This window comes from Pelomicrobium sp. G1 (genome assembly GCF_051905455.1).
In the GTDB taxonomy this organism is placed as follows: domain Bacteria; phylum Pseudomonadota; class Gammaproteobacteria; order Burkholderiales; family UBA6910; genus Pelomicrobium.
On record NZ_JBQACR010000005.1, the window covers coordinates 123,850 to 177,715 of the forward strand.

The following is a 53,866-nucleotide window of genomic DNA, read 5'->3' on the forward strand; positions in this document are numbered from 1 at the left end:
GACAAGGCGAGCGGGAACTTCACCGAGCTCTGGAACATCGAGATCCGGCGCGCAGAGCGGGGCAAAGGCTGGGGCGAGAAGACGGTGGCGGCGATCCTTGCCACCAACGAGCCCGGGGCCGAGCTGAGGATCGTGGACATCACCGTGGGCGAAGGGGAGGAAGACGCGCGGCCCTTCTGGCGCAAGCTGGGCACCACGTTCCTCAACTACTCCAGCGACCCGGCCGTGCAGATGGACGGGGTGCTCAGCGCCGACCGGTACTTGGCTGCCCGCGGTGCTAGAATGGAAGCCGACCATGAAGAAGACACGCAAAGAGCGGCTCAAGGAGCGCAACGCCGAGCTGGAGCCGTCCCGCCCGGAGAAGGAGCTTTCGCCGGACGAGAAGCGGGATCTGAAAGCGCTGATCGACAGCTACCGGTTGTTGAGCCACGAGCAGAAGCCGGGCGAAAAGAGTCACTAGGCCCGCGCCTCTCGCGGGTCTCCCGCACCCAGGACGCCTCCGATCAGGCCCCCGGCTATCGTGCCCGGGTACGCCGCCTGATCGGCCGGCTCGACGCGGCCATGGACCCCTTGGGGAAGCTCCCGGATAAGCAGGCGTATCTGCGCAAGCGCTACGAGACGCTGGGCGTGATCGCCCGGGTGGACGAAATCGCCAAGAAGATCGGCCAGGTCTTCGGCTCGGCCTCGGAGGCCGACCGGCAGGCGGTTTACGACTACCTCACGACGCGGGACGCCAGCCCCACCGGCATCCAGGACGAGACCGTGCGGGCGCAGGCGGTGGCGACCAAGCGCTACATCGAGAGCGTGGGCGATGCCCTGGTCGCGCGGGGACTCCTCTCCGAGGAAGCCCGGGAGGCCCACCGGGGCTCGTACCTGCCCCGCGTCTATCTCAAGTATCTGCTCTCGGAGGCCGACTGGAAGGCGCTCGGCAGCGGCAAGAAGCCCTCCGACATGGGGTATCTGAAGCGGCGCAAGGACATCCCGGAGGAGATCCGCCGGGTGCTCCTCGGCGAGATCACGGACCCCGGGTTCCTCTCGGCCACCGCCGTCGCCAAGCCCATGCGCGACATGGCGCTGCTCGATTGGCTGGAGGAGATCTCGCAGAACCAGAACTGGGTCCTGCCGAAGTCGCTGGTCCAATGGCAGGGCCGCACGGTCTCCGCCTACTGGCTCAAGGTGGAGGCGGCGCGGCTGCGCAAGCAGGCGAACTACCAGGACGCGGAGACGGCGCAGAAGGCTAGGGCAGCTGCGGATCGCATGGATCAGGTCGCCGACGAGGCGCTGGGGGAGCTCGCCAGCGCCTACCAGGAGTACAAGCAGATCCCCAACACCGCCCGCTACGGGCGGCTGCGCGGCATGTGGGTGCGGCGCGAGATCTACGACGACATCCTGGGCATCCACGACCTGCTGCCCCAGGACGCGACCTGGTTCCAGAGCGTCTTCGGCTACGGGGGGATCGGCACCAAGCTCACGCAGCTCTGGAAGGCGTCCAAGGTCTCCCTCAACCCGCCGGCCCAGGTGCGCAACTTCGTCTCCAACATGGTGCTGCTCCAGCTCTCCGGGGTGCCGCTGCGGCGGATTCCGGGACTGCTGTTCCGGGTCGTGCGCCAGATCGCCGAAGGGGGGCAGTACTGGCAGATCGCCAAGAAGTACGGGGTGACCGAGAGCACGTTCTCGACCCAGGAGCTCTACCGCATCAAGCGCGACCTGCTCGACCTGGAGCGGCGCGCCAGGGGCTGGAACCCGATCCGGGTCATCCGCCACGCGGCGGCGGTGGTGCTCGATGCGGCGGGTGACGCCTACCAGATGATGGAAGCGCTGGGCAAGACCATGAAGATCATGGACGCCATGGAGCGCCAGGGCATGACCGAGTGGGAGGCGGCGCTGGAGGCCCAGAAGTGGCTGTTCGACTATTCCCTCGTGCCGCAGAGCGTGCGCTACGCCCGGAACGCGCCGATCGGGGTGCCGTTCTTCACCTTCCACTACAAGGTCCTCCCGCGGCTGGTGGAGGTGGCGCTGCTCCATCCCCAGCGCTTCCTGCCGTGGGTGGGGCTCTACTACGCCCTGGCCTACGCGGCGCTGGCGGCCTTCGACGACGATGACGACGACTTCTTGGAGCGGGCCCAGGAGGCGGCGAAGGCGTTGGTGCCGGGCAGGCTCAAGAAGGCATTGGGCATCGAATCGACGCTGCTGGACAAGCTCAAGAAGGCGCTGCCCGACTGGCTCCAGGAGCGGGGTCACGTGGCCGTGCTGCCGTTTCGCGACGATCAGGGGCGGCTCCAGGTGGTGGACCTGGGCTACTTCTTCCCGTGGACCCTGTGGACCGAGGCCCTCGGTCAGGCGTTCGGCGGGGAGTTTGGCAAGCTCCCGCAGACGGTGGGCCTCTTCGGCGGCCCGATCACCGACCTGGTGACCGCCGTGAAAACTGGCCTGGACCCGTTCACCGACCGGCCCATCATTGAGCCGGGCGACCCGCCGGCGCGGCAGGCGGTGGCGCTGGTGAATTACCTCTACGACATGATGATGCCGCCCATCGTGAGCTCGCGGGGCTTCGTCTCGCCCTCGGGGCTGGTGGACAAGCAGTATGGCGGCAAGCTCATCCAGGCGCTGACCGGCACCACCGACAAGTACGGGCAGCCCCGGGCGACCCTGGAGCAGGCGATCCTCGGCACCGTGGGGGTGAACCTCTACGCGCTCGAACCGGAGAAGACCCGGGCGCAGAACCTGCGGCGCATGGCCCACGAGTTGGAACAGGTGAGGATCCGCCTCAGGTTCAGGCTCCAGGACCGCAGCCTCGGCCAGGCGCAGCGGCAAGCGCTGATCGACGAGTACCGGGACGAGATGAAGCGCCGCTACGAGGAGATCGGGCGCTATCTGGAGGAGTCCCGGGTGCCCCGCCGGGTCAGCGGGGGTAACTAGACGGCGCGACCGTGCACTGGTAGTCGTCGGGCGGGCAGGAGATCGAGCGCGGGGCGCCGTTGAGGAAGAGGTTGGCGCCCGCGATCAGCAGAGCGGAGACGATCAGCACCGCGACGAAGTGCACGCCCAGCTTCTCCGCGATCCACAGGGACGCGACGATCCAGAGGGCCAAGATCAGGATCCCGACGAAGGGCGACATCAGCAGGCCGAGCATGCCGGCGACCCACACGGCGCCGGACCAGAGTTTGCGCACGCGGGAAGTATAACAGCGCAGAATAGGGTCATTTCCAGGGCCGGAATGGGCCGGATTCTGCCGAAAACCACTTTCTCAACCCGATTGGAAACCGCGGCAAAAGAATCACTTAGAAGCGCCAAAATCGCGGCAATTGAGAAAGTGAAAACGGCGCAAGCCCTTGAGACATAAGAAAACGTCCGATGCCTGCAAAGCCGTGGACGCCGGTTCGATTCCGACCCCCGCCTCCAAGAACACTCGATGCCCCGGCGCGCTGGCGAGCGAGCGATTGCTGCAGCCAGTGCGCATTCTCCTGCGGTTTTTTTGCATAACGTTTCCCCTCAATCCCTAAGTAGTTACGTTAAAATAAAAAACGCGTGAATCGACAGGGCGCCCATGAGCCTGGAGGTGCCGGTGCGATTCGGCAAGGCTTCCGGCTGCCCGGATGGCGAAACTGGTAGACGCAAGGGACTTAAAATCCCTCGGGCCTCGCCCGTGCCGGTTCGAGTCCGGCTCCGGGCACCAAATGGAAGCAATGGATGGCTGGGTCAAGGACCCCGCGACGCTTGCCGTCAAATTGATCAAGGGCATGTGACCGCAATTTTAAGATCATGATCGTCTACGATTTGGTCTGTGTGCTGGGGCACCGGTTCGAGGGATGGTTTCCCGGTGCGAAAGCCTTCGCTTCCCAGAAAGAAAAGGGATTGATTAGCTGTCCCGTTTGCGGTGACAGCAGCAACATCGAGCGCTTGCCTTCGACCCCCCACATCAACACGAAAACCGGCGACAAGGCGGGTGCGGCCTCGGGGCTTCCGGAAAAGCCGCTCTGTCCTGCGGAGGTTCTTAAGGCGGCGCTGAGCCGGATTCTTGATCAGTGCGAAGACGTAGGAAAACGATTTCCAGAAGAAGCGCGGCGTATTCATTACGGGGAAGCCCCGCCACGGAATATCCGCGGCACTGCACAGCGGGAGGAAGCCGAGGCGCTGGCGGAGGAGGGCATACCCGTTGTGCAGATCCCGATCCCCAGCCCTGGGGATTTGCATTGAGCCGCCCCCACCTATAACGCCAGGACGTAGTGGCGGCTGCCGCCGGCCTGTTTGGCCTTGTACATGGCGGAATCCGCCGTGCTGAACAGCTCGTCGAGGCTATTTCCGTGATCGGGGTAGAAACTGATCCCAATGCTCGGCGTCACTCGTAGCTGGATTCCCCGATAGGTGACAGGTTCGGAAAGCACCAGCACGATCTTGGCCGCCACGGCTTCGGCGTCTTCCACTTTCGACACTCCCGACAACGCCACCACGAATTCGTCCCCACCGTAGCGGGCGACGGTATCTTCCTGTCGCACCAGGCTCTTCAACCGCTCAGCCAGGCACTTGAGGACGTGATCTCCGGCCTCGTGGCCGTACTGGTCGTTGACCCGCTTGAAACCGTCCAGGTCGACGAACAGCACCGCCACCTTGAGGTTGCGCCGGCGCGCCTGAACCTGCTTGACTGCCAGCCGGTCGCAAAGCAGAACACGGTTGGGCAACCCGGTAAGCTGGTCGTGGTAGGCCTTATGGATGATTTCGGCCTCCCGCAAGCGCCGATCGGTCACGTCCTGCACCAGAGAAGCTATCCCTATCATCCGCCCGTCATGATCCATGAGGGGCGTGTTATACCACTCGCACAGGATCTGCCGCCCATCCTTGGTGATGTTTTCCTGCTCCACCCGATCACCGCCGGTCCGATAGACGAGGTTCTTCCACAGGGCGCCCATCCGCTGCTGGGCGTCGGGGGTGCCGATCACGAGTTCGTGCAAAGGGCGACCGAGCGCTTCGGGCTCGGTGTAGCCGAAAACCCTGGCGGCCGAAGGGTTCCAGGCGACCACGCGAAACCGCTCGTCCCACTCGACGACCGCCAGCGGGGAATTCAAGACGTGCAGCATGAGGCGTTGCTTGTCTTGGCGCTCCACCTCTTCGGCGCGTCGACGTTCGACGATTTCCCGTTGCAGTTGCCGATTCGCCTGCTCGGTCTGCCGGTGGGCCTCGGTGAGCTGGCGAACGAGCTCGTCACGCTGGTACTTGAGCCAGAGGCTTTCCACCAGCGTCCGATGGGATTGGTATCCGAACACCAGGAGCGCCGTCAGGTAGACCAGGGCGAGAAATCCCATGGGTGCGAACACTTCTCCGCCAAGCAGCAGTAAGGTGGTCGCCAAGGGTGCCACCGCGCCCGCCAGATAGACGGCATAGGCGGGATAGACCGGAGAAGCCGGGATCAAGGCGCCGGCGGACATGCCCGCGATCGTGCAGACTACGAGCACCTGATAAACCGGATTAGAAAACGGAAACAGCGCGCTCCCCAGGACACCCCAGCATAGCCCGATGATCCCCATCACGGCGATGATCCTGCGCTCCCATCGGCCGATTCTAGAGGGACCGGGTCGCACGCGGTTGAAGGCGATCATGAGGGACGCGCGGACGACGAAGGCCAGCGCCAAGGCGGCAAACCAGCCCAACAAGGCAATTTTCGGCAGACTGCCCCATAGCACATAAACGACCAGGGCCGCATTGCACAAGCTCACCAGCGCCGCCAAAGGGGTCGTGCGGAGCAACAATCCGACTCGATCGACGGAAACCCGATCGTAGATCAAGTTCTGCGCCGCTGTTGTGTTGTCAGCTGCCAATGTGGTTTATCCGCCGTAGGTGTTCTAATCGAGTGAAATTGCGTTCGGAGGAAGGTCCTTCTTGGCGAGGCAGTTTCTGTGCCAGTTGCCGTAAACCTTTTCCTTCAAGCCGCTGACGCCACCATAATGCGTATAATGTATATTACGTTAAATTATTTCGCCGCCGGGTGTTGGCCCGGGCACACCGTTTGCGGCGAGGCCTGACAGCAGGGCCGGGACGAACATCGGCTCAGGCGTAGAGGAGTCGGGACCGCCGGGTGTAGGCATGGCATACCGCTTGTGTAAGGCGTTGGGCTGCCCAAAAGGTTAACTAACGTTTAGCCCCGTGTGACCTGAGCAGATCGACGATCTTTCCGTGACCCCTTTCCAGCGCGATATCCAAAGCCGCGCGTCCGGAGTCATTACGCAGATTTGGATCGGCACCATGGGCGAGCAGCATTTGGACGACATCCGGATGGTTTTCCCGAGCCGCCATCATGAGCGCGGTCATCCCGTTTTCGGAAGACGAATTGACCTCTGCTCCCAGCGCGAGAAGCAATTTGACGAGCTCCGCGTGGCCTCCGGTAGCGGCGTAGATCAACGGGTTCCAGCCTCTGCGGTCGATACGAGCCCCCTGGGCGTAAAGCTGCTTGACCACGGCGGTATGACCATGGAGCGCCGCCAGCATGATGGGGGTATCGCCGAAACGATTGGGCAGGTCCACCTTCGCGCCCCGGGCAAGGAGCAGGCTCACCAGTTGCTCGTGTCCCGCCCGGGCCGCGATTCCAAGAAGCGAGGTTCCCAGCTCATCCACCGTGTCCACGGAAGCCCCCCGTTCCAGGAGGGAATTCACTTTGGCCACCTCGCCCGCTTGGGTGGCCGCCAGCAGCTCCTCGTAGACGCTAGCCGCTCCGGCGGGGTCCGTGCCGAGCAGCCATGCAGCCAGCAGCAGTTTCCAGGCGGCTTTCATGATCGCTCCGGCGCCTGTCCAGCCGGGAATGGAGAGATACGGAACAGGCGAAAGAAGTTTTCCGTCGTCGCTTCCTCGATTCGGGGAACGGGTACATTCTTCAGGCGGGCGATTTCTTCTGCCACGTGGACCACGTAGGCCGGCTCGTTGTTTTTACCCCGGTGGGGAACCGGGGCCAGGTAGGGAGAATCCGTCTCGATCAGCAGGCGCTTTAGGGGGACGCGCCGGGCCACTTCCTTGAGCGCGCCCGCGTTCTTGAACGTGACGATTCCCGAGAAGGAGATGTAGAAGTCCAGCCTTAGCGCCGCCTGCGCCACCTCCCAGCTTTCGGTAAAGCAGTGCATGACGCCGCCGACCTTCTCCGCGCCCTCCTCCTTCATGATCCGCAGGGTGTCCGCCGCGGCGTTGCGGGTATGGATCACGAGGGGTCGGCCGCACTGGCGCGCAGCCCGGATGTGGATACGGAAGCGCTCCCGCTGCCATTCCAGATCGCCCTGCAGGCGGTAATAATCCAGACCCGTTTCGCCGATCCCCACCACTTTGGGATGTCCCGCCATTTCCGCGAGCTCGGAAACGGACGGTGTACGGGCGTCCTGCTCGTCCGGGTGCACGCCCACGGTGGCATACAGGTTTGAAAACCGCTCGGCGAGATCCAGCACTTGGGGAAACCGCTCCAGGGTAACGCTGATGCACAGGGCGTAGCCGACCCCGTTCTCCCGCATGCGGGCCAACACCTCGTCGATGCGGGAGGAGAGCTCAGGAAAATCCAGGTGGCAGTGGGAATCGACGTACACGTTAGCTTTGCGGTTTCAGGGCATCCCGGTCGAACAGACCGCGATAGGTGAGCAGAAGATCCTCAATGAAGGAGCGGGCGTTGAGGGGGTGCCACGCCAGCCGGCGGGCGGCGCACAGGGTCGATACCATCTCGGCGGCCTTGAGCCGATCCGCCGCCGGGGCCAGGCGCCGGATCCCAGCCACGGCGTCCTGATTGTAGCGGACCGTGCCCGCGGCCTCCCATGTCATCAGGTCGTAGACCCACTTATGCACCCATTCCACCAGTTGGGGCGGATCGATCCGGTCCAGGCGCTCCGCGTCCAGCGCCGGCCGGATGGCGGTGGGGGAGGACAGGATCCGGATGACTTCAGCGCGTTGGGAGCAGTAGCTCTCGTCGATTGCTCGGGCGGCCCGTAGCGGCGCTCCCCCCGCCTCCGCCAGCCAGACCTCCGGCTCGGCCACCCCTTGGTCCCGCAGCCAGCCGGCGGCAGCGGCCGTTTCCGGGACCGGCAGGTGGACTGGTATGCAGCGGCTGAGCACCGTCGCAGGTAGTTGCCTTGGGCGATGCGATATTAGAAAAAACAGGGCGTTGGGCGGTGGTTCTTCGAGAGTTTTCAACAAAGCGTTGGCGGCGCTCGCGTTCAGCGCTTCCGCCGGATGGATGAGCACAAGCTTGTAGCCCTGGCGGTGGGCAGAGACCTCCAGGAATCCCTCCAGGCTGCGGACCTGGTCGATGGTGACGTGCCGCTTGGGTCGGCGGGAGCCGCCGCCCGGGCGCGGCTCCTCGCTCTCCCCGGCGAGCGGCTCTGCCTCGGGCTCAAGCACGCGAAAATCTGGATGGCTGCCCTGGTCGAACCAATGGCAACCCGGACAGGCGCCGCAAGCCTTTTGCCCGGAACGGTTCTCGCAAAGAAGGTAGCGTGCCAACGCGCGGGCAAAGTGGAGCTTGCCGATCCCCTCCCGGCCCTTGAAAAGGAGTCCATGGGGCCAGCGGTCCTGGTACCGGTCCAGAAACTCCTTCCAGAAGCTCTCCTGCCAAGGAAAAATCAATTTTTCACAAGACTTGAAAGAATGACTTCGAGTTCTTTCTGTATACTCTCGATCGGCCGCGTGGCATCGATGACCCGAATGCGGTCCGGGTAACGTCGCGCCCGGGCCAGGTATTTCTCCCGAACACGGGCGAAGAAAGCCTCCTCCTCCCCCTCGAAACGGTCCCTCTTCCGCCCTTCGCCTCGTCTTTGCCGTGCGAGGGCTTCCGGCGCATCGAAAAGCAGGGTGAGGTCCGGTTGAAAGTCCGGGTGAACCCAGGCTTCCAGCGCCGCTAGCTTCTCGTCGGCCACCCCCCTGCCTCCGCCCTGATAGGCGAAAGTGGCATCGGTGAACCGATCGGAGACCACCCAACGGCCTGTCGCCAGGGCCGGGCGGATGACCCGGACGAGGTGCTCCCATCGGGCGGCGAAGACGAGCAGGGTTTCGGTTTCCGCTGCCATGGGCTGGTGCAGGATCACCTCCCGCAACGCCTCGCCCAGGGGTGTGCCCCCCGGCTCCCGGGTCATGACCACCGGCACCCCCCGGCCCTGGAGGAAATCCCGGATCCAATCCATGTGGGTGCTCTTCCCCGCTCCGTCGATTCCTTCCAGGGTGATGAATTTCCCCCACGCGCTCACTATACCCATTCCCTTTCCCAATAACGCCGAGCGCTGGCGCTTCATCGTGGTTTCTGATACCGGTTGACAGCCCGGTTGTGGTCGGCCAGGGTCTCGGAGAATTCCGAGGTGCCGTCGCCCCGGGAGACGAAATAGAGCGCCCGGGTCTGAGCCGGCCGGACGGCAGCCTCCAGCGAAGCGAGGCCGGGAAGCGCGATGGGCGTCGGTGGAAGCCCCGGCCGGGTGTAGGTGTTGTAATCGTGATCGCTGGAAAGATCCCTCTTGCGCAGGTTCCCGTCGAAGGCCTCACCCATGCCGTAGATCACGGTCGGATCGCTCTGGAGCCGCATGCCCAGCCGCAGGCGATTGTGGAAAACCCCCGAGACCATGGACCGGTCGGCTTCCGCCCCCGTTTCCTTTTCGATGATGGAAGCGAGAATGAGGGCCTCGTAAGGGCTGGAGACGGCCAGGCCTGGTGCCCGGGAGGCCCAGACCCGTTCCAGGTGCCGCTGCATGGTGTGATAGGCCCGCTTGAGGATCTGGACGTCGCTCGAACCCTTGGAGAAGTAGTACGTGTCGGGAAAAAACAGCCCTTCGGCAGAAGCCTCCGTTGCGCCCACCGCCGCCAGTATTTCCGCTTCGGAACGGCCTGCGGTATCGTGGCGCAGCCCGGGATGCTCGTCCAGCGCCTTCCTGAGCTGCTTGAAGCTCCAGCCCTCGATGATGGTGATCTCCGCCAGGGCAACATCGCCGCGGGTGAGCCGTTGCAGCACCTCCCACGCCGAGACGGGGGAGCTGAACTCGTAGCTTCCGGCCTTGATGCTGCCCTCCCGGCCGAGCAGGCGCGCCAGCGTAACGAAGCTTAGAGCGTCCGGCACAAGCCCCGCCGCGGCCAATTCCCTGGCAACGGTGCGCAAGCTTGCCCCAGGGCGCACTTCGAACTCCTGGGGGGGGCGGGCCAGCTCGGCCGGCAGGAACAGGCGTGCCCCCATCCAGGCCGTTGCGGCGCAGAGGATCAGGAGGACACCCCCGAGGAGCCATGCGCCGAGCCGCAGACCACGCCTACCCATCGCTGAACACCTCCGCCTGGATGCGCCGGGTAAGCGCTCCGGGCTTCCATGTCCGATTCTCCAGGGTCGCGATGGGCCACAGCCGGATGACGCTGTTTACGAGAAAAGCTTCCTCCGCGGTGAGCAGTTCGTCCAGGGTCAGATCCCGCACTTCGAGGGGGATGCCCGCGGCACGGGCAAACGCCATGATCCGCTCCCGTTGCACTCCTTCGACCCCGCAACGGCTGAGATCGGGGGTCACCAGGCGACCATGGAGCACGCAGAACAGGTTGCTCATGGTGCCTTCCACCACCCGTCCCCCATCGTCCAGGAGCAGCCCTTCCGCCACGGCGGAATCCCGCCATTCCCCCCGGGCGAGGACGTTTTCCAGTCGGTTAAGATGCTTGATTCCCGCCAGGCGGGGTTGGCAGGCCAGGCGCAATGCGCACACCCGCACTTGCACCCCCTCCTCCCTGTAGGAAGCGGGATAGACCGGCGAGGGGCCGACGCTGACGATCCGGGTGGGGGAGCCCGCCGGGTAAGGCCCATACCCTCGCGCCCCGGGCCCTCGGGTGACCACGATCTTGCCCACCCCGTCCGGGAAGCGGAGGGCGAGACGGCGCAATTCCTCCAGCAACACCTTTTCCCCCGGACATTCGATGCCCAGCGCAGCGCAGTCCCGGGCAAGCCGGCAGTGCTGCCAAGACCACTCGAGGGGCATGCCGTTCCGTAAGCGCAGGGTGCGGAACACCCCATCGCCGTAGGCTAGCCCTCGATCCGAGGGATCGACGCCCCCGGCTTCGTGACCGTTTACCAGGTAGAAGCCCTGCATCGCTTTCCCCCGGTCAGGGAATCGGGGATCCCGGCGGGCTCGAGCCCGGGTCCGGTCAGACCCGGGAGAAGACCAGGGTACCGTTGGTGCCGCCGAAGCCGAAGGAGTTGGAGAGGGCCACCCGGATGCGCATCTCCCGGGCCACGTTCGGCACATAGTCCAGGTCGCACTCGGGGTCCACCTGGTGCAGGTTGATAGTCGGGGGAGCGACCTGGTGGTACACCGCCAAGGCCGAAAATACCGCCTCGACGCCGCCGGCGGCGCCGAGCAGGTGTCCCGTCATGGACTTGGTGGAGCTCACCGCGACGCGCTTCGCCTCTTCGCCCAGGGCCCGCTTGATCGCCACGGTCTCCGCGATGTCTCCGAGGGGCGTCGAGGTCCCGTGGGCGTTGATGTAGTCCACGTCCTGGGGGCCTACCCGGGCGTTGCGCATGGCGTTCAGCATGCATCGTGCTGCCCCCTCTCCATCTTCGCACGGGGCGGTCATATGGTGGGCGTCGGCGCTCATTCCGAAACCCGAAAGCTCCGCATAGATGCGCGCTCCGCGGGCTTTCGCGTGCTCCATTTCCTCCAGCACCAGGACGCCTGCGCCCTCGCCCAGGACGAAGCCGTCCCGTTCCTTGTCCCACGGACGGCTGGCACCGGCCGGGTCGTCGTTGCGCGTGCTCAAGGCGCGCGCGGCGGCGAAGCCGCCGACCCCCAGCGGACAAATCGTGGATTCGGAACCGCCCGCGATCATCACGTCCGCGTCCCCGTACTCGATCAGCCGGGCCGAGTCCCCGATGCAGTGAGTGGCGGTGGTGCAAGCCGTCACCATGGCCAAGTTCGGGCCCTTGAATCCGTACATGATGGACAGGTTGCCCGCCACCATGTTGATGATGGCCGCCGGGATGAAGAACGGAGAGATCTTCCGCGGCCCCGAGGCGAGCATCTCGGTGTGGGTGGATTCGATGAGGGGCAGCCCCCCGATGCCGGAACCGATGTTGACGCCAACGCGCTCCGCGTTCTCCTCGGTGACCTCTATCCCCGCGTCCTGGATCGCCTGGATGGCGGCGGCCATGCCGTAATGGATGAACAGATCCATGCGCCGCGCCTCCTTGGGCGAGAGGTACTTGGTCACGTCGAGGCCCCTGACCTCCCCAGCGATCTGGCTGGCGAAGGGAGAAGCGTCGAAGCGCGTGATCCGGGTAATGCCGGAGCGGCCGGCGACGATGTTGCCCCAGGCTTCGTCCACGGTGTTTCCCACCGGGGAAACGATCCCGAGGCCGGTGATGGCGACCCTGCGGTTACGCACAGCGGCTCCTGGACGGTGGTGAGTCTGAGAGAAACGGGAAAATCAGCTCAGGCGGGACTTGATGTATTCGATGGCCTGTTGAACCGTGGTGATCTTTTCCGCCTCCTCGTCGGGGATTTCGCACTCGAACTCCTCCTCGAGCGCCATGACCAGCTCCACGGTGTCTAGGGAATCGGCGCCGAGATCATCGACGAAGGAGGACTCCATCTTGATATCCGCCTCGTTGACGCCGAGCTGTTCGGCGACGATCTTTTTGACGCGCTGCTCTACGTTTTCCATATGGGTTCTTCCCTTCCCTTCTGCGGACACTCGATGTTGCGCAGGATGAGCAACCGGGTCTAACCCGCGCACGTATAAAAGCTTTTGAAGTTTACCAAATTTGTCTTTAGGGCGAAACGAATTCGCCCCTGCGCCGGGGGGGCGGCGCCCTTCAATCCATGTACATTCCGCCGTTGACATGCAGGGTGCAGCCGGTGATGTACGCCCCACCTGGCCCGGCCAGGAAGGCCACGGCGGCGGCCACGTCCTCGGGCCGGCCCAACCGGCCCAGGGGAACGTGCTGGAGCAAGGTCGCCCGCTGAGCTTCAGGAAGGCCGCGGGTCATGTCGGTTTCGATGAAACCCGGCGCCACGCAGTTGACCGTGATGTGGCGGCTCGCCACTTCCCGGGCGAGGGACTTGCTGAAGCCCACCATGCCGGCCTTGGCGGCCGCGTAGTTGGTCTGGCCGGCGTTACCCGTGGCGCCGACCACGGATGAGATGTTGATGATGCGCCCGAAGCGGGCCTTCATCATGGGGCGCAGCACCAGCCGGCAGAGGCGGAACACCGAGCTCAGGTTCGTTTCCAGGATCTCGTTCCACTCCTCGTCTTTCATGCGCAGGAGAAGATTATCCCGAGTGATGCCTGCATTGTTGACCAAGATGGTGGGAGCGCCGAAACGCCGCTCCGTTTTTTCCACCACTGCCTCCGCATCGGCCGCGCTGCGGACGTCAAGCTTCAATCCCGCGCCGCCCACGCCGGCCTCCGCCAGTCGCCGGCTAATGGCCTCTGCCCCGCTTTCGCTGGTCGCGGTGCCGACGACGGTGGCACCGAGACGTCCGAGCTCCAGGGCGATGGCCTGGCCGATTCCCCGACTCGCCCCCGTCACCAGCGCGACTTGTCCTTGCAGCGGATGCTCCGCCATTCTTCCCCTCCCGTCCTACGGAGCGAGCGCCTTGAGCGCGTCCCTCAGCACTGCCTCGTCGGTCAACGCCAGCGTCTGCTGGGAGGGCTCGATGCGCTTGTTGAGCCCGGCCAGCACCTTGCCCGGACCGCATTCCACGACATGGGTCACCCCTTCCTGCGCCAGCCGGCGGACGATCTCGACCCAGCGCACCGGACTATAGACCTGGCGCACCAAGGCCTCCCGGATGGTGTCGGCATCGTGCCGCTCGCCCGCATCCACGTTGTGCAAGACCGGGATCTGAGGCGACTGGATCGGGATGCTCGCCAGCGCCCGGGCCAGGCGCTCGGCGGCGGGCCTCATCAGGCTGCAATGGGAAGGGGCGCTCATGGGCAGCATCATCGCCCGCTTGGCGCCCCGGGTCTTGGCCAGGGCCATGGCCCGCTCCACCGCGCCACGGTGCCCGGCGACGACCACCTGGGCGGGCGAGTTGTAATTAGCCGGCTCCACCACCTCCCCTTGAGCCGCTTCCCGGCACACTGCCTCCACCGCCTCGTCCTCGAGGCCCAGGATCGCGGCGATGCCGCCGGTGCCTTCCGGCACCGCTTCCTGCATGGCCTGAGCCCGGAGTCTCACGATCCGCAGCGCATCGGCGAACCCGATGGCGCCCGAGGCGACCAGGGCGCTGTACTCCCCCAGGCTGTGGCCCGCCATGACCGCGGGCTCCGGCCCATGGAGATCTTCCCAGGCGCGATAGACCGCGACGCCCGCCGTGAGCATCACGGGCTGAGTGTTGACGGTCTGGTTCAGGGCCGAGTCCGGCCCCTGGGCCACTAGGCTCCACAGGTCCTGTCCCAGCGCTTCGGAGGCTTCGGCGAAGGTCTGCCTCACCACCGGAAGGGCGGCGAAGCCGTTCATCATCCCAATCGACTGGGAACCCTGCCCGGGGAACACGAAGGCGAATTTCATCCGGCGCCTCGACCTCTCACCAGCGAATCAGGACCGCGCCCCAGGTGAACCCGCCGCCGATGCCCTCGAGCACCACGTGCTGGCCCCGGCGCACTCGGCCGTCGCGCACGGCGATGTCCAGGGCGAGGGGTATCGACGCCGCGGAGGTGTTGCCGTGCTTGTCCACCGTCACCACCACACGCTCCATGGGGAGCCCCAGCCTTTTCGCGGTCGCCTGGATGATGCGGATGTTGGCCTGGTGGGGAATCAGCCAGTCCACCTCTTCGGGTTTCATGGCGACTTCCGCTAGGGTCTCCTCCACAATGTCCCCCAAGGCCTTGACCGCGAACTTGAACACCGCGCCGCCTTCCATGACCACGTAGGGCCGTCCCGAGACTCGACCGCCGCAGACCTGCCCCGGCACCATGAGGCTGCCGCTGTGGCGACCGTCTGCATGGAGGCGGTGGGTCAGGATGCCGGGCGTCTGGTCGGCGGCGAGCACCACCGCGCCCGCCCCGTCGCCGAAAAGGACGCAGGTGGAACGGTCGGTCCAATCGAGGATGCGCGAATAGATTTCGCTACCGACGACCAGCGCGTGGCGGCATTTGCCAGCCCGCAGGTACAGGTCCGCCAGCGCCAGGGCGTACACAAAGCCGCCGCACACGGCCTGCACGTCGAAGGCTGGGCATGCGTTTTCGACTCCAAGCTTCGCCTGCAGTACGCAAGCGGTGCTCGGGAAAATCTGGTCCGGCGTGGTGGTGGCGACGACGATGAGGCCGAGATCGTTCGGCCGGATGCCGGAGGCGTCGAGGGCTGCGCGGCTCGCTTCCAGCGCCAGGTCGCTCGCCTTTTGATCCTCGTCCGCGATGCGGCGTTCTTCGATGCCGGTCCGGGTCACGATCCATTCGTGGCTGGTATCCACCAGTTTTTCCAGATCCCGGTTGGTGAGGACCTTGCTCGGAAGATAGCTTCCGGTGCCGACGATGCGGGAATACATCAGGCGACGCCTTCTCCCGCGGCTTGCGGGAACAGCTCGCTCAACCGCTTGGCCGTGTATTTGGCGGTTCCGCCCCGCACCTCGTCCACGGCGCGGCGAATGGCGTACTGGAAGGCCAGGACGTCCGCCGATCCGTGGCTCTTCACCACGATGCCTCTCAGGCCAAGGAAGCTTGCACCGTTGTACTGGCGATGGTCCACCCGCCGCTTGAAGGCGTTGATCACCGGCAGGGCGATGAGCCCGATCAAGCGACGAAACGGGTTGCGGGTAAACTCCTCGCGCAAGAAGGTGGCGAGCATCTGGGCGAGTCCCTCGGAAGTCTTGAGCGCCACGTTGCCTACGAACCCGTCGCACACCACGATGTCCGTCGTTCCCTTGTAGAGATCGTCGCCTTCCACGTTGCCGTAGAAATTGAGACCGCTCAAGCGCAGGAGCTCGGCGGCCTTTTTCACCACCTCGTTGCCCTTGATCGCCTCGTGCCCGATGTTGAGCAATCCCACTGACGGCCGGGGCTTGTCCTCCACCGTGGACACCAGCACCGAGCCCATGATGGCGAACTGCAGCAGGTGTTCCGCGGTGCAATCCACGTTGGCTCCTAGGTCCAGCACGCAGGTGTGGCCCTTGAGCGTGGGCAGCACCGAGGCTATCGCGGGACGCTCGATCCCCGGCAGGGTCTTCAGCACGAACCGGGCGATGGCCATCAAGGCCCCGGTGTTTCCGGCGCTCACGCAGGCATCGGCCTCGCCGGTTTTCACCAGGTTGATGGCCAGGCGCATGGACGAGTTCTTTTTGTTCCTGAGGGCGAGGGCCGGGGGCTCGTCCATGGCCACCACTTCGGCGGCGTGCTGGATGCGGCAGCGCCCATCGGCGGGCCGGCCCAGCTTCGCCAGTTCGGCGGCGAGCGCTTCCTGCAGGCCCACCAGCACCACGCTCAATTCCGGGTCCCGGCGCAGGCACTCGACGGCGGCCGGCACCGTTACATGGGGTCCGTGATCGCCCCCCATGCAATCGATGGCCACGGTTACTTTCATTCGGTCATGTCCCTCCCGCCTCGGGACTCGGCGTCACCGCGGAAACGCCGGGCCTTTCGCTCGGGCGATCCGCTCAAGCAAGCCACGGCGCGGCCGTTGGACGCGGCTGCGGCTACTCGCCTTTGGACTTGACCACCTTGCGGCCTCGGTAATGGCCGCTGGGGCTGATGTGATGTCGCAGGTGCACCTCTCCCGTCGTCGGCTCGATGGCGAGCGGCGGGTTGCTGAGGGCATCGTGGGAGCGGCGCATTCCCCGGCGCGAGGGCGACTTCTTGTTCTGCTGAACGGCCATGATTGCGAACTCCTATGGTTCAACGCTCTTTCTGTCCTTGAGGAGGGCCAGCACGGCGAAAGGCCCTCCGTCGGCGGCTTCGAGATCCTGGGATGCCAGCTTGGGGTCGCAAGCCGGATCGGCATGGACCGGCGCGAAGGGCACAGCTAGCAGCAACTCGTCTTCCACCAGCGCCTCCACGTCCAGATTCGGGTCCGCCACCCATGCGGTCCACTCCTCCGGCTCCTCCTCCACCGGGCCCAGGTCCCGCTCGGAGGCCACCAGTCGGAATCCGCTCTGGAGACCGACTGGCAGCTCCATCGCCTCCAGGCAGCGCTGGCACTGCACCACCAACATTCCGGATATGGAGAGGCGCAAAATGGGGTGGCCGTCTTGGTCGACCATCCCCTCGAGGCGATAGGAAATTTCGCCTTCCCGGGAAGCCAGGTAGTCCGCGAGCCGGAGCAGGCTCGAAACGCGAATTGTACCCTTTAGATTTCCTCCCTCGCGTGCAAAGCGGAGGGAATCAACCGTCGCCTGAATAGACATAAATAGTTAATGATATTATTTCATTGAATTTGCGTCAAACTTAGGAAAGAAGCGCCGGTCAGACGAAACGGTCCGGGCGCCCCCAATCCGGCGCGACGGCTCGAGCTGCCATGTGATGTCGCCATCGCCACCCATCGTACTCGCTTCCACCTCCCGCTACCGGCGCGAGCTCCTCGCCCGGTTGCGCCTCCCCTTCGACGTCTTCGCTCCCCACGTGGATGAATCCGCGCTTCCCGGCGAAGCGCCCCCGGCGCTGGCGCTGCGCCTGTCCAGGCTCAAGGCGGAGGCCGCCCGGCAGGCCCATCCCCGGGCTCTGATCATCGGATCGGACCAGGTGGCGGTACTGGACGGGCAGGTGCTGGGAAAACCGGGCGACTACGCCAACGCCTTCCGGCAACTTGAGCGCATGAGCGCCCGTCAGGTGGAGTTCCATACCGCGGTGAGCCTGCTCAACAGCGCCACAGGAGCGCTCCAGAGCGAGGTCGCGGTGGTCCGGGTGCGCTTCCGCCCCCTGAGCGAGGAAGATATCCGCGGCTATCTGACCAAGGAACCGGCTTTCGACTGCGCCGGAGCCGCACGGGTGGAGTCCCTGGGCATCGCCTTGTGCGAGCGGATCGAAAGCGACGATCCGACCGCCCTGATCGGGCTGCCGCTCATCGCGCTGGTGTCCATGCTGCAGCGGGAGGGGGTCAGTGTGCTCCGCTGAGCGGCGCGGCCGCGGCGTGCTCTATCTGGTTCCTTCGCCCCTCGGCGACACCGACCTGGGCCGGGTCCTGCCCGCCGACGTGCGGCAGCTCGCCGCTCGCCTGGAGCATTGGATCGCCGAAGGACCCAAGGCGCTGCGGCGCTTTCTCAAGCAGAACGGCACGCGGCTGCCCTTGCAGCGGCTCAAGATAGAGGTCCTAGACGAGCACACGCCACTCGAGGAGCTGGAGCGCCTGCTCTCCCCCCTGGAGGCGGGACACGACGTGGGCCTCGCTTCCGAGGCCGGGTGCCCGGCGGTGGCGGACCCGGGCGCCGTCCTGGTGCGCCTGGCCCATCGGCGGGGCATCCGCGTGGTGCCCCTGGTGGGGCCCTCCTCCCTTCTCTTGGCGTTGATGGCCTCGGGCCTCCACAGCCAGCAGTTCGCCTTCCATGGCTATCTGCCGGTGAAGCCCGCCGAGCGCCGCGCCCGGATCGAAACCCTCGAGCGGGAGTCCCGAGGGCGCCGCTGCACCCAGATCGTGATGGAAACACCCTACCGCAACGCCCAGCTCTTCGCCGCGCTGCTGGAGGCGTGCCACGACTTCACGGACTTGTGCATCGCCGAGAACCTGACCGCCGCCGACGAGCGGATCGAGACCCGATCCATCGCCGAGTGGAGGAAGAACCCGGCGCCCCCGGGCGAAAATCCCTGTCTCTTTCTATTCCTGGCATCCTAACCGGTCTTTTCCCTAGCGCGGAAGGCCGGCCCCCCAAGTCATCAAGGCAGCGCCCGCCGCGGCGCCGAAACGCCGGGCCAGCCGCTCGGTCAGGCCTTCCTGAGGAGTAAAATCGACAATTTCTTCCGCCTTGATCACTTCCCGGGCCACCTCGGCGGCGCTGGCGAAGTCGTCGGCCAGACCCAGCTCAATGCTCCGGGCGCCGGTCCATACCAGGCCGCTGAAGAGCTCGGGCGTCTCCTTGAGCCGCTCTCCCCTGCCCTCGCGCACCACCTCGATGAACTGGCGATGGATCTCCTCCAGCATCTTCATCGCGTGGGCCCGCTGCTTGGGATCCATGGGCGAGAAGGGATCGAGGAAGCCCTTGTTCTCTCCGGCGGCGAGCAGCCGCCGCTCGATGCCGAGCTTGTTCAGCGCTTCGCTGAAGCCGAAACCGTCGATCAACACCCCGATGGACCCGACGATGCTCGCCCGATTGACGAAGATCTTGTCGGCCGCCACGGCGGCGTAGTAGCCGCCCGATGCACAGACGTCCTCCACCACAGCGTACAGCGGTATGTGGGGATGCGCTTTTCTCAAGCGTTTGATCTCGTTGTTGATGTAGGCCGCCTGGACCGGGCTTCCGCCCGGGCTGTTGATGCGCAGGATGACCCCGGCCGTGTTCTTGTCCTTAAACGCCCGCCGCAGCCCGGACACCACGACATCGGCGCTCGCCCGCTCGTCGGCGGCGATAATCCCCCGCAGCTCCACCAGGGCGCTGTGCTTGCCCGGAATCGCCATGTCGGTCTTGCCGATCCAGCCGAGGACCAGGAAGAGCAGGAGGAACAGGTAGAGGAAGGCGAGCAGCTTGAAAAAGATCCCCCAGCGCCGGGCCCGCCGCTGCTCCTCGATCGCCGCCAGGGCGACCTTTTCCAGCACCTGGCGCTCCCAGCCGGGGCTTGTGTCAGTGCTTTCGACCATCGTTCATCGCTTTCGAATTTCCCGGCACATCACCATGTTATCCGCCTCTTCAACGGCCACCGGCGTAAGGAAAGCCCCGCTGCACGGCCCGGCGACGCACTGGCCCGTCTCCGGCGCATAGAGCGCACCGTGCATCGAGCAGATCAAGTATACCCCGGAGTCATCGAAAAACCGGCCCTCCTGCCAGTCCAGCTCGATGCCCAGATGGGCGCAGCGGTTGAGGTAGGCGTAAACGCGGCCGCCGTGACGGATCGCGAAAGCGGTGACCCGCACTCCATACCGCTCGACCCAGAAGCGCGCTCCCGGCCCCCCGTCCTGCAGGTCGGCGGAGGCGCAGATCAGGCGTTCGTCGCCAGCCATCGGTTCAGCTCGGCCATGCTCTGCACGCATGCCACGGGCTCGAGGGCCAGGAGCGCGTGCTTGGGGTGGGCGCCGTAGGCGACTGCCAGGGCCGGCACGCCCGCGTAGCGGGCCATCTGCAGGTCATGGACGGTGTCCCCGATCATCAGGGCCCGTTCCGGTGCCAGACCGAATTCTTCCAGAAGCTCGTGGAGCATCGCGGGATGGGGCTTGGAAAAACATTCGTCGGCGCAGCGGGAGGCGTGGAAATAAGGCCCGAGCCCGGTGGCTACGAGGGCCCGGGCGAGGCCTCGCCGGCTCTTGCCGGTCGCCAGGGCCAGCCGATAGCCCCGGGCATGCAAACCCTCCACCGTCTCCCGCGCTCCCGGGAACAGGGGAATCTCGGGGTCCCGGGCAAGGAAATGGAAGCGGTAGCGCTCCACCAGCTCCCCGTGACGCGAGGCGGGCAACTGGGGCACCAAGGCGGCCAGCGCCTCGCTCAGTCCTAGGCCGATGATGTAGCGGGCGGCCTCCTCGGTCGGCTCGGGCAGGCCCAGGTCGCGGCAGGCGGCCTGCACCGAGGCGACGATGGCCGCCGCCGAGTCCACCAGGGTCCCGTCCCAGTCGAAAACCAGCAGATCGAAGCGGCGGGCGTCAGCCATGGGCAGGCTCCAGGTCGCGCTGCTCCAGTAGGGCGATAAAATCCCTGAGCTCCTCGGGCAGCGGCGCATCGATGACCAAGTATGCCCCCGAGGCCGGATGGCGGAAACCCACGCGGGCCGCGTGCAGGAACATGCGTTTCAGGCCTAAGCGGGCGAGCTGCCGGTTCCAGGCGAAATCTCCGTACTTGTCGTCGCCGGCGATGGGATGCCCTAAGTGGGCTAGATGGACCCGGATCTGGTGGGTGCGGCCGGTCATGAGTCGGGCCCGGAGGAGGCTCGCCCCTTCCCATGCCCGCTCTAGGGTGAACCGGGTTTCGGACGCCTGCCCCCCTTCCTTCACGCTCACCCGCCGCTCCCCGGCGGCGGTCACGTATTTGTTCAAAGGCAGCAGAACGCGCCGCTCCGGCCAGCGCCAGCGCCCCTTGGCCAGGGCCAGGTAGACTTTTTCCACTTCTCCCGAGCGCAGTTGCTCGTGGAGCGCGGTCAAGGCACTGCGCTTTTTCGCCAGAAGCAACACCCCTGAAGTTTCCTTGTCCAGCCGGTGGACCAGCTCTAGGAACCGGGGACCTGGCCGCTGCAGCCGCAGGGCCTCGATAGCTCCCAGGCTGACCCCGCTGCCTCCGTGGACCGCAAGGCCGGCCGGTTTATCGATGGCGACCAGCAGCTCATCCTCGTACAAGGTCCGCTGCCAGAGATCCGGTCCTCTCCGGGGCGAGCGAGGCTGCGGGCGCTCCCCCTGGCGGACCGGCGGGATGCGCACCTGATCCCCAGCCTGGAGGCGGTAGCCGGGTTCCACCCGCCGGCTGTTAACCCGCACTTCACCGGTGCGTAACATCCTGTAAATCAGACTCTTCGGGATCCCCTTCAAACGCTTGGCCAGGTAGTTGTCGATGCGCTGCTCGTGGCCCGCCTCGCCCACTTCGTCCCGAAACGCCGGTCTTTTGCTTAAACCATTCATTCTGCTTATACTTATAAACTGCACGCCGCGTCTGTCACGGGCGCCGATGCAGCAGGCTGGCCGCCTGATCGCGGTCGGCCCGGCGCGAAAATGCCCTCGATCACCGGCTGCGAAGGATATTGGTTAATGTCGCTCACCACGAAGACAAGTAGCGGCAGGCTAAAGCACGATTACGCGCTTAACCCACTCGGAAGCATTCGGCAAATTCCGCAGGCCTCCCGATGTCCAGCATCCCAGCCCGGCGTTACGGCAACGCCTACGGCCCTCCCGGATCCCGAGCGACAAGCACGAGAGCTGGCACGCCCATGGACGGGGACCCTCGATTCTCTCGGCCAGAGTTCGAGACGAGCAAGGTGATGCTTCGCCCGCGCCCCACCCGGGGACGCCCGGTCTTGTGCTTCCCGTGTGGCGAGCGCGGGAGACCACACAATGAAACGCATGCTATTCAACGCGACCCAACCAGAAGAACTCCGGGTCGCCATCGTCGATGGACAAAAACTCGTTGACCTCGATATCGAAACGGCGGGCAAGGAGCAGCGCAAGGGGAACATTTACAAGGGTATTATCACCCGCATCGAGCCCAGCTTAGAAGCCGCCTTTGTCGACTACGGTGGCGAACGGCACGGCTTCCTCCCCTTTAAGGAGATCGCCCGCTCCACCCTCTCTACCGAGGGGGAGGCCCGGGGCCGAATCCAGGACCTACTGAAAGAAGGCCAGGAGCTGATCGTCCAGGTGGACAAGGATGAGCGGGGCAGTAAAGGCGCCGCACTGACCACCTACATCAGTCTGGCGGGCCGCTACCTGGTCCTCATGCCCAATAACCCCCGGGCCGGGGGAATCTCCCGCCGCATCGAAGGAGAGGACCGCAATGAGTTGCGGGAGATCCTGGCCCAACTCGAGATCCCGGAGGGCATGAGCGTCATCGCCCGGACGGCCGGCATCGGCCGCACGGCGGACGAGCTCAAGTGGGATCTTAACTATCTCCTGCAACTATGGAAAGCCATTGAGAACGCCGCCCAGAGCCAGAGCGGCCCTTTCCTTATCTATCAAGAGAGCAGTCTGGTCATCCGAGCCATCCGGGACTATTACCATCAGGACATTGGGGAAATCCTGATCGACACCGAGGAGATCTACGAGCAGGCCCGGCAGTTCATGGGGCACGTGATGCCAAGCCACGTGAACCGGATCAAACTCTACCGGGACGATATTCCCCTCTTTTCCCGCTTTCAGATCGAGCACCAGATCGAGACGGCCTACGCCCGGCAGGTGGCCCTGCCCTCCGGGGGCTCCCTGGTGTTCGACCACACGGAGGCGCTGGTGGCCATCGACGTCAACTCCGCCCGGGCCACCAAAGGGCAGGATATCGAGCAGACGGCCCTCATGACCAACCTGGAGGCGGCCGACGAAGCGGCCCGGCAGTTGCGGCTGCGGGACGTGGGCGGCCTGGTAGTCATCGACTTCATCGACATGGAAAACCCCCGCAATCAGCGAGAGGTGGAAAACCGCTTGCGGGAAGCTCTCAAGTACGATCGCGCCCGGGTCCAGATGGGAAAGATTTCCCGCTTCGGCCTGCTGGAGCTGTCGCGCCAGCGCCTCCATCCTTCCATCGGGGACACGAGCTACATGCCCTGCCCTCGCTGCAACGGGATCGGCCATATCCGCAGCGTGGAGTCCTCGGCCTTGCACATCTTGCGCATCCTCCAGGAAGAAGCCATGAAGGAGAACACAGCCGTCATCCACGCCCAGGTGCCGGTCGACGTGGCCACCTTCCTGCTCAACGAAAAACGCGCCGATATCCATTCGATCGAAGCGCGCCTCAAGGTGGAAGTGATCCTGGTGCCGAATCCCCATCTGGAGACGCCCAAGTATTCCATCAAGCGCTTGCGCCATGACGAACTCAATCGGGGAGAGCCCTTGCCGCCCAGCTTCGAGCTGGTGGAAAAGCCCGCCGAGGAGGAGGAAATCCCGGCCTGGCAGGAGCCCAAGCCCGTCCGGCCGGAGGCGATGGTCAAGGGATTCACCCCCTCCCAGCCGCCGCCCCCTGCCGTTAGGGAAGAGGTGCCCGTCCCGCCGCAACCTGCCGCCGTCACCGAGGCAAAGGGAGAACGGCCGTCTTTGCTGGCCAAGGTCTTCAGGTGGTTCAGGGCGATCGGCGAGCACAAGGAGGCGGTAGCTCCCGCACCGACGGCAATGACCACCCCGGTGCCGGTGAGAAGTACGGCGGAAGGCGGAACGGGACGGCGCCGGCGCCGGCGCGGAGGAGAAGGTCGCCGCTCGCCCCGGGAAGAAGCTTCCATGGCCAAAGCCAAGCCCCTTCAGCCCGAACCGCGGGAGCGGATCGCGGAAGCGCCGCTGGCCAAGCGGGAAGAGCGTCCCGCCGTCGAGGTGCCCGCTGCGTCCCTGGAAAGCGCAGGGCCTGTTCGAGAGGGCCGCGGGCCGGAGGGGGCCGAAGAGGGAGGCGGCAGGCGCCGGCGGCGGCGCCATCGGGGTGAACGCCGAGAGGACTATCCCGCCCGGGAGTCTGTGGCCCAGCCTTCCGTCCCCGCCGGTGGGGCCAGGCCCACCGCCCCACTGGTCGCCGGCACCGGCGAGGCCCAGGCGGCCGAGGCGGTGCTGACCGGGTCTCCGGCACCTGCCCAGGCTGCGGCGGTCCAGCCCGCCCCACCGGAAGGGGTAGCCGTCACATTCGAGGCAGCGGTCGAGCCTACCCAGTCCGAGGTGATCGCCCCGCCCCCGGCTCCCGCCAAGGTGCAGGAGGAAGTAGTCTCCCCAGAGGCGGCCGCCCCGGAGCCGCAAGCAGTCCAAGCGGCACCCAGCCTGGCGGTCTTGAAAGATCTGGGGATTGCCCTGGACGCCGACCCCCTGGCGGGGAGCGGGCTGGTGCAGATCGAGACCGATCCGGGGAAAGCCGGGGCTCCCGCAGCATTAGAGCCGGAGATCGGCGAGCCTCGCCGGCCTCGCCGAGCCCGTCCCGCGGCCCCTGCCCTGGACGAAGGGCCCCTGGTCCAGGTGGAGACCCGCCGGGACGCCTGATCACTCTTCGAGGCTTGCCTGCCCGCCGTTACGTAGGGCGGCAAGCAAGCCCTCGGTGGCCTCCTCGATCATATCCAGGACCCGCTCGAAACCTTCGGGTCCTCCATAGTACGGATCCGGTACGTCTTTGCCGGTCCAGCGCTGGCTGTATTCCAGCAGCAGGCCCAGCTTGTGCTGGTACTCCTCCGGGCAAAGCCGCCGGAGATGGGCCAGGTTGTGGTGGTCCATGGCCAGAATCAGATCGAAGGTCACGAAGTCCTCCGCCCGGACTTTTCGCGCCACCAATCCTTCCAGAGAGTAGCCCCGTCCGGCACCGGCCCTTCGCGCACGCGGATCCGCGGGTTCCCCCGCGTGATAGTCTCCATGGGTTCCCGCTGCCTCCACGTAAATCCTCTCGCCATCTTCCGATTCGGCCAGGCGCCGGCGCATTACCGCCACTGCCATGGGCGAGCGGCAGATGTTGCCCATGCAGATGAAGAGGATTTTTAGCTTGCCGTTTTTTTGATCCATCTCATGGCTGCTCCGTCACCGCCCTGAAGAGCGGGCCTCATCCCTCCTTTCCTCGGGTAGAACGACTCCTATAATGCTCGGACCACGGATGACCTGTAAGGTAAGAGTAATGCCCATTTCGAGCAAAGTGGAGACCCTGCGCTGGCGCGACGCTCGGCTGGAGCTCCTCGACCAGCGACGGCTGCCCGGGGGCGTCGAGTACGTGACCTGCGCGAGCGCCGAGGAGGTCGCCCAGGCGATCCGCGCCATGGCGGTGCGGGGCGCTCCGGCCATCGGCTGCGCCGCCGCCTTCGGAATTGCCCTGGAAGGATTGCGCCTGGCGGGCCAGGGGCGCCCAGCATTCGATGCCGCCCTGGCGCAGGCGTTCGATGTTCTGGCCCAAAGCCGACCGACGGCGGTCAACCTGTTCTGGGCACTTGAGCGCATGCGCCGCGTCTGGAAGCAGGCTGGGGAGCGGCCGTCCGAGGCAATCGCGGCCGCCCTGCTGGAGGAAGCCCAGCGGATCTTCGCCGAAGACCTGCAAATCAACCTGGCGATCGGGGAGCGGGGCGCAGCCCTGGTGCCCCATGGGGCCCGGATCCTCACCCATTGCAACGCGGGTGCCCTCGCCACCGCGGGCCACGGCACGGCGCTGGGCGTCATTCGTTCCGCCCGGGCCCAGGGCAAGGAAGTGTCTGTGATCGCTACCGAAACACGCCCTTTTCTTCAGGGGGCGCGCCTCACGGCCTGGGAGATGGTCCAGGAAGGCATCCCGGTGACCCTGGTGACCGATAGCGCGGTCGGACACCTGATGAGCCGGGGCGAAGTGGATCTGGTGGTGGTGGGCGCCGATCGGGTGGCGGCCAATGGGGACGTAGCCAACAAGATCGGCACCTATACGGTCGCCGTGCTCGCCCGGCGACATGGCATCCCCTTTTATGTGGCCTGCCCCTTATCCACCATCGATCGATCCCTGGCGGAGGGATCGGCCATCCCCATCGAGGAACGCCCAGCGGAGGAAGTTCTGGGTTACGGCGAGTGCCGCTGGGCGTCCCAGGGCGTGGAGGCGCGCAACCCCGCCTTCGACGTGACCCCCGCCGACCTGGTCACGGGCCTGATCACCGAGAAAGGGGTCATCGCCCCGCCCGATCAGCGGAAAATCGAGGCGCTGTTCGAATGATCCCCCCTAGAGGGACATGCCCCCGCTCACCTCGATCACCGCGCCGTTGATGTAGCTCGCCTCGTCCGAAGCGAGGAAGGCAAACGTGGCGGCGATCTCTTCCGGCTTGCCCAGGCGCCCCAGGGGGACCTTCTGTTCCATGGCGGCGAGTACCCGGTCGGGCATGGAGTTGAGGATGGGCGTCTGGATGAAGCCCGGACAGATGGCGTTCGCCCGGATGCCGTTTCGGCCCAGTTCCCGGGCCCAGGTCTTTGTCATGCCGATGACGGCGGACTTGCTGGCGGCGTAGTTGGTCTGGCCGAAGTTGCCGTACAGGCCCACTACGGAGGAGGTGCTAAGGATGACACCGGAGCGTTGCGAGAGCATGACGTCCACCACCGCCTTGGCGCAGTTGTAGACGCCCTTCAGGTTGATCTCGATCACCTGATCGAACTGCTCGTCGGTCATGTTCTTGAGCTGGGCGTCTTGGACGATGCCGGCGTTGTTGACCAGGCAATCGATGCGGCCGTACGTCGCCACCATTTTTTTCACCATGCGCTCGATGCTGGCGCGATCCCGGACGTCCACGATGAACCCCACCGCTTCCCCGTCCCCCTGGCGGATTTGCCGGACCGTTTCATCGACCCACTCCGGCGTCACGTCGCAGACCGCTACCTTGGCGCCTTCCTGCGCGAACTTGATCGCCGTCGCCTTGCCGATGCCCCGGCCGGCCCCCGTGACGATGCACACCTTCCCAGCAAGCCTCATGCGCTTTCCTCCTGCAGTTACCCGGCCTCATGCTGCGCAGCATTTCCGACGGCGAATTTTTATGCTGCGCAGCAATCCTCCCGGCTTGGCGGGGCACTTTACTCCAAAATTCCGCGCTGCACAATACGAGAGAAACGTCAAATTTTTCCTGGAAATCCGGGATTCCGGACAGACTTGAAGGCCTTTGGCGGGCGCGAGAGCCTTATGCTGCGGTGCAAGCGCCCAGGACTTACTCTAGGATCTCTACGGGGGTGCCAACCGGCACCCGATCGAACAGATCCATCACATCGACGTTGCGCATGCGGATGCATCCATGGGAAGCGGGAACCCCCATGGGAACCGTATCCGGCGCGCCGTGGATGTAGATGTAGCGCCGCATGCTGTCCACCTTCCCGAGCCGGTTGAAGCCGGGCTCGCAGCCTGACAGCCACAGGATGCGGGTCAGGATCCAGTCCCGATCGGGATGCCGGGCGGCCAGCTCGGGGGTAAAGATTTCTCCGGTGGGACGCCGGCCGACGAAGACGGTATTGACAGGCTGGCCCGCGCCGATTTTTGCCCGGATCCGGTGGCGGCCCCGGGGTGTTTTGAAGCTGCCCATCCGCTCCCCGGCTCCCGCAGCGGCCGTGGACACCGGGTAGCGTCGAAGGAGGCGATCGTCCTCAATCAGATCAAGCTGTTGATCGCTTATTCTAACAACGATCCTCAACATTTTCCGCCCGCCGCCGCTGCACGAAGAATTCCGTCAACAGCCGAGCGCATTCCTCCGCCAGCACCCCCCCCTCCACTCGGGCGTGATGGTTGAGGCGCGGCTCCCCCGCCAGATCCACCACGCTCCCGCAGGCGCCGGTCTTGGGATCCCGCGCGCCATAGACCAGCCGGGGGATACGGGCGTGGAAAATCGCCCCCAGGCACATAGGGCACGGCTCCACGGTCACGAAAAGCTCGCACTCGGGCAGCCGATAGTTGCCGAGCCTGAGGGCCGCGTCCCGCAGGGCCAGCACCTCCGCATGGGCGGTGGGATCCCGCAGGGCGATCGGACTGTTGCGTCCCCGGCCTACGATGCAGCCTTCCCGCACCACGACGGCCCCGACGGGGACCTCGCCCGCCGCCCAGGCCTCCCGGGCCAGGGCGATCGCCTCCCGCATGAAATCCGCGTCGGTCATGGGGACTGTAGCTTACCGCTCCCTTCCCGCCTTGTGCCAGGCTTTTTGTACCGGCCAGAGCAGGTACTCCATGTAACTGATTTTCACAAAATCGGCTCAGGGCCGCCGGGTCTTTCTCTTGCGCCTCCGGGGCTCAGCCGACGCAAAGGCTGCCGCGAGCAGCATAGCCTCGATCGGATCGACCCGCTCGTCATCCGCTAGGGCGCCGTCGATGATCGCGGCTCGCCGCATCGGGTTGCGCAACGCTTCCATATCGCTGCGCAGGCTATCGAGGGTTTCGCGCAGCGACCTAGCGCCCTGGTCGAGCAACGTATCGAGCATCGCCGGCCGGAGGCCGAGGCCGACACCTAACGCGGCGCGAAACGGTTCCTGGATCGTGGCCAGTTCGTCTTGCAGCGCCCGCTGCTGTTCGCGCAAGACGGAGCAGCAGTGACCGAGACGCTCTCCGGAAGCTTGCGCAAGATGATTGGAATCGATCTGCTCGATCTCGATCTGCACCGTGAGCAGTTCCAGCAGGTCGTTGCGCTCGTAGGCCCGGTTCACGCGTTGTATCAACGCGGTCTTGCGTTCGCGCTCGGCGGCGTCCGGCTCGCGATCGGGATGCAGCGCAGCCGCCAGGCGGCGGAAGACCTCGCGCACCGACTGACTCGCCCGCGTGTTCGATCAGCTCTTCGGCGTTTTTCGCTTCGTGGCCGGCAACAATGTCTTCGCCGAGCATCCGGCCGAACATGGCTTCGGCCAGGTCCACCTCGGCTTGTAGCAAGTCCCGATGTCGCAAACCGCTGTGGCGGCCGAAAACGGCTTCGACTTCGTCATCGGGTCCGGCCTGCAGCACGGTTTCGGCCAAAGCGACGACGGTATTGCGCAGCCTGGCCCGCGGCTACGCGTCAGCCGGTCACCTTTCGCCGCCGTGCTGGCGAGGAGCCCATCCATGAACAACACGGCCGCCCGTTGCTTGGCCAGCAACTCGCGCTGCAGCGGTTCGATTTCCGCAGCGGCGCGACTCCGGACCGGTCCAGTGCATGCTGCCAGGAAGTCAGCTCGGCGCGCAGCGCCCGCAGCCGTTCCGCAAGCTGGTTAAACAAGCGCTGGTTCTTGCTCAGCGCCTTGTCAGCGGATTCGATGCGGATCGAGAGCGCCGCGCCGGGTTCGTCGAACAGGTCGCGTTGTGCGACAGGCGTCGCCATCACTCCCACTCGATGGTAGCCGGCGGCTTGCCAGAGATGTCGTAGACCACGCGGTTGATGCCGCGCACCTCGTTGATGATGCGGTTGGAGACTCGGGAGAGGAGGCTATGGGGAAGTTCCGCCCAGCGGGCGGTCATGAAGTCCTGGGTTTCCACCGCGCGCAGCGCCACCACGTACTCGTAGGTGCGGCCGTCTCCCATGACCCCCACCGATTTCACCGGCAGGAACACGGCGAAGGCCTGGCTCACCTTCTCGTACCAGCCGGAAGCCCGCAGCTCGTCGATGAAGATGGCGTCCGCCTGGCGCAGAATGTCGGCGTATTCCCGCCTGACTTCCCCCAAGATTCTTACTCCCAGACCCGGACCGGGAAACGGATGGCGGAACACGATCTCCGGCGCAAGCCCTAGGGCGAGGCCTAGCTCGCGCACCTCGTCCTTGAACAGCTCCCGCAGGGGCTCCAGGAGCTTGAGATGGAGCGTCTCAGGCAGCCCGCCCACGTTGTGGTGGGATTTGATGGTGCGGGCCTTCTTGGTCTTCGCTCCCGCCGATTCGATGACATCGGGATAGATGGTGCCTTGGGCCAGCCAGCGGGCGTCGCCCAGTTTTTCCGCCTGCTCCTGGAACACGTGCACGAACTCACGCCCGATGATCCTGCGCTTCTCCTCCGGATCGGCCACCCCTTCCAGCGCCCGCATGAAGCGCTCGGAAGCGTCCACCATCAGCACCTTCACCCCCAGATGGCGGGCGAAGGTGTCCATGACCTGCTCGGCCTCGTTCAAGCGCAGCAGCCCGGTGTCCACGAAGATGCAGGTGAGCTGCTCGCCGATCGCCCGGTGGATGAGGGCCGCGGCGACCGAGGAGTCGACGCCGCCGGAGAGCCCCAGGATCACTTCGTCTCCGCCCACTTCGGAGCGGATGCGGCCCACCGCCTCCTCCACGTAGTCGGGCATGTTCCAGTCGGTCCGGCAGCCGCAGATGGTGTGTACGAAGCGCTCCAGGATGGCCTTGCCCTGGAGCGTGTGGGTCACTTCCGGGTGGAACTGCAGGCCATAGAATCCGCGCGTTTCGTCGGCCATGCCGGCGATGGGCGAAGCGGCGTTGCTGGCGATCACCTTGAAGCCCGGCGGCAGGTCGATCACCTTGTCGCCGTGGCTCATCCACACGTCCAGGAGGCCATGCCCTTCCGGCGTCACCCGGTCCTGGAGGTCGCGAAGCAGGCGCGAGTGGCCCCGCGCCCGGACCTCGGCGTAACCGAATTCCCGCATCTTGGAGTTTTCCACCGTGCCCCCGAGCTGGGCCGCCATGGTCTGCATGCCGTAGCAGATGCCCAGCACGGGTACGCCCAGACGGAACACGATCTCCGGCGCCCGGGGCGTCGCTTCCTCGTACACCGACGCCGGCCCGCCGGACAGGATGATGCCCTTAGGAGAGAAGGCGCGGATGAATTCCTCGGGAGCGTCGCAAGGATGGATCTCGCAGTACACGTGGCACTCCCGCACCCGGCGGGCGATGAGCTGCGTGTACTGGGAACCGAAATCAAGAATCAGGATGCGGTCGTGCACGGGATCGAGGCGTCGGGGTTCAACGGAGGATAACCCTGCCGGTCTGGGACGGGCACCGGCCATCCTTCACGATTCACTCGACGTGGTAATTCGGCGCTTCCTTGGTGATCTGCACGTCGTGCACGTGGGACTCGCGCACGCCGGCGGAAGTGATCTCGACGAACGCCGCCTTGGCCCGCAGCTCGTCGATGGTGGCGCAACCGCAGTAGCCCATGGCCGAACGCACGCCGCCGATCAACTGGTTGATCACGTTGACCACCGGCCCCTTGTAGGGCACGCGGCCCTCCACACCTTCGGGCACCAACTTGTCGGAGCTCATCTCGGCGTCCTGGAAGTAGCGATCGCTGGAGCCCTGCTGCATGGCGCCCAGGGAGCCCATGCCCCGATAGGTCTTGTAGGAGCGGCCCTGGAACAGCTCGATCTTGCCCGGCGATTCTTCAGTGCCCGCAAACAGCCCCCCCAGCATGACCGAGTAGGCGCCGGCGGCCAGCGCCTTGGCCACGTCGCCGCTGTAGCGAATGCCCCCGTCGGCGATCAGGGGCACCCCGGTACCTTCGAGGGCCTTGGCCACGTTGGCGATGGCCGTGATCTGGGGCACGCCCACGCCGGCCACGACTCGGGTGGTGCAGATCGATCCCGGGCCGATGCCCACCTTGACCCCATCCGCGCCGCAGTCCACGAGGGCTTGGGCGGCGGCTGCGGTGGCGATGTTGCCGCCGATCACCTGCACCTGGGGAAACGTGCGCTTGACCCAGCGTACCCGGTCCAGGACCGCTTGGGAATGGCCGTGGGCCGTGTCCACCACGATCACGTCCACGCCCGCTTCCACCAAGGCTGCGGCCCGCTCTTCGCTGCCTTCGCCCACCCCGATGGCCGCCCCCACCCGTAGCCGTCCCAGGGCGTCCTTGCACGCGTTGGGGTGCTCGCTGGACTTGAGGATGTCCTTCACCGTAATCAGCCCCCGGAGCTCGAAGCTGCTGTTCACCACCAGCACCCGCTCCAGGCGATGCTTGTGCATCAGGGCCATCGCTTCTTCCAAAGGCGCGCCTTCCCGCACCGTGACCAGCCGCTCCCGGGGGGTCATGATGTTCTTGACCGGCTGGTCCAGCCGGGTCTCGAAGCGCAGGTCCCGGTTGGTGACGATGCCCACCACCCGGAGCCCCTCCACCACCGGCAACCCGGAAATCTTGTGCTCCCGCTGCAGCTCCAGCACCTTGCGCACCGTCATGTCGGGGGGGACGGTGATCGGGTCTTTGACCACTCCGCTTTCGAAGCGCTTGACCTTGAACACCTCTTGGGCTTGCGCCCGATCGGTCATGTTCTTGTGGATGATGCCCAAGCCCCCTTCCTGGGCGATAGCGATGGCGAGGTTCGCCTCTGTGACCGTGTCCATCGCGGCGGACACCAGGGGGATGTTCAGCTTGATTTCCCGGGTCAACCAAGTCTCCAGGCTCACTTCGCGGGGCAGAACAGTGGAGTGGGCGGGAACGAGGAGAACGTCGTCGAACGTGAGAGCCTTTTCGATGAGGCGCATTTTTTCCTACCTGCCACAAAACATCATTATACCGACCCTGTAGCCAGAGGGTAAATGTCGATTCGACATTAGCTTTTAAATGCAATGCATTGACAAAAAAGTAGAAGTGTGTAGGCTGTAGGGCATTTGCATCATCCTCTTTCCCCGGCGGTTAAAGCAAGGAGCGGATCGAATGAACATCATGACCAGAGGGCTCGCGGCGGCGACCCTGGCCCTTTTCACGCTGCCGGCCCTTGCGGATCTTTACAAGTGCAGCGACGCCCAAGGCCGGGCGTATTACACGGACCAGCCGTCGGCCCGCTGCCTCCAGGCAGGAACGGCCATCAAGGCACCTTCCTCTGCCCAGCCGGCGGCGGAAAATGTCGCGCCCCCGGCGCCCAAGAGTCTCCAGGAGCAGGAGCTCGAGTTCAGGAAGCGGCGGGCAGAGCGGGCGGAGGAGGAGCTCAAAGCGCAAAAAGAGGCCCAGCTCAAGGCCCAGAACTGCGATGCAGCCCGGGCCAACCTGGCGAGCTATACCCAGGCCGGACGGGTATTGCGCTACACGCCCCAGGGGGAGCGGGAGTACCTGAGCGACGAGCAGCGGGCCGAGGAGACCGAGAAGTGGCGCAGGGAAGTGGCCAGGTGGTGCGGCCCTTGAGGCCTCCGCCGCTGGCGGCCCGCAGCCGCCCGGTCAGCCTTCCGGCTTGCGTCGGGAGCCCGCCTCCACCCGCCGGCGCCGCACCTCCTTGGGGTCGGCGATGAGCGGGCGGTAGATTTCCACCCGGTCCCGGTCTTTCAGGGGCGCGTCCAGCCGGGTGAGCTTGCCGAACACCCCCACCTTGTTTTTCGTCAGGTCGATCTCGGGAAAGTCCTGGAGGATTCCGGAGCGCTCGATGGCCTGCTGCACGGTGGTGCCCGGCGGCACGGCGATCCGCTTGAGCCGCTGGACGGCCGGCAGCGCGTAAATCACCTCCACCGTCAGCTCGCCGCTCATCGTTCGCCGTAGATCTGCTCGGCCCGCCGGGCGAAGGCCTCGACGAAGCTGTTGGCGATCCGGTGAAACACGGGCCCCACCAGCTTTTCCAGCAGCTTGTGGGAAAACTCGTAGTGGAGCCGAAACTCCACCTTGCAAGCCTTGTCTCCCAGGGGAACGAAGCGCCAGTGGCCGTCCAGGCGCCTGAAGGGGCCGTGCCTGAGCTCCATCTCGATCAGCTCAGGGGGCTGCTTGGTGTTCTCCGTGGTGAAGCTCTGGCGGATATGGTGGTAATCGATGACGATGGTAGCGTGGCTGCGGTTGCCGTCGATCGGCGTCTCGGAAGCGCCGCCGCACCAGGGCATGAACTCGGGGTAGCGCTTCACCTGATCCACGAGCTGATACATCTCCTGGGCCGAATACGGCACGATGACGGAACGCTGGACTTCGGCCATGGGTCGTACGAGGGCCTCGGACACCGCCAGAAGCGAAAGCAAAAATTGTTAAAATATCGCATTTTCGCCTTGATCTCACTCAATGAGCATCGCCCAGAACAAAAAAGCGTTCCACGACTACTTCATCGAAGAGCGCTACGAGGCCGGCATCGCCCTGGAGGGCTGGGAGGCGAAGGCGATCCGGGCGGGGCGGGTCCAGCTCAAGGAAGCCTACGTGGTGGTGAGCAAGGGGGAGGTGTTCCTGGTGGGCTGCCACGTGAGCCCGCTCCCCACCGCATCCACCCACGTGCACCCGGACCCCACCCGCACCCGCAAGCTGCTGCTCCATGCCGAGGAGATCAAGCGGCTCATCGGCAAGGTGGAGCAGCGAGGCTACACCCTGGTGCCCCTGGACATGCATTACCGTAACGGCCGGATCAAGCTGGAAATCGGCCTCGCCCGGGGCAAGAAGCAGCACGACAAGCGGGAGGCGGAGCGCCAGCGGGAATGGGAACGGGAGCGCCAGCGGCTGCTGCGGGTGAGGTGAGCCGGCCCGGGGAGCAGTTATTGCCTGGGCTGGCTCGAGACCGTATCATGGGCGCCGCCTCCGGCCGGCCGGTGCCCTCCCCGTTCCCGCGGCACGAATTTTCCCATCGGTGAGACCCGCGAACGCCATGCCTTCTTCGGCCCCGCCCAGGGCGGTCATCGCCTGGCTCTTCGCCTGCTGTGCCCTGGTGTTCGCCATGGTGGTGGTGGGCGGCGTCACCCGGCTCACCCATTCGGGGCTTTCCATTGTGGAGTGGCAGCCCATCGTGGGCACCGTCCCGCCCTTGTCTCAGGAGGACTGGGACGCCCTGTTCCACAAGTACCAGCAGACGCCCGAATACCAGCAGGTCAACAAGGGCATGTCCCTGGACGAGTTCAAGGGTATTTTCTGGTGGGAGTACTTCCACCGCCTGCTCGGTCGCGCCATCGGCGTCGTCTTTCTCGTGCCCCTCGTCTACTTCGCGATCAAGCGCTGCATCGACCGGCCGCTTGCTTACAAGCTCGGCGCGATCTTCGTGCTAGGGGGGCTTCAGGGCGCGTTGGGCTGGTACATGGTCCAGAGCGGCCTGGTGGAAGATCCCCGGGTGAGCCCCCTGCGCCTGACTGCCCACCTGGGGCTTGCGTTCCTGATCTACGGCGCCCTGTTCTGGATCGCCCTCGACCTGATGCGGGCGAAAAAACCGCGGCCGCCGGGGGATTCCCGTCTGCAGGGGCTCAAGCGCTTCGCCTATGCCCTGACCGCCCTGGTTTTCCTGATGGTGCTCTCGGGAGGCTTGGTGGCGGGACTGCGGGCGGGCTTCGCCTACAACACGTTTCCCCTGATGAACGGACGGCTCGTCCCGCCCGAGCTGTTCATGCTGGAGCCGTGGCACGCTAACTTCTACAGCAACATGGCCACCGTCCAGTTCAACCACCGCTTGATCGCCTGGCTGCTGGCGTTCCTCGTGCCGGTCTTTTGGTTCCGGGCGCAGCGCTTTTCCCTGCCTCCCCGCGCCCGGCTGGCTGCCCATGCCCTGCTCGGCATGGTAGCGCTGCAGATCGCCCTGGGCATCGCCACCCTGCTCCTGGTGGTTCCCCTGCCCCTCGCCGCCGCCCACCAGGCGGGCGCGGTCGGTGTGTTCACCTTTGCCCTGTGGATGGCCCACGAGTTGCGCCGGGCCTGTGCCTGAGACCTGAGGGCCTTTCAGCGACCCTCTGCCCTGAGCCCGGCCAGCGAAAGCACAGCCGGTCCCAGCCCCCAGGCAACCACCAAAGTGAGAAAAAAACCTAAACCCAGCGCGGGCTTCTGGAAGCCTCAGGGGACGACCTGGTCGATCACGATGCGCACGTCCCGGGCGCCCGGGGTCACCGGACCTGCCCTGCCCACCAGGTCGCCGCTCCGCAGCTCGGCGCTCCCGGACTTAGAGATCCGGGCGATCACCACCACCTTCGGGACGCCGGAAAGGGAGACACCGGGCACCATGGCCATGCTGTCATCCAGGGTGAAGCTCAGGGGAAGGTCGTAGGCTTTCGCCCGCAGGATGGCGAGGGGCATGGGCGGGCCCTCCGCCGCGCGGGCATAGATGAACAGAGTATCGTCGGGCTTGACCCGTCCCGCCAAGGCCGGGCTCAGGGTGGCAATCCCGGCCAGCCGCCCGTTCCCCTCCGCGGCGACCGGAGCGCCGCTTCCCTGGCGGCTCACATTTCCTTTCGAGAGCCGATCGCGGGCCTCGGAAAGGCTCTCCGCCACCCGCTGGGCCAGCTCGGAGCCCGGCTCGAGCTGAGCCGCCAGCCGCTCCCAGTAGTCGACGGCGGCGGCGTACTCGCCCCGCTCGAAGGCTGCCGCCCCCGCCAGGGCCAGGGACTTGGGATGGCGAGGATCGATTTCCAGCGCACGGGTGAGCAGCTCCGTGGGCCGCCCCAGAAGGGATCGTCCCTGACCCATGGCCAGCGCGTCGGCCAAGTCGGCCAGGACCGCCGCGTCGTCGGGACTCAGAGCCCTCGCCCGCTCGAGAGCCGCCACCGCCTGGTCGAACCGTCCCAGCGCCGAATAGGACCGGCCGAGCAAGGCCCAACCTCGGGCATCTTCCGGGTGCTCTTCGAGCCGTTGCGCCAGACGGGCCACCAGGGTTTCCACATCTGCAGGGGACGGGGCCGCCGGTCCGGTGGCGGCCAGGCGCAGGGCATCGGGGCTGCCGATCTGGAGATAGAGCAGGATCGAAGCGATCGGCACCGCCAGCGCCAGAAGGACGGGAAGGGCAAACCGCCATCTGCCGCGAACGGGCGTCTTGCCGGCAGACGAGGCGGTGTCCAGATCTCGGAGCATGCGGCGCTTGAGCTCGTCCAAGGCTTCCTGGTACTGGCCGTCGGTCAGCAGCCCGTTTTCCCGTTCCCGGGCAAGTTCCTCACGCTGATCCTGGTAGACGGCTCGGTTGACACCCAGGGGATTGGCGCCTCCGGCCCGGCGGGAACCCCGCAGCAGGGGCACGAGGATGAAAGCCAGGGCGAGGGCGAGGAGCGTCCCGCTCGCCACTAAGAAAGCGGTCATTGTCCTTCCCGTTCTCCCTCTGCGGCGAGCAAGGCCTCGGCTTGACGGGCTTCCTCCTCGCTCAAGGGCGGCTCATGGGCTTGGCGCCGGCGCACCACCACGAGGAGGACCCCGAGCCCGATCGCCAGCAGCACGAAGGGTCCGGCCCACAGGGGAAGGGTGGTGGATTTGACTGGCGGGCGGTAGAGCACGAAGTCCCCGTAGCGGGCGACCAGGAAGTCCACCACCTCCCGATCGCTGCGGCCTTCTCGCATCATCTCCCGGATCTCCCGGCGCAGGTCCCGGGCGAGATCGGCGTTGGAGTCCGCCAGGGACTCGTTCTGGCACACGAGGCAGCGCAGCTCCTTGGCGAGGGCCTGAAGGCGCGCCTCCAGGCGGGGGTCCTCGGCCCGGGGCGCCGCCTCTTTCGCCGCGACCGGCCCCGCCACGAGGGCGAAGAGCAGCCACAGCCCCAACGCCCGCCTCATCCCTGAAGCTCCCGGATCAGGGGCAGCAGCCGCTCGCGCCAGCGCTCCGGGGTAAGGGGCCCGATGTGCTTGTAGCGGATCACCCCTTCCGCGTCGATCACGAAGGTCTCCGGCACCCCGTAGACCCCGTAGTCGATCCCCACCCGGCCCTCCCGGTCCATGACGCTGAAGCGGTAGGGGTCGCCGAAGCGCTCGAGCCAGGCGAGCGCCTCATCCCGGTGGTCTTTGTAGTTGAGCCCCACGAGGGGCACCACCCCCGAGCGGGCCACCTCCAGGAGCAGGGGATGCTCCTCCCGGCAGGCGACGCACCAGGAGGCCCAGACGTTCAACAGCCAGACCTGGCCCTGGAGATCGGCCGTGCGGAAGCTCTTTTGCGGGTCGCGCAGGAGGGCGAGCCCGATCTCGGGGGCGGGCTTGCCCACGAGGGGCGAGGGCACCTCCCGCGGGTTGCGGCCAAGCCCGACGAACAGGAAGGCGGCCACCGCCGCAAAAAGCCCCAGGGGGAGGAGGGAGCGGATCATGGCCGCGCGGTCTGCGGTGCGAGCTCCTGGGTCGCAGAGGCTGCCTTTGCCTCCGCTTCCTTCCCCCGCCGGCCGGCGAGCCGGTAGCGCCGGTCGGCGAGGGCAAGCAGCCCCCCGAGGGCCATGAGGAGCCCCCCGCCCCAGATCCAGCCGACGAAGGGCTTGTGGTAGAGGCGCACGCTCCAGGCCCCCTCGGGCAAGGGCTCGCCCAGGGAGACGTAGAGGTGGCGGGTGAAGCCGTAATCGATGGCCGCCTCGGTCATGGTCTGGCCGGAAGCCGGGTAGAAACGCTTTTCCGGATGGAGGGTACTTATGGGGCGACCGGCCCGGGTGACCGTCACCGTGCCCCGCAGCGCCGAATAGTTGGGACCGGATCGCTCGGTGACGCCCTCGAAACGAAAGGCATAGCCGCCCACGGCGACCGTGTCCCCGACCCCCATGCGCACGTCGGTCTCCGTCTCGTAGCCCTTGACCAGCGTCACGCCGAAGACGAACACCGCCACCCCCAGGTGGGCGAGGTGCATGCCGTAGTAGCTCCAGGACTGACGCTTGAGCCGCGCCCCCAGGCTTCCGCCGCCGGAAGCCTCCCGCAGCCGCCCCCAGAGCGCCACCACCACGCTCGCCACGATCCAGGCGCTAAGCAGCAGCCCCAGGGCGATCAAGGGGGTCCACGCGCCCAGGAGGAAGGGCAGGACAAGGGCGGTGGCCATCCCGGTCGCAAGAGCCCAGCGCAGGCGCCGGGCCAGCTCCGCCAGACTCGCCTCTTTCCATCGGGCAAGCGGCCCCACACCGATCAGGAAGAGGAGCGGCGCCATCAAGGGCACGAACACGGCGTTGAAATAGGGCGGGCCCACCGAGAGCTTGCCCAGGCCGAGGGCGTCCACGATCAGCGGATAGAGGGTGCCAAGCAGCACCGTGCCGCAGGCCACCACCAGCAGCACGTTGTTCGCGAGCAGCAAAGACTCCCGAGAGAGGAGCTCGAAGCGCCCGCCCAGGCCTACCCGCGGCGCCCGTAGCGCATAGAGCAGGAGCGAGCCCCCCACCACCAGGGTGAGAAGGCCCAGGATGAACACGCCGCGCTTGGGATCCGTGGCGAAGGCGTGCACCGAGGTGAGGACGCCGGAGCGCACCAGGAAGGTGCCCAGCAGGCTCAAGGAGAAGGCGGCGATCGCCAGCAGCACGGTCCAGCTCTTGAAGGCCCCGCGCTTCTCGGTGACCGCCAGGGAGTGGATGAGCGCCGTGCCCACGAGCCACGGCATGAAGGAGGCATTCTCCACCGGGTCCCAGAACCACCAGCCGCCCCAGCCCAGCTCGTAGTAGGCCCAGAAGCTCCCCAGCAGGATGCCGAGGGTGAGGAACATCCAGGCGCAAGTGGTCCAAGGGCGGGACCAGCGCGCCCAGGAGGCGTCTAGGCGCCCGGAGAGCAGCGCCGAGACGGCGAAAGCGAAGGCGACCGAAAAGCCCACGTAGCCCATGTACAGCAACGGGGGATGGATCACCATGCCCGGGTCCTGCAGCAGGGGGTTTAAGTCGCGCCCTTCGGGCGCGGGAGGAAGAAGGCGCTCGAAGGGGTTGGAGGTGAGCAACAAAAACAGGAGAAAGCCCACGCTCACCAACCCCATGACGCCCAGCACTCGGGCCACCATCTCCTCGGGCAGCCGGCGGCTGAAGAGCGTCACCGCCACCGTCCAGAGAGCGAGCGTCAGCGCCCAGAGCAGCATCGAGCCTTCGTGGGAACCCCAGGTGGCAGCGATGCGGTAGTGCAGGGGCAGGAGCGAATTGGAGTTGGTGGCGACGTTGAGAACCGAAAAGTCGTTGTGCGCGAACGACCAGGCGAGACAGCCGAAGGCAATGGCCACGAAGACGAATTGCCCGTGGGCCAGAGGTCGGGCCGCCGCCATCCAGCCGCGCACTCCCAGCGCTGCGCCGATTATCGGAACGGTTCCCTGGACCAAAGCCAGCAGAAGGGCCAGGATCAGGGCGAACTGGCCGAGCTCGGGAATCATGGCCGGATCCTCATTTCCCCCCCTCCACCACCGTCCGCTGGGCCTTGCTTGCTTGCTCCAGTGCGTGGGCGGCTTCGGGCGGCATGTAGTTTTCGTCGTGCTTGGCGAGCACCTCGGTAGCGACGAAAACGCCGTCTTCCCGCAACCGTCCCTGGGTCACCACGCCCTTGCCTTCGCGGAACAGATCGGGAAGGATCCCGCGGTAGACGACCGGGATGGTCTTGGCGGTGTCGGTCACGTTGAAGCGCACCGTCAGCCCGTCCGGCTCCCGCCGCACGCTGCCCTCCTCCACCAGGCCGCCGATGCGGAAGGCCTTGTCGAGGGGCGCCTCCTGAGCCGCCACCTGGGAAGGCGTGAAGAAAAACACGAGACTCGTGCGAAACGCGTTCAGCACCAGCCCGGTGGCAAGCGCGAGCAAGGCCAGGGCGGCGGCCACCAGGGCCAGGCGCTTATGCCGAGCCTTCATGTCTCAACCTCTCCTCTTTATCCATCGTGGCCATGCGCAGCGCCCGGCGCCGGTGCACCACCGCCGCCACCTCGATCGCCAGGGTGAGCAGGGAAATCGCGTAGGCGCCCCAGACATAGAAGCCGTAGCCCCCCATGGCCAGGAAATTCTCTAGGCTGCCCCAGCTCATACGCTCCGTCCCGAAAGTTCGGCCGCCCACGCGACGCGCCGCTCCCGCTCCAGGATGATGCAGCGCACCCGCGCCAGGATCACGGCAACGGAATAGGTCCAACAGGCGCCCGCCATGACCAGCATCGCCTGCAGCATGAGGGCGGCCATCTTGGGGGCGGCGGTCAAGCTGACCGAGGCCCCCTGGTGCAGGGTGTTCCACCACTCGACCGAGTAGTAGATGATGGGCACGTTCACCACCCCCACCAGGGCGAGGACCGCCCCGGCCCGGTCGCCGCGGCGCGGGTCTTCGATCGCCGCCTGCAGCGCGAGATAGCCGAGATAGAGAAAGAGCAAGATCAGCTCGGAGGTGAGCCGCGCGTCCCACACCCAGTAGGTGCCCCAGGTGGGCCGCCCCCACAGCGCCCCGGTCCACAAGGCGATGAAGGTGAACAGCGCCCCGGTCGGGGCGATGGCCCGCGCCATCATGAAGGAGAGCCGGGTGTTGAAGACGAGCCCCAGGGCGCAGTAGGCGGCCATCACCACGTAGAGGAACATGGACATCCAGGCGGCCGGCACGTGCAGAAAGATGATACGGTAGACCTCCCCCTGCTGGAAATCGGTGGGGGCGACGAAAAAGCCAAGATAAAGGCCCACGGCGAAGAGTAGCGCGGAGGCCGCGCCGAACCAGGGGATCAGGCGCCCCGCCAGGCCATAGAAAGTGGACGGAGAAGCGTACTTGAACCAGTTGATGTTTGCGCGCCCCATGCTTCCTCACTCCATCGAGACCCGCAACGCCAGGGCGGCAGCCCAGGGCGAGAGCGCCAGGGACGCCAGCAGGAAGGCCCCCAGGAGGGAAAGATGGCCCTCGATCCCGATCCCCGAGGCCGCCGCGTCCACCGCACCCGCGCCGAAAATCAGCACCGGGACGTACAAGGGAAGAACCAGCAGGGCCACCAGGACGCTGGCGCCGCGCAAGCCCAGGGTGAGGGCGGCGCCCACCGCTCCGATGGCCGACAAGACCGGCGTGCCGAGCAGCAGGGACAGGACCAGCACCGCGAGGGGACCTCCCCACAAGTCGTACTGCAACCCGAGGAGCGGCGCCATGACCACCAGCGGGACGCCGGAGACGATCCAGTGGGCGATAATCTTCCCCAGCACCAGCAGAGAAAGGGGTTGGGGAGAAATCAACAACTGCTCCAAGGTGCCGTCCGTATAGTCATGGGCGAACACTCGCCCCAGGGAGAGCATGGAGGCGAGCAGCGCCGCGACCCATACCACCCCGGCCGCCAGCGGCCGTAGCTTGTCCAGTTCCGGCCCCACTCCCAGAGGAAAGAGGCTCACCACGATGACAAAAAAAAACAAGGTCGTCATCACATCCGAGCGCTGGCGCAAGGCCAGCGTCAGATCCCGCACCACCACCCAGCGCAAGGCGGCCAGCATCCCTCACCCGGCCAGCAGGAGCCGCTGCACCCGGGCGCCCCGGATCTGCATCTCCTGGTGCGTAGTCACCACCGCCAGCCCCCCCTGCTCCAGGTGCCTTTCCACGAGCCCCTGCACCAGGGCGATCGCCTCCTGGTCCAGGCCGGCGAAAGGCTCGTCCAGCACCCACAAGGGGCGGTTCATGAGGGTCAAGCGGGCGAGGGCCACGCGCCGCTTCTGCCCTTGGGACAACCATTTCACCGGAAAATCCTCTCGCCCGCCCAAGCCCAGCCGGCGCAAGGCATCGAGCGCCCAGCCCTCGCCGATCGGCTGTCCCGCCAGCCCGGCAAAGACCTTCAGGTTTTCCCGGGCGCTCAGCTCGTCCTTGATCCCGTTCAGGTGCCCCACATAATGGAACTGCGCGAAATATTCGTCGCCCAGACTGCGAATCGGTTCCCCGCCCCAGCGGATCTCCCCCGATTCGGGGGCGAGGAGGCCGCACAGCATGCGAAGCAGGCTGGTTTTGCCGCTGCCGTTGGGTCCCGCGACGTGGAGCAGGCCCCCCGAGGTTAGCTCGAAGCCCACCTCGCGGAAGACTTCCCGCTCCCCTCGGACGCAATGGAGGTTGTTGGCGGTCAACACGAGAAAAATAAAAGTGCGGATTATAAGGCTTTTTGAAAAATCCTGGGCAGTGTCCCGGACAAGTGCCCCTGCCTCCTCACCGATGGCCGAAAGATCCCCCCGCTGGCCGGATCGCCCCTCTTTCCGTCCGGCCCGGGTCGGGCTTTGCCTTCGGCGCGGCGGGCTTCCCCTGGCGCTCGTGGCGGTCCTGGCCGCTGCCCTCGCCCCGCCCCCCAGGAGCGCGACCGCCGAAACGCTCATCGTCGGTTCGAAGCGCTTTACCGAGTCCTACATCCTGGGGGAGATCGTGCGCCAAACGGTTCTGCGGGTGGGTGAGATCGCGATACACCGGCCCGGGCTGGGCAATACCGCCATCGTGTTCGAGGCGATCAAGTCGGGCGCCATCGACATCTATCCCGAATATACGGGGACCTTGGACCGAGAAATCCTGGGCAATTCCCAGCCCTCCAGCCTCGCTAAGCTCAATCTCCAGCTCGCCCCCTATGGCCTCGCCGTCGGCATTCCCCTGGGATTCAACAATACCTACGCCCTGGCGGTGCGGGAGGATGTGGCCGAGCGGCGGAGGCTCAACCGGATTTCCGATCTTGTGGACCACCCGGACCTACGGCTGGGATTGTCCCAGGAATTCCTGGGCCGGCGCGACGGCTGGCCGGGCCTGAAGGAGGCGTACGGCTTACCGTTTTCCAACCCGCGCGGGCTCGACCACGGGCTCGCTTATGCGGCGCTGGCGGCGGGCCAAGTGGACGTGATCGATGTCTATACGACCGACGCCAAGCTCACCCGCTACCGGCTCCGGGTATTGGAGGACGACCGGAAATATTTTCCTTCCTACGAGGCCGTGCTGGTCTACCGCACCGACGCGCCCAGCCGCTTCCCGAAAGCGTGGCGAGCCCTCGAAGCCCTGGCCGGGACGATACCCGCGTCCACCATGGTGCGCCTCAATGCCGAAGCGGAACTCGGGGGCAAGAGCTTCGCCGACGTGGCGGCCGGCTTTCTCGGCGGCCGGAGCGCCGCAGGCTCACCACCGAGAGAACAAAGCTTGCTGGAGGTCTTGACCGGGCCGGATCTCGCGCGCTTGACCCTGGAGCACGTGCTGCTGGTCTTCGGTTCTCTGGTCCTGAGCGCGGCCATCGGCATCCCCCTCGGCATCGCCGCCCAGCGCGCTCCCAGGGTCGGTGCGGTGATGCTCGGAGCGGTGGGCGTCATCCAGACGATCCCCGCTTTGGCGCTGCTCGCCTTCCTGATCGCCGCCCTGCAGCGGATCGGGGTGGTGCCCGCTTTGGTGGCTCTGGTGCTCTACGGGCTCCTGCCCATCGTGCGCAACACCCACGCCGGCCTGCAGGAGGTTCCGCTGGGGGTCAGGCAATCCGCCGTCGCTCTGGGGCTATCGGCGGCCCAGCGCCTGGGGCTGATCGAGCTGCCCCTCGCCGGCCGCGCCATCCTGGCGGGAATTAAGACCTCGGCGGTCATCAACGTGGGCACCGCCACCATTGCCGCTTTCATCGGCGCGGGCGGCTACGGGGAGCGCATCGTGGCGGGTCTCGCCCTCAACGATCAGAAGATGCTTCTCGCCGGGGCGATTCCGGCGGCCGTCTTCGCCCTCCTGGTCCAGGGACTCTTCGATCTCCTAGAGCGCCGCTGGTATGCTTGGGCGCCCGGCGGGCGGGGCGAATCGAACCGATCCTGAGCTGCGCCGCAGCGAGAAAGGCTGGACGATCCCGCGGAGAAAAACACGGCCGCCGGCGGAAGCGCCCGGAGGGAAATGGGGTGGCGGATGGGATTCGAACCCACAACAACCGGAATCACAATCCGGGACTCTACCGTTGAGCTACCGCCACCACGGACGGCACCCATTCGCGCTGGTAGGGCGTGCCCGACAGGAATCGAACCTGTAACCCCCAGCTTAGAAGGCTGGTGCTCTATCCGGTTGAGCTACGGGCACGAGGCGCTCCACAGGCTCGCCCGCCTTTCCGAATGGGTACCCGATCTGGTCGGGGTGGAGAGATTTGAACTCCCGACATCCTGGTCCCAAACCAGGAGCGCTACCAGGCTGCGCTACACCCCGGAAAAGAAAAAATATACCGCCCTCCCTGGAAAAAATCAATGAAATTGCTGCCTTGTAAGGCTGTTTTCACTTGCGGTGTAGCCGCGATTTTGCTATTAAAGCGCTTTTTTGTGCACAGAGGCCGACCCCTATGCCGAGCCAAGGCAGCAAGACGCTTCCTCCCTACAAGCCCAAAAAGGGAGAGCCTTACATGAATCCGCGGCAGCTCGCCTATTTCCGGAAAGTGCTGGAGACGCTGAAGCTCGAACTCAGCCAGGACATCGACCGCACCGTTCACGCCATGCAGGACGAGGCGACGGTGTTCGCCGATCCGAACGACCGGGCCAGCCAGGAATCGGACATGGCGCTCGAGCTACGCAACCGGGATCGGGAACGCAAGCTTATCAAGAAGATCGATGAAACCATCGCCCGGATCGATGCGGGAGAATACGGATATTGCGAAAGCTGTGGAGCGGAAATCGGGCTCAAACGCCTGGAAGCGCGTCCGACCGCATCGCTATGCATCGACTGCAAGACGCTGGATGAGTTGAGGGAGCGGCAGGTAGCGAAATAGGTCCTCTTCTTTCCCCGCGGCCGCCGGGGAAGCTTGCCGCGGGACGAGACGGCGCGAAGAGGAAAAACACCCTAGGGCAAAAAGGCGCCTTCCCGTAAACCGCCCTGGGGTCTTTACGGCACCGGGGTAGTGCTGGAAGGGGACTGCGCCTCTTCGGCCAGCGCCGCTTTCATGCTCAGCCGCAGCCGTCCCTTGTCGTCGGCCTCCAGCACCTTGACCCGGATCAGTTGGCCCTCCTTGAGATAGTCGGCCACGTTGTTGACCCGCTCGTTGGCGATTTGGGAAATGTGCAGGAGCCCGTCTTTGCCGGGCAGGACGCTTACGATGGCGCCGAAGTCGAGCAGCCTCAGCACGGTACCCTCGTAAATCTTGCCCACTTCGACTTCGGCCGTGATCTCCTCGATGCGCTTCTTGGCGAGCATGCCCCCCTCGGCGCTCACGCAGGCGATGGTCACGGTGCCGTCGTCCTCGATATCGATGGTGGTCCCCGTCTCTTCAGTCAATGCTCGGATCACCGCGCCGCCCTTGCCGATGACGTCGCGAATCTTCTCCGGGTTGATCTTCATCTTGATGATGCGCGGCGCATGGATGGAGATTTCGGGTTTGGTCGCCGGCATGGCCTGCTTCATCAGTTCCAGGATGTGCATGCGCCCTTCCCGCGCCTGGTTGAGCGCGACCTGCATGATCTCCTTGGTGATGCCGGTGATCTTGATGTCCATCTGCAGCGCGGTGACCCCCCGTTCCGTCCCGGCCACCTTGAAATCCATGTCGCCCAGATGATCTTCGTCGCCCAGGATGTCCGACAGCACGGCGAAGCGGTTGCCTTCCTTGATCAACCCCATGGCGATGCCGGCGACGTGCCCCTTCATCGGCACCCCGGCGTCCATCAACGCCAGGCAACCGGCGCAGACGGTGGCCATGGAGCTAGAGCCGTTCGACTCGGTGATCTCCGAGACCACCCGCAGGGAATAGCCGAATTCCTCCTGGGGCGGGATCACGGCCGCCAGCGCCCGCTTGGCGAGCCTGCCGTGGCCGATCTCCCGCCGCTTGGGCGGGCCGACGCGGCCCGTTTCCCCCGTGGCGTACGGGGGCATGTTGTAGTGAAGCATGAAGCGCTCGGTATACTCGCCGGTGAGCGCGTCGATGATCTGCTCGTCCCGCTGGGTGCCGAGGGTCACCACCGCCAGCGCCTGGGTCTCCCCGCGGGTAAAGAGGGCGGAGCCGTGGGTGCGCGGAAGGACGCCGGTGCGGATGGTGATCGGCCGGATGGTTCGCGTGTCGCGCCCGTCGATGCGGGGCTCCCCCGCGAGGATGCGTTCGCGCACCACCTTGTATTCGAGGTCGAAGAGTAGGTTCTTGATCTCGTTTTCCCTCGCCGGTCCCACCTTGTCCCCCGTATTGAGGGCCTCAAGGAGGCGTTTCTGGATCTGCTTGAGCCGCTCCGAGCGGGTCTGCTTGGTTTTGATCGAATAGGCTTCCTTCACATCCGCTTCGGCCAGCTCGGCGACCCGGGCGACGAGCTCCGGGTCCTTGGCGGGGGGAGTCCACTCCCATTCCGGTTTGCCAGCCGCCTCCACCATCTCGTGGATCGCCTGGATCACCGGCTGCATTTGCTGGTGGCCGAAAACCACGGCGCCAAGCATGACTTCTTCCGGCAACTCCATGGCCTCCGACTCCACCATCAGCACGCCTTGCTCGGTCCCCGCCACCACCAGATTCAGCGCCGAGCGCTTGAGCTCGGAGACGGTGGGATTGAGCACGTATTGCCCTTCAAGGTAGCCGACGCGGGCCGCCCCGATGGGGCCGTTGAAAGGAATTCCCGCCAGAGCCAGCGCAGCCGAGGCGCCGATCATGGCCGGGATATCGGAATCAACCTCGTTGTTGGAGGAAACGACGGTGGCAACGATTTGGACTTCGTTGTAGAAGCCTTCAGGGAACAGGGGACGCAGCGGACGGTCGATCAGGCGGGAGGTCAGGGTTTCCTTCTCCGACGGGCGCCCTTCCCGCTTGAAAAAGCCCCCGGGGATCCGGCCGGCGGCGTAGGTGCGCTCCAGGTAGTCGACAGTGAGAGGAAAGAAGTCCTGACCCTCCTTGGCCTCTTTCGCCGCGACCACGGTCACCAGGACCACCGTATCGTCCAAGTTGACGAGGACCGCGCCATCCGCTTGCCGCGCGATCTCTCCCGTTTCCAGCGTGAGCTGGTGCCTACCGTAGGTTAAGGTTTTCTTGAAGTACGCCAAGACGTTTACCTCGCTGGAATAGGCGGTTCGCTAGAAAAGAAAAAGGCGCGACGCGAAGGCGCAGGCAGCGCGCAGGGACGGCTCCGGTCATTCGATAAATCAGATTCCCCATCGTTCCGAAGCCAATCGCTCTGCCGAGCCCCTATTTGCGCAGGCCCAGCCGATCGACGAGCTTGCGGTAGGCCTCTGGGTCGCGGGTGCGCAAGTAGTCGAGGAGCTTCCGCCGGCGACTGACCAGGCGCAACAGGCCGCGCCGGGAATGATGATCCTTCGCGTGCGTTTTGAAGTGCTCGGTGAGGTAGTTGATGCGCGCGGTCAGCAGGGCGATCTGAACTTCAGGCGAGCCTGTGTCCCCCTTGGCTCGCTGAAAGTCCTGCATGATTTTGGATTTTTCTGCTGTCGTGATAGCCATTTATCGCTCCACTAAAGACTATCATTATATCCTGTATAAACGCTAACGCTCAAGTAACCCCTTGGCGCTTCTAAGAATGCGCGCCCCCTCCCCGCCCTGGATCCGGCGCTCTGGGCGGATCAGCCTTCGGGGCCGCACCCAGCCGTCGCCAGTGCTCTCGCCTACCCCCAAAAATCGCCCCTGGTCGGCATAGAGCCGGACCGGCCCGGCTGCGCCGCCGGGAGCGGCGACGGGCTGCCCTAGGAACAGGGCCCGCTCGGCCGCCGGCGCCACGTCGAGCCTGGGCAAGGAAGCCAGCGGGGCATCCACGGGGAGAAGCAGGGCCCTGCACCCGTCCTCGGTCAACGCCTCCAGCCGGTTCGGGGTAACGGCCTGCTCGACCGAGAACGGCCCGATTCCTGTGCGCCGCAGCGCTTCCAGATGGGCCCCGCAGCCGAGGGCCGCGCCCAGATCTTCCGCCAGAGTGCGGACATAGGTACCCTTGCTGCATTCCACCAGCAAAGTCGCCCCTTCGCCGTGAAACGCCTCGATCACCAGCCGGTAGATCTCCACCTCGCGCGCTTGCCGCTCCACTTCGACGCCTTGCCGGGCGTAACGGTAGAGCGGGCGCCCGTTGCGCTTGAGGGCGCTGTACATGGGCGGAATCTGCCGGACTTTCCCGGTGAAGGAGGTCACCGCCGTCTCCAATTGGGCGGGCGTCACCGAGACCGGACGGCGCTCGACCACCGTCCCTTCCGCGTCACCTGTCGTAGTGCGCACGCCGAAGCGCACCGTGGCCTTGTAGGTCTTGCGGGCCTCGAGCAGACTCCCGAGGAACTTGGTGGCTTCTCCCATGGCGACCGGGAGCAGGCCGGTCGCCATGGGATCCAGGGTTCCGCCGTGGCCGGCCTTGGCCGCTCCGAACAGGCGCTTGACGCCCTGCAGGGCGGCGTTGGACGTGATGCCCGCCGGCTTGTCCAACAGGAGCACGCCGTCGATGTCGATACGGTGGCGGGCCATGCGTCGCGGTCGAGGAGGAGCGGCGCTCAATCCGGGTCGGGCTTGTCGCCCCCTTTGAGGCGATCGGCGGCGACCGCTTCGTCGATCAGGCGCGAAAGCCGCATACCCCCTTCGACGGATGGATCGAAAACGAAGCGAAGCTCGGGCACGGTCCGAAGCCGCAGGCGCTGCCCTAGCATTCCTCGCAGGAAGGGCGCGGCGCGGCGCAGCCCTTCCGCGGTCTCCTTGTCGTCCCGCCCGCCCAGGCTGGTGTAATAGACCTTGGCGAAGGACAAATCGGGGCTCAACTCGACCTCGGTCAGCGTCACCATGCCCACGCGGGGATCCTTGACTTCGTCGCGGATCAGGCAGGCCAGCTCCCGCTGAATCTCGCGCGCCACCCGCTGTGCTCGCGCTCCGGGCCTCGTCATGACCGTTCTCCTCGCCCCCGGAGGTCCACGCCTTGGCCCCAAGCCAAGCGGGCCCGCCGGTCACAGGGTGCGAGCCACCTCAACGACTTCGAACACCTCGAACTGGTCCCCGACCCTGATGTCTTCAAAACCCTTGAGGGCGATACCGCACTCGAACCCGGCCTTTACCTCGCGGACGTCTTCCTTGAAGCGCTTCAAGGACTCCAGTTCCCCGGTATGGATGACCACGTTGTCCCGGATCACCCGGACCTGGGAATTGCGCCTCACCACCCCTTCGGTCACGTAGCAGCCGGCCACCGCGCCCACCTTCGAGATCTTGAACACGTTGCGGACCTCCACCAGGCCGATGACGTTCTCCTTTTTCTCCGGCGCCAGCATGCCGGACAGCGCCGCCTTGACCTCGTCTACCGCTTCGTAAATGACGTTGTAGTAGCGGACGTCGACGCCGGTGGAGGCGATCAGCTTGCGTGCCGTCGCGTCTGGGCGGCTGTTGAAGCCGATGATCACCGCCTTGGAGGCGAGCGCCAGGTTGACGTCCGACTCGGTGATGCCGCCCACGCCCGTATGAACGATGTTGACCTTGACCTCGTCCGTCGAGAGCTTCTGTAGGGCGTGCGCCAGCGCCTCGTACGAACCCTGGACATCGGCCTTGATGATGAGAGAAAGGCTCTTCGTCTGGCCTTCGCCCATCTGCTCGAACACGTTCTCCAGCTTGGCCGCCTGCTGCTTCGCGAGCTTGACGTCCCGGAACCTCCCCTGGCGGAAGAGAGCGATCTCCCGCGCCTTGCGCTCGTCGCCGAGGACCACCAGCTCGTCGCCCGCCTGCGGCACGTCGGAGAGGCCCTGGATCTCCACCGGGATCGAAGGGCCGGCCGCCTCCACCGGCTTGCCGTTCTCGTCCTGCATCGCCCGGATGCGCCCATACACCGCGCCGACGAGAGCCACGTCGCCGCGCCGCAGGGTGCCGCTCTGCACCAGGATGGTGGCGACCGGGCCTCGACCGCGGTCCAGCCGCGATTCGATGACGATGCCCTTGGCAGGCGCCTCCCGCGGCGCCTTGAGCTCCAGAACCTCGGCCTGCAACAGGATGCTCTCCAGCAAATTGTCTATGCCCTGCCCGGTCTTGGCCGAGACTTCGACGAACATGGTGTCGCCGCCCCACTCCTCGGGCACGACCCCGTGGCTCACCAGCTCCTGCTTGACCCGTTCCGGGTTCGCTTCTGGCTTGTCGATCTTGTTGACCGCCACTACGATCGGCACCTTGGCGGCCTTGGCGTGATTGATCGCCTCGACGGTTTGCGGCATCACGCCGTCGTCCGCCGCAACGACCAGCACCACCAGGTCGGTCACCCTGGCGCCCCGCGCCCGCATCGCGGTGAACGCTTCGTGCCCGGGCGTATCCAGGAAGGTGATCTCTCCGCGCGGGGTTTTGACGTGATACGCGCCGATGTGCTGCGTGATGCCCCCGGCTTCTCCGCTCGCCACGCGGGTGCGGCGAATGAAATCGAGCAGCGAGGTCTTGCCGTGGTCCACGTGCCCCATGACCGTCACGACCGGGGCACGTGGCTCGAGCGGCGCGCTGACCGCCGCCTGCGCCTCACTCAACAAGGCTTCCGGATCGTCCAGCTTGGCCCGCTTCGCGACATGCCCCATCTCCTCCACCACGATCATGGCGGTGTCCTGATCGAGGACCTGGTTGATGGTGGCCATGGTGCCCAGTCTCATGAGGGTCTTGATGACCTCGGCAGCCTTGACGGACATCCTGTGGGCCAGCTCGCCGACGGTGATGGTCTCGGGAACCAGGATTTCCTTGACCACCGGCTCGCTGGGCGGGGCGAAGGCGGCGGGCTGCTCGCCGCCCCCCTTGTGCCGCGCACCGGCCTTGCGTTCCTTCCAGCCTTGGGCGAGCGCCGTGTCGCCCCGGGTCTTGATGGTGCGCCGCCTGGCGACCTCCTCCTTCCAGGCCACCGTGTCCTTCGCCGGTTTCTTGACCCCCTTCTTTTCCGCCTTTTCCCCGCCTTCCGGCGCTTTGGCCGCGGGGCGATGGAGAGTGCCTTCCGAAATCGGCGCCGCAGCCGCCGGGGCCGCTTTAGCGGCTTCCTTGACGGGTTCCTCCACGCCTGGGGCGGAAGCACTGGCGGCTTCGACCGCCGCCGTCAGTGCCTGTGTTTCCTCCCCGGCCGCGGTCTCGGGCTCCTGCTTCTTGCGCTGGCGGCGGGCCCGTTTCTCCTCGGCTTCGGCCGCCTGGCGGGCCGCCAGCTCGGCCTGCTTGCGGGCCTCCTCCTCCCGCAGCGTCTGCTGCGCCTGATCCAGCACTAGCGCCGGAGAGGGGGGGGGCTCCTGCGCCGGGACTTCCTGCGCGGTGACGTCGCGGCGCACCAGCACCCGTTTCTTCCGCACCTCTACCTGGATGGTGCGGGCCTTGCCGGTGCTGTCGGCTTTCTTGATTTCCGAAGTCTGCCGCCGCGTCAGCGTGATCTTCTGCTTGGGCTCCTTGGCCCCGTGGACCTTGCGCAGGTACTCGAGGAGTTGGGTTTTGTCCTGCTCCGTGAGCGGGTCGTCCACCATGGTCTTGGCCACCCCGGCGGCGTTGAGCTGCTCCAGCAACAACGTCGCGGGCAGGCCTAGCTCGCGGGCGAATTGGGCGACGTTCATCTGTGCCATTACTCTGCCTTACCCTCTTGTTCGAACCATGGAGCGCGAGCTGCCATGATGAGCTTCTTGGCCAGCTCGGCGTCGATCCCGGTCATTTCCACTACGTCGTCCACCGCCAGGTCAGCCAGCGCCTCCTTGGTGGAAACGCCCTGCGCCACCAGTTTCCGGGCAACACCGGCCTCCATCCCTTCCAGGGTCATGAGATCGCCGATGTCCGCCTCCAGTTGCTCCTCGCTCGCGATCGCCTCGTTCAGCAAGGCACCGCGGGCCCGGCTGCGCAGCTCGTTGACCGTTTCCTCGTCGAACGCTTCGATCTCCAGCATCTCGTTGATCGGAACGTAGGCGATTTCCTCCAGGGTTGAAAAGCCTTCCTGGATCAGGATGTTCGCCACCTCCTCGTCCACATCGAGGCGCTCCATGAAAAGCTTGCGGATAGCAGCGGCCTCTTCTTCGCCTTTCTTCTTCGATTCCTCGACGGTCATAATGTTGAGCTCCCAGCCGGTGAGCTCGGAAGCGAGCCGCACATTCTGACCGTTGCGGCCGATTGCCTGGGCCAGTTGATCTTCCTCGACGACGATGTCCATGCTGTGCTTTTCTTCATCGACGACGATACTGCTCACTTCGGCCGGCGCGAGGGCGTTGATCACGAAAGTGGCGGGGTCCGGGGACCAAAGCACGATGTCCACCCTTTCTCCGGCCAGCTCGCCGGTCACCGCCTGGACGCGGGTGCCGCGCATGCCCACGCAGGTGCCGATGGGATCCAGCCGGGGATCGTTCGACTTGACCGCGATCTTGGCGCGGGAACCCGGGTCCCGGGCGGCTCCCTTGATTTCGATCAGCCCCTCTTCGATCTCCGGCACCTCCAGCTCGAACAATTTGACCAGGAACTCGTTGGCCACTCGGGAGAGGATCAGTTGCGGCCCACGGCTCTGGCGATCCACCCGCAGCAGGTAGGCGCGCACCCGGTCTCCTACCCGCAGGCTTTCTTTCGGGATCATCTGATCCCTTGGCAGCAGCGCTTCCAGCCGACCGGATTCGATGATGGCGTTGCCTCGGTCCATGCGCTTGATCACGCCCGTCACCAGGTGCTCGTTGCGCTCCAGGAAGTCGTTCAGGATCTGCTCGCGCTCGGCATCCCGGATCTTCTGGAGGATAACCTGCTTGGCGGTCTGGGCACCGATACGGCCGAACTCCACCGGCTCGAGCGGTTCCTCGATGTAATCGCCAACCTGGACATCGGGGTTGCGCTTGCGAGCCTCGCTCAGGCCGATCTGCTGGTCCGGAAACTCCACCTCCTCGTCGTTGACGACAAGCCAGCGCCGATAGGATCGGTAATCGCCCGTGCTTCGATCTATGGACACGCGCACGTCCATGTCGTCACGGAACCGCTTTTTGGTCGCCGAGGCGAGCGCCATTTCCAAGGCACCGAAGACCACGTCCTTGTTGACGCTCTTCTCCCTGGCCAGCGCGTCCACCAGCATTAGAACTTCCCGACTCATGGTTCGCCCTGTCTCTATATGCAAAGCCTGTCCTGCCAAGCGATTCCCCTGTAACCGTTTAAAACCGCGGCACGAGCCGCGCTTTGTCCAAATCGTCGATATCGAACTCCAGTTCCGTGCTCTCCAGGCTTGCCCGTATTTTTGTTCCCTCGACGGCTTTCAAGGTGACGACGAAATTGGAGCGGCCTTCTCGGGGATGGCGCAGCCTGATGCGAACTCGTTCCCCGACGAACCTCTGGAAATCCGATACTTTTCTTAACGGGCGGTCCAGACCTGGAGACGAGACCTCAAGCCGGTCATAATCCACCGCCTCCACGGCGAAGAGGCGCGTGAGGTGGTTGCTCACCGAGGCG

Annotated in this window: 57 protein-coding genes and 4 tRNA genes (2 of these 61 running past the window's edge); 12 read left to right on the forward strand and 49 right to left on the reverse strand. The window is 65.7% G+C overall.

The window, feature by feature from the left end:
* On the forward strand, positions 1-2,919 hold the 3' end of the coding sequence (locus ACTFO6_RS06975; protein WP_439933729.1) for a DEAD/DEAH box helicase family protein. 10,716 nt of this gene lie to the left of the window's left edge; the window shows 2,919 of its 13,635 coding nt (coding positions 10,717-13,635); its start codon lies beyond the left edge, outside the window; its stop codon occupies positions 2,917-2,919.
* Here the strand turns inward: ACTFO6_RS06975 and ACTFO6_RS06980 are convergent.
* On the reverse strand, positions 2,903-3,133 hold the full coding sequence (locus ACTFO6_RS06980) for a hypothetical protein (protein ID WP_439933730.1): 231 nt from the start codon (positions 3,131-3,133) through the stop codon (positions 2,903-2,905). The genes ACTFO6_RS06975 and ACTFO6_RS06980 overlap by 17 nt on opposite strands.
* Positions 3,134-3,590: 457 nt before the next feature.
* On the opposite strand from ACTFO6_RS06980, the gene ACTFO6_RS06985 reads away from it, so the two are divergent.
* Positions 3,591-3,676 (forward strand) — tRNA-Leu (locus ACTFO6_RS06985).
* A gap of 86 nt (positions 3,677-3,762) precedes the next feature.
* Positions 3,763-4,197 carry a DUF1178 family protein gene (locus ACTFO6_RS06990; RefSeq protein WP_439933731.1) on the forward strand — a complete coding sequence of 145 codons (435 nt, stop codon included), beginning with the start codon at positions 3,763-3,765 and terminating at the stop codon, positions 4,195-4,197.
* Positions 4,198-4,208: 11 nt separating this feature from the next.
* Here the strand turns inward: ACTFO6_RS06990 and ACTFO6_RS06995 are convergent, their stop codons facing one another.
* The 15 genes from ACTFO6_RS06995 to ACTFO6_RS07065 all read right to left on the reverse strand — a co-directional run bounded on the left by ACTFO6_RS06995 (position 4,209) and on the right by ACTFO6_RS07065 (position 17,315).
* Positions 4,209-5,813, reverse strand: a complete 1,605-nt coding sequence (locus ACTFO6_RS06995; RefSeq protein WP_439933732.1) for a diguanylate cyclase domain-containing protein — start codon at positions 5,811-5,813, stop codon at positions 4,209-4,211.
* Between the two features lie 310 nt (positions 5,814-6,123).
* The gene (locus ACTFO6_RS07000) at positions 6,124-6,762 is read right to left on the reverse strand and encodes an ankyrin repeat domain-containing protein (RefSeq protein WP_439933733.1); all 639 of its coding nucleotides are present in this window, start codon (positions 6,760-6,762) and stop codon (positions 6,124-6,126) included.
* Entirely contained in the window at positions 6,759-7,556 is a 798-nt protein-coding gene (locus ACTFO6_RS07005; protein WP_439933734.1) for a TatD family hydrolase, read from the reverse strand. Before ACTFO6_RS07005 ends, ACTFO6_RS07000 begins: the two co-directional genes overlap by 4 nt.
* Before the next feature lies 1 nt (position 7,557).
* Entirely contained in the window at positions 7,558-8,586 is a 1,029-nt protein-coding gene (gene holB, locus ACTFO6_RS07010) for a DNA polymerase III subunit delta' (RefSeq protein WP_439933735.1), read from the reverse strand.
* A complete protein-coding gene (gene tmk, locus ACTFO6_RS07015) occupies positions 8,583-9,212 on the reverse strand; it encodes a dTMP kinase (protein ID WP_439933736.1) in 630 nt (209 codons plus the stop codon). Before tmk ends, holB begins: the two co-directional genes overlap by 4 nt.
* 32 nt (positions 9,213-9,244) lie before the next feature.
* Complete coding sequence (gene mltG / locus ACTFO6_RS07020) at positions 9,245-10,252, reverse strand: endolytic transglycosylase MltG (protein ID WP_439933737.1); 1,008 nt, start codon at positions 10,250-10,252, stop codon at positions 9,245-9,247.
* Positions 10,245-11,063 carry an aminodeoxychorismate lyase gene (pabC, locus tag ACTFO6_RS07025; protein WP_439933738.1) on the reverse strand — a complete coding sequence of 273 codons (819 nt, stop codon included), beginning with the start codon at positions 11,061-11,063 and terminating at the stop codon, positions 10,245-10,247. The genes mltG and pabC overlap by 8 nt, the downstream gene beginning before the upstream one ends.
* A gap of 55 nt (positions 11,064-11,118) precedes the next feature.
* Positions 11,119-12,357 (reverse strand): beta-ketoacyl-ACP synthase II, encoded by a 1,239-nt coding sequence (gene fabF, locus ACTFO6_RS07030; RefSeq protein WP_439933739.1) that lies wholly within the window; start codon positions 12,355-12,357, stop codon positions 11,119-11,121.
* A gap of 42 nt (positions 12,358-12,399) precedes the next feature.
* Positions 12,400-12,636, reverse strand: a complete 237-nt coding sequence (acpP, locus tag ACTFO6_RS07035) for an acyl carrier protein (protein ID WP_333839287.1) — start codon at positions 12,634-12,636, stop codon at positions 12,400-12,402.
* A gap of 151 nt (positions 12,637-12,787) precedes the next feature.
* Positions 12,788-13,540 (reverse strand): 3-oxoacyl-ACP reductase FabG, encoded by a 753-nt coding sequence (fabG, locus tag ACTFO6_RS07040; protein WP_439933740.1) that lies wholly within the window; start codon positions 13,538-13,540, stop codon positions 12,788-12,790.
* Positions 13,541-13,555: 15 nt separating this feature from the next.
* Entirely contained in the window at positions 13,556-14,488 is a 933-nt protein-coding gene (gene fabD, locus ACTFO6_RS07045) for an ACP S-malonyltransferase (RefSeq protein WP_439933741.1), read from the reverse strand.
* Between the two features lie 16 nt (positions 14,489-14,504).
* Positions 14,505-15,464: a beta-ketoacyl-ACP synthase III gene (locus ACTFO6_RS07050; RefSeq protein WP_439933742.1), complete on the reverse strand. Its 960-nt coding sequence runs from the start codon at positions 15,462-15,464 to the stop codon at positions 14,505-14,507.
* Positions 15,464-16,495 (reverse strand): phosphate acyltransferase PlsX, encoded by a 1,032-nt coding sequence (plsX, locus tag ACTFO6_RS07055; RefSeq protein ID WP_439933743.1) that lies wholly within the window; start codon positions 16,493-16,495, stop codon positions 15,464-15,466. Before plsX ends, ACTFO6_RS07050 begins: the two co-directional genes overlap by 1 nt.
* 112 nt (positions 16,496-16,607) lie before the next feature.
* The gene (gene rpmF, locus ACTFO6_RS07060; RefSeq protein ID WP_439933744.1) at positions 16,608-16,787 is read right to left on the reverse strand and encodes a 50S ribosomal protein L32; all 180 of its coding nucleotides are present in this window, start codon (positions 16,785-16,787) and stop codon (positions 16,608-16,610) included.
* A 12-nt stretch (positions 16,788-16,799) separates the two neighbouring features.
* Positions 16,800-17,315 carry a YceD family protein gene (locus tag ACTFO6_RS07065; protein ID WP_439933745.1) on the reverse strand — a complete coding sequence of 172 codons (516 nt, stop codon included), beginning with the start codon at positions 17,313-17,315 and terminating at the stop codon, positions 16,800-16,802.
* A 115-nt stretch (positions 17,316-17,430) separates the two neighbouring features.
* On the opposite strand from ACTFO6_RS07065, the gene ACTFO6_RS07070 reads away from it, so the two are divergent.
* Positions 17,431-18,021 (forward strand): Maf family protein, encoded by a 591-nt coding sequence (locus tag ACTFO6_RS07070; RefSeq protein ID WP_439933746.1) that lies wholly within the window; start codon positions 17,431-17,433, stop codon positions 18,019-18,021.
* Entirely contained in the window at positions 18,008-18,736 is a 729-nt protein-coding gene (locus ACTFO6_RS07075; protein ID WP_439933747.1) for an SAM-dependent methyltransferase, read from the forward strand. Before ACTFO6_RS07070 ends, ACTFO6_RS07075 begins: the two co-directional genes overlap by 14 nt.
* 12 nt (positions 18,737-18,748) lie before the next feature.
* Here the strand turns inward: ACTFO6_RS07075 and ACTFO6_RS07080 are convergent, their stop codons facing one another.
* Genes ACTFO6_RS07080 through ACTFO6_RS07095 form a run of 4 tightly spaced genes read right to left on the reverse strand, consistent with a single transcriptional unit; the run spans position 18,749 to position 21,655 of the window.
* Positions 18,749-19,696: a S49 family peptidase gene (locus ACTFO6_RS07080; RefSeq protein WP_439933748.1), complete on the reverse strand. Its 948-nt coding sequence runs from the start codon at positions 19,694-19,696 to the stop codon at positions 18,749-18,751.
* Between the two features lie 3 nt (positions 19,697-19,699).
* A complete protein-coding gene (locus tag ACTFO6_RS07085) occupies positions 19,700-20,056 on the reverse strand; it encodes a Rieske (2Fe-2S) protein (RefSeq protein ID WP_439933749.1) in 357 nt (118 codons plus the stop codon).
* Complete coding sequence (locus tag ACTFO6_RS07090; RefSeq protein WP_439933750.1) at positions 20,035-20,697, reverse strand: HAD-IA family hydrolase; 663 nt, start codon at positions 20,695-20,697, stop codon at positions 20,035-20,037. The genes ACTFO6_RS07085 and ACTFO6_RS07090 overlap by 22 nt, the downstream gene beginning before the upstream one ends.
* On the reverse strand, positions 20,690-21,655 hold the full coding sequence (locus ACTFO6_RS07095; protein WP_439933751.1) for an RluA family pseudouridine synthase: 966 nt from the start codon (positions 21,653-21,655) through the stop codon (positions 20,690-20,692). The genes ACTFO6_RS07090 and ACTFO6_RS07095 overlap by 8 nt, the downstream gene beginning before the upstream one ends.
* 429 nt (positions 21,656-22,084) lie before the next feature.
* On the opposite strand from ACTFO6_RS07095, the gene ACTFO6_RS07100 reads away from it, so the two are divergent.
* Positions 22,085-24,688, forward strand: a complete 2,604-nt coding sequence (locus ACTFO6_RS07100) for an Rne/Rng family ribonuclease (protein ID WP_439933752.1) — start codon at positions 22,085-22,087, stop codon at positions 24,686-24,688.
* Here the strand turns inward: ACTFO6_RS07100 and ACTFO6_RS07105 are convergent, their stop codons facing one another.
* The gene (locus ACTFO6_RS07105; protein ID WP_439933753.1) at positions 24,689-25,198 is read right to left on the reverse strand and encodes a low molecular weight protein-tyrosine-phosphatase; all 510 of its coding nucleotides are present in this window, start codon (positions 25,196-25,198) and stop codon (positions 24,689-24,691) included. It abuts the gene before it with no gap.
* Positions 25,199-25,307: 109 nt separating this feature from the next.
* Between ACTFO6_RS07105 and mtnA the strand changes: the two genes are divergently transcribed.
* On the forward strand, positions 25,308-26,357 hold the full coding sequence (gene mtnA / locus ACTFO6_RS07110) for an S-methyl-5-thioribose-1-phosphate isomerase (protein WP_439933754.1): 1,050 nt from the start codon (positions 25,308-25,310) through the stop codon (positions 26,355-26,357).
* A 6-nt stretch (positions 26,358-26,363) separates the two neighbouring features.
* On the opposite strand, the gene fabG (ACTFO6_RS07115) is transcribed toward mtnA, so the two are convergent.
* The 7 genes from fabG (ACTFO6_RS07115) to guaB all read right to left on the reverse strand — a co-directional run bounded on the left by fabG (ACTFO6_RS07115) (position 26,364) and on the right by guaB (position 32,550).
* The gene (gene fabG, locus ACTFO6_RS07115; protein ID WP_439933755.1) at positions 26,364-27,104 is read right to left on the reverse strand and encodes a 3-oxoacyl-ACP reductase FabG; all 741 of its coding nucleotides are present in this window, start codon (positions 27,102-27,104) and stop codon (positions 26,364-26,366) included.
* Between the two features lie 229 nt (positions 27,105-27,333).
* Positions 27,334-27,813, reverse strand: a complete 480-nt coding sequence (locus tag ACTFO6_RS07120; protein ID WP_439933756.1) for a L,D-transpeptidase family protein — start codon at positions 27,811-27,813, stop codon at positions 27,334-27,336.
* A complete protein-coding gene (gene tadA / locus ACTFO6_RS07125) occupies positions 27,794-28,267 on the reverse strand; it encodes a tRNA adenosine(34) deaminase TadA (protein ID WP_439933757.1) in 474 nt (157 codons plus the stop codon). The genes ACTFO6_RS07120 and tadA overlap by 20 nt, the downstream gene beginning before the upstream one ends.
* 96 nt (positions 28,268-28,363) lie before the next feature.
* On the reverse strand, positions 28,364-28,906 hold the full coding sequence (locus ACTFO6_RS07130) for a J domain-containing protein (protein WP_439933758.1): 543 nt from the start codon (positions 28,904-28,906) through the stop codon (positions 28,364-28,366).
* 248 nt (positions 28,907-29,154) lie between these two features.
* Positions 29,155-29,454 carry a hypothetical protein gene (locus ACTFO6_RS07135; protein WP_439933759.1) on the reverse strand — a complete coding sequence of 100 codons (300 nt, stop codon included), beginning with the start codon at positions 29,452-29,454 and terminating at the stop codon, positions 29,155-29,157.
* Positions 29,454-31,016 carry a glutamine-hydrolyzing GMP synthase gene (guaA, locus tag ACTFO6_RS07140; protein WP_439933760.1) on the reverse strand — a complete coding sequence of 521 codons (1,563 nt, stop codon included), beginning with the start codon at positions 31,014-31,016 and terminating at the stop codon, positions 29,454-29,456. Before guaA ends, ACTFO6_RS07135 begins: the two co-directional genes overlap by 1 nt.
* Before the next feature lie 73 nt (positions 31,017-31,089).
* The gene (guaB, locus tag ACTFO6_RS07145) at positions 31,090-32,550 is read right to left on the reverse strand and encodes an IMP dehydrogenase (RefSeq protein ID WP_439933761.1); all 1,461 of its coding nucleotides are present in this window, start codon (positions 32,548-32,550) and stop codon (positions 31,090-31,092) included.
* A gap of 172 nt (positions 32,551-32,722) precedes the next feature.
* Between guaB and ACTFO6_RS07150 the strand changes: the two genes are divergently transcribed.
* Positions 32,723-33,187, forward strand: a complete 465-nt coding sequence (locus ACTFO6_RS07150; protein ID WP_439933762.1) for a DUF4124 domain-containing protein — start codon at positions 32,723-32,725, stop codon at positions 33,185-33,187.
* 33 nt (positions 33,188-33,220) lie between these two features.
* On the opposite strand, the gene ACTFO6_RS07155 is transcribed toward ACTFO6_RS07150, so the two are convergent.
* Both ACTFO6_RS07155 and ACTFO6_RS07160 read right to left on the reverse strand, forming a co-directional pair.
* Positions 33,221-33,523, reverse strand: coding sequence for an RnfH family protein (locus ACTFO6_RS07155; protein ID WP_439933763.1), 303 nt, complete (start codon positions 33,521-33,523; stop codon positions 33,221-33,223).
* Complete coding sequence (locus ACTFO6_RS07160) at positions 33,520-33,957, reverse strand: type II toxin-antitoxin system RatA family toxin (RefSeq protein ID WP_439933764.1); 438 nt, start codon at positions 33,955-33,957, stop codon at positions 33,520-33,522. The genes ACTFO6_RS07155 and ACTFO6_RS07160 overlap by 4 nt, the downstream gene beginning before the upstream one ends.
* An 82-nt stretch (positions 33,958-34,039) precedes the next feature.
* On the opposite strand from ACTFO6_RS07160, the gene smpB reads away from it, so the two are divergent.
* Both smpB and ACTFO6_RS07170 read left to right on the forward strand, forming a co-directional pair.
* On the forward strand, positions 34,040-34,483 hold the full coding sequence (smpB, locus tag ACTFO6_RS07165; RefSeq protein WP_439933765.1) for an SsrA-binding protein SmpB: 444 nt from the start codon (positions 34,040-34,042) through the stop codon (positions 34,481-34,483).
* A 127-nt stretch (positions 34,484-34,610) separates the two neighbouring features.
* Entirely contained in the window at positions 34,611-35,651 is a 1,041-nt protein-coding gene (locus ACTFO6_RS07170; protein WP_439933766.1) for a COX15/CtaA family protein, read from the forward strand.
* A gap of 125 nt (positions 35,652-35,776) precedes the next feature.
* Here the strand turns inward: ACTFO6_RS07170 and ccmI are convergent, their stop codons facing one another.
* From ccmI to ccmA, 9 genes are read right to left on the reverse strand one after another with little or no spacing between them, the layout of a single operon-like run.
* Positions 35,777-37,009: a c-type cytochrome biogenesis protein CcmI gene (gene ccmI / locus ACTFO6_RS07175; RefSeq protein ID WP_439933767.1), complete on the reverse strand. Its 1,233-nt coding sequence runs from the start codon at positions 37,007-37,009 to the stop codon at positions 35,777-35,779.
* A complete protein-coding gene (locus ACTFO6_RS07180; protein ID WP_439933768.1) occupies positions 37,006-37,476 on the reverse strand; it encodes a cytochrome c-type biogenesis protein in 471 nt (156 codons plus the stop codon). The genes ccmI and ACTFO6_RS07180 overlap by 4 nt, the downstream gene beginning before the upstream one ends.
* Complete coding sequence (locus ACTFO6_RS07185; RefSeq protein ID WP_439933769.1) at positions 37,473-37,997, reverse strand: DsbE family thiol:disulfide interchange protein; 525 nt, start codon at positions 37,995-37,997, stop codon at positions 37,473-37,475. Before ACTFO6_RS07185 ends, ACTFO6_RS07180 begins: the two co-directional genes overlap by 4 nt.
* Positions 37,994-40,003 (reverse strand): heme lyase CcmF/NrfE family subunit, encoded by a 2,010-nt coding sequence (locus ACTFO6_RS07190; RefSeq protein WP_439933770.1) that lies wholly within the window; start codon positions 40,001-40,003, stop codon positions 37,994-37,996. Before ACTFO6_RS07190 ends, ACTFO6_RS07185 begins: the two co-directional genes overlap by 4 nt.
* Positions 40,004-40,013: 10 nt before the next feature.
* On the reverse strand, positions 40,014-40,469 hold the full coding sequence (gene ccmE, locus ACTFO6_RS07195; protein ID WP_439933771.1) for a cytochrome c maturation protein CcmE: 456 nt from the start codon (positions 40,467-40,469) through the stop codon (positions 40,014-40,016).
* Positions 40,453-40,638, reverse strand: a complete 186-nt coding sequence (gene ccmD, locus ACTFO6_RS07200) for a heme exporter protein CcmD (protein ID WP_439933772.1) — start codon at positions 40,636-40,638, stop codon at positions 40,453-40,455. Before ccmD ends, ccmE begins: the two co-directional genes overlap by 17 nt.
* A complete protein-coding gene (locus ACTFO6_RS07205; RefSeq protein WP_439933773.1) occupies positions 40,635-41,384 on the reverse strand; it encodes a heme ABC transporter permease in 750 nt (249 codons plus the stop codon). The genes ccmD and ACTFO6_RS07205 overlap by 4 nt, the downstream gene beginning before the upstream one ends.
* Positions 41,385-41,390: 6 nt before the next feature.
* On the reverse strand, positions 41,391-42,059 hold the full coding sequence (ccmB, locus tag ACTFO6_RS07210; protein ID WP_439933774.1) for a heme exporter protein CcmB: 669 nt from the start codon (positions 42,057-42,059) through the stop codon (positions 41,391-41,393).
* A gap of 3 nt (positions 42,060-42,062) precedes the next feature.
* Positions 42,063-42,680, reverse strand: coding sequence for a cytochrome c biogenesis heme-transporting ATPase CcmA (gene ccmA / locus ACTFO6_RS07215; protein ID WP_439933775.1), 618 nt, complete (start codon positions 42,678-42,680; stop codon positions 42,063-42,065).
* A gap of 82 nt (positions 42,681-42,762) precedes the next feature.
* On the opposite strand from ccmA, the gene ACTFO6_RS07220 reads away from it, so the two are divergent.
* Positions 42,763-44,367 carry a glycine betaine ABC transporter substrate-binding protein gene (locus ACTFO6_RS07220; RefSeq protein WP_439933776.1) on the forward strand — a complete coding sequence of 535 codons (1,605 nt, stop codon included), beginning with the start codon at positions 42,763-42,765 and terminating at the stop codon, positions 44,365-44,367.
* A 76-nt stretch (positions 44,368-44,443) separates the two neighbouring features.
* Here the strand turns inward: ACTFO6_RS07220 and ACTFO6_RS07225 are convergent.
* From ACTFO6_RS07225 to ACTFO6_RS07235, 3 genes are all read right to left on the reverse strand, one after another.
* Positions 44,444-44,518, reverse strand: a tRNA-His gene (locus ACTFO6_RS07225).
* 30 nt (positions 44,519-44,548) lie between these two features.
* Positions 44,549-44,622, reverse strand: a tRNA-Arg gene (locus ACTFO6_RS07230).
* 46 nt (positions 44,623-44,668) lie between these two features.
* Positions 44,669-44,745, reverse strand: a tRNA-Pro gene (locus ACTFO6_RS07235).
* Positions 44,746-44,875: 130 nt separating this feature from the next.
* Here ACTFO6_RS07235 and dksA point away from each other — a divergent pair.
* Positions 44,876-45,298: an RNA polymerase-binding protein DksA gene (dksA, locus tag ACTFO6_RS07240; protein ID WP_439933777.1), complete on the forward strand. Its 423-nt coding sequence runs from the start codon at positions 44,876-44,878 to the stop codon at positions 45,296-45,298.
* A gap of 113 nt (positions 45,299-45,411) precedes the next feature.
* On the opposite strand, the gene pnp is transcribed toward dksA, so the two are convergent.
* From pnp to rimP, 7 genes are all read right to left on the reverse strand, one after another.
* Positions 45,412-47,538 carry a polyribonucleotide nucleotidyltransferase gene (gene pnp, locus ACTFO6_RS07245; RefSeq protein ID WP_439933778.1) on the reverse strand — a complete coding sequence of 709 codons (2,127 nt, stop codon included), beginning with the start codon at positions 47,536-47,538 and terminating at the stop codon, positions 45,412-45,414.
* A 142-nt stretch (positions 47,539-47,680) separates the two neighbouring features.
* Positions 47,681-47,950 carry a 30S ribosomal protein S15 gene (gene rpsO, locus ACTFO6_RS07250; RefSeq protein WP_439933779.1) on the reverse strand — a complete coding sequence of 90 codons (270 nt, stop codon included), beginning with the start codon at positions 47,948-47,950 and terminating at the stop codon, positions 47,681-47,683.
* Between the two features lie 42 nt (positions 47,951-47,992).
* Positions 47,993-48,949: a tRNA pseudouridine(55) synthase TruB gene (gene truB, locus ACTFO6_RS07255; protein WP_439933780.1), complete on the reverse strand. Its 957-nt coding sequence runs from the start codon at positions 48,947-48,949 to the stop codon at positions 47,993-47,995.
* A gap of 26 nt (positions 48,950-48,975) precedes the next feature.
* A complete protein-coding gene (rbfA, locus tag ACTFO6_RS07260) occupies positions 48,976-49,359 on the reverse strand; it encodes a 30S ribosome-binding factor RbfA (RefSeq protein ID WP_439933781.1) in 384 nt (127 codons plus the stop codon).
* 60 nt (positions 49,360-49,419) lie between these two features.
* Positions 49,420-52,023 (reverse strand): translation initiation factor IF-2, encoded by a 2,604-nt coding sequence (gene infB / locus ACTFO6_RS07265; protein ID WP_439933782.1) that lies wholly within the window; start codon positions 52,021-52,023, stop codon positions 49,420-49,422.
* Complete coding sequence (nusA, locus tag ACTFO6_RS07270; RefSeq protein ID WP_439933783.1) at positions 52,023-53,513, reverse strand: transcription termination factor NusA; 1,491 nt, start codon at positions 53,511-53,513, stop codon at positions 52,023-52,025. Before nusA ends, infB begins: the two co-directional genes overlap by 1 nt.
* 58 nt (positions 53,514-53,571) lie before the next feature.
* On the reverse strand, positions 53,572-53,866 hold the 3' portion of the coding sequence (gene rimP, locus ACTFO6_RS07275) for a ribosome maturation factor RimP (RefSeq protein ID WP_439933784.1). It continues 146 nt past the right edge of the window; 295 of the gene's 441 nt are visible here — the last part of the coding sequence; its start codon lies off the right edge, out of view; its stop codon occupies positions 53,572-53,574.

What these genes read in the sequence shown, in the direction of transcription:
- ACTFO6_RS06980 (WP_439933730.1), bottom strand. Translation starts at nt 3,133, where the DNA reads ATGCTCGGCCTGCTGATGTCGCCCTTCGTCGGGATCCTGATCTTGGCC.
- ACTFO6_RS06990 (WP_439933731.1), top strand. Translation starts at nt 3,763, where the DNA reads ATGATCGTCTACGATTTGGTCTGTGTGCTGGGGCACCGGTTCGAGGGA.
- ACTFO6_RS07000 (WP_439933733.1), bottom strand. Translation starts at nt 6,762, where the DNA reads ATGAAAGCCGCCTGGAAACTGCTGCTGGCTGCATGGCTGCTCGGCACG.
- tmk (WP_439933736.1), bottom strand. Translation starts at nt 9,212, where the DNA reads ATGGGTATAGTGAGCGCGTGGGGGAAATTCATCACCCTGGAAGGAATC.
- mltG (WP_439933737.1), bottom strand. Translation starts at nt 10,252, where the DNA reads ATGGGTAGGCGTGGTCTGCGGCTCGGCGCATGGCTCCTCGGGGGTGTC.
- pabC (WP_439933738.1), bottom strand. Translation starts at nt 11,063, where the DNA reads ATGCAGGGCTTCTACCTGGTAAACGGTCACGAAGCCGGGGGCGTCGAT.
- acpP (WP_333839287.1), bottom strand. Translation starts at nt 12,636, where the DNA reads ATGGAAAACGTAGAGCAGCGCGTCAAAAAGATCGTCGCCGAACAGCTC.
- fabG (WP_439933740.1), bottom strand. Translation starts at nt 13,540, where the DNA reads ATGGCGGAGCATCCGCTGCAAGGACAAGTCGCGCTGGTGACGGGGGCG.
- fabD (WP_439933741.1), bottom strand. Translation starts at nt 14,488, where the DNA reads ATGAAATTCGCCTTCGTGTTCCCCGGGCAGGGTTCCCAGTCGATTGGG.
- ACTFO6_RS07050 (WP_439933742.1), bottom strand. Translation starts at nt 15,464, where the DNA reads ATGTATTCCCGCATCGTCGGCACCGGAAGCTATCTTCCGAGCAAGGTC.
- plsX (WP_439933743.1), bottom strand. Translation starts at nt 16,495, where the DNA reads ATGAAAGTAACCGTGGCCATCGATTGCATGGGGGGCGATCACGGACCC.
- rpmF (WP_439933744.1), bottom strand. Translation starts at nt 16,787, where the DNA reads ATGGCCGTTCAGCAGAACAAGAAGTCGCCCTCGCGCCGGGGAATGCGC.
- ACTFO6_RS07065 (WP_439933745.1), bottom strand. Translation starts at nt 17,315, where the DNA reads ATGTCTATTCAGGCGACGGTTGATTCCCTCCGCTTTGCACGCGAGGGA.
- ACTFO6_RS07070 (WP_439933746.1), top strand. Translation starts at nt 17,431, where the DNA reads ATGTCGCCATCGCCACCCATCGTACTCGCTTCCACCTCCCGCTACCGG.
- ACTFO6_RS07080 (WP_439933748.1), bottom strand. Translation starts at nt 19,696, where the DNA reads ATGGTCGAAAGCACTGACACAAGCCCCGGCTGGGAGCGCCAGGTGCTG.
- ACTFO6_RS07085 (WP_439933749.1), bottom strand. Translation starts at nt 20,056, where the DNA reads ATGGCTGGCGACGAACGCCTGATCTGCGCCTCCGCCGACCTGCAGGAC.
- ACTFO6_RS07090 (WP_439933750.1), bottom strand. Translation starts at nt 20,697, where the DNA reads ATGGCTGACGCCCGCCGCTTCGATCTGCTGGTTTTCGACTGGGACGGG.
- ACTFO6_RS07095 (WP_439933751.1), bottom strand. Translation starts at nt 21,655, where the DNA reads ATGAATGGTTTAAGCAAAAGACCGGCGTTTCGGGACGAAGTGGGCGAG.
- ACTFO6_RS07100 (WP_439933752.1), top strand. Translation starts at nt 22,085, where the DNA reads ATGAAACGCATGCTATTCAACGCGACCCAACCAGAAGAACTCCGGGTC.
- ACTFO6_RS07105 (WP_439933753.1), bottom strand. Translation starts at nt 25,198, where the DNA reads ATGGATCAAAAAAACGGCAAGCTAAAAATCCTCTTCATCTGCATGGGC.
- mtnA (WP_439933754.1), top strand. Translation starts at nt 25,308, where the DNA reads ATGCCCATTTCGAGCAAAGTGGAGACCCTGCGCTGGCGCGACGCTCGG.
- fabG (WP_439933755.1), bottom strand. Translation starts at nt 27,104, where the DNA reads ATGAGGCTTGCTGGGAAGGTGTGCATCGTCACGGGGGCCGGCCGGGGC.
- ACTFO6_RS07120 (WP_439933756.1), bottom strand. Translation starts at nt 27,813, where the DNA reads ATGTTGAGGATCGTTGTTAGAATAAGCGATCAACAGCTTGATCTGATT.
- tadA (WP_439933757.1), bottom strand. Translation starts at nt 28,267, where the DNA reads ATGACCGACGCGGATTTCATGCGGGAGGCGATCGCCCTGGCCCGGGAG.
- ACTFO6_RS07135 (WP_439933759.1), bottom strand. Translation starts at nt 29,454, where the DNA reads ATGGCGACGCCTGTCGCACAACGCGACCTGTTCGACGAACCCGGCGCG.
- guaB (WP_439933761.1), bottom strand. Translation starts at nt 32,550, where the DNA reads ATGCGCCTCATCGAAAAGGCTCTCACGTTCGACGACGTTCTCCTCGTT.
- ACTFO6_RS07150 (WP_439933762.1), top strand. Translation starts at nt 32,723, where the DNA reads ATGAACATCATGACCAGAGGGCTCGCGGCGGCGACCCTGGCCCTTTTC.
- ACTFO6_RS07155 (WP_439933763.1), bottom strand. Translation starts at nt 33,523, where the DNA reads ATGAGCGGCGAGCTGACGGTGGAGGTGATTTACGCGCTGCCGGCCGTC.
- ACTFO6_RS07160 (WP_439933764.1), bottom strand. Translation starts at nt 33,957, where the DNA reads ATGGCCGAAGTCCAGCGTTCCGTCATCGTGCCGTATTCGGCCCAGGAG.
- smpB (WP_439933765.1), top strand. Translation starts at nt 34,040, where the DNA reads ATGAGCATCGCCCAGAACAAAAAAGCGTTCCACGACTACTTCATCGAA.
- ACTFO6_RS07170 (WP_439933766.1), top strand. Translation starts at nt 34,611, where the DNA reads ATGCCTTCTTCGGCCCCGCCCAGGGCGGTCATCGCCTGGCTCTTCGCC.
- ccmI (WP_439933767.1), bottom strand. Translation starts at nt 37,009, where the DNA reads ATGACCGCTTTCTTAGTGGCGAGCGGGACGCTCCTCGCCCTCGCCCTG.
- ACTFO6_RS07180 (WP_439933768.1), bottom strand. Translation starts at nt 37,476, where the DNA reads ATGAGGCGGGCGTTGGGGCTGTGGCTGCTCTTCGCCCTCGTGGCGGGG.
- ACTFO6_RS07185 (WP_439933769.1), bottom strand. Translation starts at nt 37,997, where the DNA reads ATGATCCGCTCCCTCCTCCCCCTGGGGCTTTTTGCGGCGGTGGCCGCC.
- ACTFO6_RS07190 (WP_439933770.1), bottom strand. Translation starts at nt 40,003, where the DNA reads ATGATTCCCGAGCTCGGCCAGTTCGCCCTGATCCTGGCCCTTCTGCTG.
- ccmE (WP_439933771.1), bottom strand. Translation starts at nt 40,469, where the DNA reads ATGAAGGCTCGGCATAAGCGCCTGGCCCTGGTGGCCGCCGCCCTGGCC.
- ccmD (WP_439933772.1), bottom strand. Translation starts at nt 40,638, where the DNA reads ATGAGCTGGGGCAGCCTAGAGAATTTCCTGGCCATGGGGGGCTACGGC.
- ACTFO6_RS07205 (WP_439933773.1), bottom strand. Translation starts at nt 41,384, where the DNA reads ATGGGGCGCGCAAACATCAACTGGTTCAAGTACGCTTCTCCGTCCACT.
- ccmB (WP_439933774.1), bottom strand. Translation starts at nt 42,059, where the DNA reads ATGCTGGCCGCCTTGCGCTGGGTGGTGGTGCGGGATCTGACGCTGGCC.
- ACTFO6_RS07220 (WP_439933776.1), top strand. Translation starts at nt 42,763, where the DNA reads ATGGCCGAAAGATCCCCCCGCTGGCCGGATCGCCCCTCTTTCCGTCCG.
- dksA (WP_439933777.1), top strand. Translation starts at nt 44,876, where the DNA reads ATGCCGAGCCAAGGCAGCAAGACGCTTCCTCCCTACAAGCCCAAAAAG.
- rpsO (WP_439933779.1), bottom strand. Translation starts at nt 47,950, where the DNA reads ATGGCTATCACGACAGCAGAAAAATCCAAAATCATGCAGGACTTTCAG.
- truB (WP_439933780.1), bottom strand. Translation starts at nt 48,949, where the DNA reads ATGGCCCGCCACCGTATCGACATCGACGGCGTGCTCCTGTTGGACAAG.
- rbfA (WP_439933781.1), bottom strand. Translation starts at nt 49,359, where the DNA reads ATGACGAGGCCCGGAGCGCGAGCACAGCGGGTGGCGCGCGAGATTCAG.
- infB (WP_439933782.1), bottom strand. Translation starts at nt 52,023, where the DNA reads ATGGCACAGATGAACGTCGCCCAATTCGCCCGCGAGCTAGGCCTGCCC.
- nusA (WP_439933783.1), bottom strand. Translation starts at nt 53,513, where the DNA reads ATGAGTCGGGAAGTTCTAATGCTGGTGGACGCGCTGGCCAGGGAGAAG.